Origin of the sequence: Pseudorhizobium halotolerans (assembly GCF_902153235.2) — a bacterium.
GTDB classification, from domain to species: Bacteria; Pseudomonadota; Alphaproteobacteria; order Rhizobiales; family Rhizobiaceae; genus Neorhizobium; species Neorhizobium flavum.
In genome coordinates this window covers 721,622-778,372 of sequence record NZ_CABFWE030000011.1, presented here as the reverse complement: position 1 = coordinate 778,372, position 56,751 = coordinate 721,622, and the positions used below count along the sequence as shown (strand labels likewise).

Here is a 56,751-nt window from a genome sequence, read left to right as displayed (position 1 = left end):
GACGCGGGGTGGAGCAGCCCGGTAGCTCGTCAGGCTCATAACCTGAAGGCCGCAGGTTCAAATCCTGCCCCCGCAACCAAAGATCCCGCGACAACCGACAAGAGCCCCCTCCGCGGGGCTTTTCGCGCTTCTGGGCGCGACGAACCTGTCGTATCAGCGCGGAGTGCTGCGAAAGGACGATGTTGGCCAAGAGCCTGGGCGTTGATCACAGTCTGCGCGATTCTGCATCGTTCGCGACCGCGTCTCTCGGCCTCGGCCTGCCTGGAGAGATGCCGGTGTATGGACGGACCGCAATGGATTGCATCGGAACTGGCCGCAGCCTCGAAGTCGCCTATTGGTCTATGATAAGGATCATCACGTAACTGCCATAGCCGCATCCCCCTCCGATCGCGGCGCGTGGGCGGCATTCATCAGGCGATCCTGTTCGGGCTCGTCGAAGCCGAGAAGCCCGCCGTGGCGGTTTTGCCGGACGCGGTTGACGTGATCGCGTGGGCTGAGGCCGATGGTCCGCTTGAACATTCTGGAGAAATAATAGGGATCGGCATATCCGACCTCCGCCGCCGCCTCAGCCACGGGCAGACCCGCCTCCAGAAAGTGCATGGCGCGTTCCATCCGCTTGAACTCCTGATACTTCCTGGGCGTTCGCCCGACGCGCTTCTTGAACTCACGCAGGAAATAGTCGGGATTGAAGGGGGAAGCGCTGATCGCCTTGGCAGCGATCTCGCCATCGAGGGGATTGGCCGCGATCATGGTCGCGGCCTTGACGACGGCAAGATCCAATGCATCGGCTCCCTCCGTCTGGTATGCGGCGCGGTCACGCCAGCCCAGGAACGCGTCCTCGATGTAGGCAATCAGCAGATACATGAAGAGATGGTGCTGGCTGAGGGTGACGGAGGAGGGCGGAGCACTTTGCCGGTAATGGCGCACGAGCGGCTCGACGAGCGGCCACCGACTGAGGCGCACCTTGGGCTGAAGATCCATCTGCGAGATCAGATCATGTCGCCCATAGATATCCAGCGTGAAATGCTGCGCGATCCCGGTATAGGTGACGGTCCCCTCGTTCCAACCCTGGAAGCGCTGCCCCCGGCTGATCAGCATCGCATCTCCCGGCTCCATGGTCATGCGATGCCCGTCGATCAGGTATTCTCCTTGTCCTTCGAGGCAGATCACCAGATCGTCGACCGGATTGATCTTGTCGATCCTCCAGGTTTTTGAATGCTCCATCCGAATGGTGGCACGGGTCATGGTCAAGGTCAAAGCCGTGGCAGGGATGCTGGCCAGGATGCCGCCTTCGATTTCGTCCATCTTTTTCCCCATCTTTGTTTATTTATTCTGGCGGAGAATTGGGGTCTAGTCACCGGTGCAATGCTCGGAGGAGCGAATTTCGATCTGGGAGGAGATCAGAAGGTGGTTGCCGGACGTGGATGTCCTGTTGCCCCTGCTGGTCCGGGAGCCATGATTTGTACGAAAACGTGAATCATTGCACCGCCGCGCGAAGCATCTCAGGATGGTCGCGATGAGGGGACAGCGGCTGCTGGGATACGGATATCTGACGCCATACGTGATCGGCCTGGTGGTGTTCACGGCGGTGCCGTTCCTGACCTCCTTCTATCTCAGCTTCACGAAATATGACCTGATGAACGCACCGAACTGGACCGGTTGGTCCAACTACGAGCGTCTGTTCACGAGAGACCGGACCTTCATCAAGTCCCTGAACGTGACGCTGATCTATGTATTCCTGACGGTGCCCCTGAAGCTTGCCTTTGCGCTCTTCATCGCCGCAATCCTGAACTACAAGCTGAAGTTCATCAACCTGTTCCGCACGGCCTTCTACGTGCCTTCCATCCTCGGCGGGTCGATCGCCATCGCGGTCCTGTGGCGCTACCTGTTTGCGAGCGAGGGACTTGTGAATATGGCGCTGGCCGGCCTCGGGCTTGCCCCGGTGGACTGGTTCGGCGATCCCACGAATGCGCTCTTCACGATCACCCTGCTGCGCTGCTGGCAGTTCGGTTCCGCGATGGTGATCTTCCTTGCGGCCCTTCAGTCCATCGATAAGTCGCTTTACGAGGCAGCGGCCATCGACGGCGCCGCAAAGGTGACGACCTTCATCTTCATCACCCTGCCCCTGCTGACGCCGGTCATCTTCTTCAACCTGGTGATGCAGATGGTCCAGGCGTTCCAGGAGTTCAACGGCCCTTACATCATCACCCAAGGCGGACCCCTGAAGTCCACATATCTTCTCCCGCTCTACATCTATGAGGAGGCGTTCAAGAAGTTCAACATGGGCTACGCCTCGGCGATTGCCTGGGTGCTCTTCGTCATCATCATGGCCCTGACCCTCGTCGCCTTCTGGTCCTCCAGGAAGTGGGTCTATTACGCTGGCGACAAGAGGAGCTGACCATGGCCGATGTCCAACTGAACAAGGCAGCCGTCGACGCCTCCGACGAAACGGCGGCAATGCGTCGTGCAAGATGGGATCTCATCTCCGCGACCATTCGCTACGCGCTCCTGTTCGCAGTCGGGTTCCTGATGCTCTATCCGCTGATCTGGCTGGTCGGCGCGAGCTTCAAGACCAATTCGGAGATCTTCTCAGGCGCCGGCTTTCTGCCGGAAAGCCCGACGCTGGATGGCTACGTGAAGGGCTGGCAGACGTCGACGCCCTATACCTTCGGCCGCTTCTTCTGGAACTCGTTCCTGATCATCCTTCCCAAGGTGATCGGCACGGCCATTTCCTGCACCATGGCCGCTTACGCCTTCGCCCGCTTCGACTTCCCGTTCAAGAAGGTCCTGTTCGGCTCGGTCATTGCGGTCCTTTTGCTGCCGAACGTGGTCACCCGCATTCCGCAATACATCCTGTTTCGCGACCTCGGCTGGCTCGATACCTTCCTGCCGTTGTGGGTGCCTTCGGCGCTCGCCGGCGATGCATTCTTCGTCTTCATGCTGGTTCAGTTTTTGCGGTCGCTCCCCCGGGACATGGAGGAGGCAGCGCGTGTCGATGGCGCCAACAGTCTGCAGACGCTCGTGTTCATCGTCGTGCCGATGCTCGCCCCGGCGTTGATTTCAGTCTGCCTCTTTCAGTTCATGTGGACGATGAACGACTTCCTCGGCCCGCTGATCTACATCTCCTCGGTCGACAAATACCCGGTGAGCCTCGCTCTCAAGCTCTCCATAGATACAACCGAAGCCTTCGAATGGAACCGCATCCTGGCGATGTCGGTCCTGACGATCACTCCTGCACTGGTCGTCTTCTTTGCCGCCCAGCGGTACTTCATCGAAGGCATTTCTGCCGGAGGTAGGAAAGGCTGACATGGCACGCGTTCAATTGCGAAACCTCGAGAAGATCTACGGCGGCACGCTGAAGGCCGTCCACGGCATCAACCTCGACATCAGGGACGGCGAGTTCATGGTCCTGGTGGGACCTTCGGGGTGCGCCAAGTCGACGACGCTTCGGATGATCGCGGGGCTGGAGGAGATCAGCGGCGGCGAGATCATCATTGGCGACCGCCGCGTCAATGATCTGCCTCCGGCCAAGCGCTCAATCGCCATGGTGTTCCAGAACTACGCGCTTTATCCGCACATGAAGGTGAGGGGAAACCTCGCCTTTGGCCTCCGGATCACCGGTCGGCCTCGCGCCGAGATCGACGTGGCGATCGAGCAGGTCGCGCGCATCCTGGAGATCGAGCCGCTGCTGGACCGGCTGCCAAAGCAGTTGTCGGGCGGGCAAGCGCAGCGCGTTGCTCTGGGGCGAGCCCTGATCAAGAAGCCCGGCGTATTCCTGTTCGACGAACCCCTTTCCAACCTTGACGCGAAGCTTCGCGCCTCCATGCGTGTCCGCATCACGGATCTGCACCGGGAGCTCAAGGCGGAGGGTCTGTCGTCTACCGTTGTTTACGTCACCCATGATCAGACGGAAGCAATGACGATGGGAGACAGGATCTGCGTCATGGAGTCGGGTCGCATCATGCAGGTGGCGACGCCGAAGGAGCTCTACAACAATCCCGCCAATCTGTTCGTTGCCGGCTTCATCGGGATGCCGGAGATGAACCTCATGGACGGCGCGATGGAGGGCGGCGATTTCGTCGTGGGCAGTCAAAGATTGCCGATGGGCGGCGAACTGGCCGGGCGTCTGTCGGTGCGGCCGCAACAGGTCGTACTGGGCATCCGGCCTCAGCACCTTTCCCTGGCGGACGGTGGACCGGCGTTGAAAGCGCGACTGACCAATGCGGAGTTCATGGGCCACGAAGTCTATCTCCATGCCGACTGTGAAGGACACCGCCTGGTCAGTGTGGTGGGAGCCTCGGAATTCGAAGACATCGGAGCGAGGGAGTTTATCCACCTCCGTCCCGATTTCGACAGCCTGCATATTTTCGACAAATCCGACGGCCGCAACGTCTCGCTGCGAGGAGGCAGCCTGGCGGCCTGAACCAAAGGAGGAAAGCATGTTCAATCGTAGAGTCTCATCAGTGCTCGCAAGCACAGCGATCATCACCCTCAGCCTCACGACCATGGCAACGGCCGCTGACTTGCGGATGTCATGGTGGGGTGGCGAGAGCCGGCACGTCGCAACCCAAAAAGCGCTGGAGGCCTGTGGCGCTAAACATGGGCATAGTGTGAAAGGCGAGTTTACCGGCTTCGATGGCTACCTTGAGAAGCTGACGACGCAGATGGCTGGCCGTACGGAGGCCGATATCGTCCAGGTGAACTGGCCGTGGCTGCCATTGTTCTCCAAGAATGGCGACGGGTTCGCCGATCTGCGAGACTTGAAGTCCCTGGATCTGTCGAACTGGACGGATGCAGAGCTCGAGTCGGGCTCCATGAACGATGTCCTGCAGGGAATTCCGGTCTCGACCACGGGACGTGTCTTCTTCTTCAATACCACGACGTTCGAGAAGGCAGGCGTAGCCATACCGACGACTTGGGATGAGCTTTTAACGGCCACGAAGGCGGTCAAGGAGAAGCTCGGCAACGACCACTACACCTTCAACGCTGTGAAGGAGACGGCCCAGCTGGTAACCACGATGGTCGTCGTGCAGAGGACGGGCAAGGACATGGTTGATGCGGAGGCGAACCGCGTCGCCTGGACGCCAGAAGAGTTGGCCGAGGGCATAGATTTCCTGGGGACCTTGGTAACCGAAGGCGTAATGCGATCACAGAAGGAGGAGGCGGCGGATGGCAACGTCAACCTCTTTGAAAAGCCTGAATGGGCTGACGGTCGGATCGCCGGTTCCTACGAGTGGGACTCCACATTCGAGAAATACTCTGCGCCCCTGAAGGAGGGGCAGGTCTTGAAGCCTTTCCCGCTGCTCAAGGTGGAAGGTGCCGTGACCGACGGGATTTATAGGAAACCCTCGATGGTTTTCTCGATCTCCAAGCACTCGAAGGATAGTGAGGCCGCAGCCCAGATCCTCAACTGCCTGCTGAACGAGCCGGAAGGTATCGGTGCTCTCGGTACCACTCGAGGCATCCCGGGTTCCAAAGCGGCATCCGCGCGGCTGGGGGACGAGGGTGATGCCGAAGTCCGCGAGGCGAACGCCATCGTCATGGCATCGTCCGGCCCGACCGTCTCGCCGTTCAACGAGAACCCCGAAATCCGCGGCATCTTCCTCGATACGCTCGAAGAATACGCCTACGGGCAGCTGGATGCGCAGCAGGCTGCAGAACAGATCATCGACGGCGTAAACGACGTTCTGGCGGAATTCGACTGAACACTAAATCGCCCGCCGCGTGAGCGGCGGGCCTCTTCAGAGACGAGAGCATGACGAACCCTGACACCGTTGCGGTTTCCGCGAGGATGGCCGCAATACGAATTCCCGTGCCCGGTGCACGCTACTATCTGCCCGACCCGGTGTCGTGGCGTCTTCGCGCGACGAGCGGCGACAACCTTGTCTCGGAGGGTCGGACCGACAAGGCGGTCACGCTCCTGGACATGTTGAGCCCCGGCACCGACTACCTGCTTGAGGTCGAAGGTCTGGGGGCATTGAAGTTCCGAACGAGGGAGTGCAGCGGGCTCGTCGAGGCGGCGGACTATGGGCTTCTTCCGGATGTTTCGGCGGAGGACACTGCTGCGGCGCTGAGAAACGCCGATGCGTTGCAGGCTGCGATTGCCGAGCTACCCGTTGGCGGCACCTTGCGAATTGGTCCCGGCCGATGGACGGCGCTGCCGGTCACCTTGCGGTCCGACATGACCCTCCACCTGGCGGAGGGTGCGGAACTGCGCTCACCCAGCAGCCGCGACAGCTGGTCTGTTTTCCCCGCTCGGGACGATGCTGGACATTTGCTCGGCAGCTGGGAGGGAGAGCCGGCTGCCTGCTTCGCCGCGCCCTTGCATGCCATCGGGGCGAGGCGACTGGTCCTGGAGGGAAAAGGCATCCTGGATGGCGCGGGCAATGCGGGCGACTGGTGGGGCTGGCCGAAGGAAACCCGTGACGGTGCCCGCCGCGCCCGCGGCCTTCATCTTATAGACTGTTCCGACGTCACATTGTTTGGCTTCACAATCCGTAACGCGCCGTCCTGGACAATTCATCCACAAGGCTGCCACCGACTGGTCGCGGCGTGCCTGTCGATAGAGGCGCCGCACGACAGCCCGAATACCGACGGCTTCAACCCCGAGGGATCGTCAGAGATTCGGGTCGAAGGGGTGCGGTTCACGGTGGGAGACGATTGCATAGCCATAAAGGCCGGCAAGCGAGGGCCATGTGGGGAAGCGGCGCATCTGCGCGAGACGCGCGACGTGCGGATTCGGCACTGCCTCATGGAACGGGGCCACGGCGGAGTGGTCATCGGATCGGAGATGTCCGGAGGGGTGCACGATGTCCTGGTCGAGGATTGTGAAATGATCGGCACGGACCGTGGGCTGCGCCTCAAGACAAGGCGCGGCCGGGGCGGCTCCGTCTCGGGCATCACGATGAGGCGGGTCCGGATGGAGGGTGTTCTGACGGCATTTTCCGCCAATGCTCATTACCACTGCGATCCGGACGGACATGACGAGTGGGTGCAATCGCGGCAGCCCGCAGCGCTCGACGAAGGAACGCCTGAGATAGATGGCATCGCCGTGGAAGATATCGATCTCCACGAAGTCGGGCATGCCGTGGGTGCCTTTCTCGGCCTGCCGGAAGCGCCGATCCGCAATGTTTCCATCTGCAACCTGCGTCTCCATTCATTCGACCCGGAAGCTGCACCCGCGCCTCCCATCATGGCAGACGGCGTGCAGGCGATGCGTCACGAAATGATTGTGTACGAACACGCGCACGTCGAGTGTGACGACCCCACCCTCCTGTCGCCGTCAAGGCTTTCGGTCTCCAACTTCCAGGCTGCATCATGATGTACAAGGACTATTTCGACCACTTCTGCCAGCGGTACGACCCCTACAAGGACGGCGCCTGGTGCTATGAGGACGGCTGCATCTATCGCGGCTTGATGCTTCTCTACCAGTCAAGCGGCGAGCCGCGCTGGCTTGACCACCTGATGAGGATGGTCCCGCGACAGGTCCAGGACGATGGTGCGTTGGTTGGGTATGATCCCCGCGAATTCAACATAGACAATATTCTGCCCGGCCGTGTTCTCCTTTTCCTCGATCGGGAGACGAAGGACGCGCGCTACATGGCCGCGGCCCGGCGGCTGATCGGCCAGTTGGATGATCATCCGCGGCTCCTCGCCGGCAACTACTGGCACAAGGCGCGTTATCCGCATCAGGTCTGGCTTGATGGCCTCTACATGGCGCTTCCTTTCCAGGTTGAATACGCACTTGCCGCCAACGAACAGCCGCGCATTACCGATGCCCTCCAGCAGCTGGCGACGGCTCTTGTCCTTACCGCGGCTCCAGGCGGGCTGCATGTCCACGGGTATGACGAGAGCCGGCAGCAGGCCTGGGCCGACAAGGAGACCGGAAAGTCTCCCGCAGTATGGGCGAGAGCCATGGGCTGGATGGTTATGACCCTGGTCGATGTCCTGGCCGTTCTGCCCAACGACGCGGCGACCAAGGTTTTGCGGAAGCGAACGCGCTCCGTGCTGCTTGCCATCCTGCAGCACCAACAGGAATCAGGGCTCTGGCTCCAGGTTCTCGATACGCCGGACCTCGTCGGCAACTATGAAGAGACCTCCGCATCGGCAATGTTTGCCTACGCATCCCTCGCGGCGTGCCGCCTCCAGCTTCTGGCACCGGAGGAGACCAGGCGTCTTGAGAACAGCGCACGCCGAGCGCTTGATGCACTTCTTGGGACGCGCCTCCTGGAAGAGGACGGTTTGATACGGCTTACCGGGATCTGCCAAGTTGCGGGTTTGGGGGCACTCTCCGGGCCTTATCGCGATGGCACGCCCGCATACTACCTTTCCGAGCCAGTTGTAGCCGATGATGCGAAGGGGGTGGGGCCGCTTATGATGGCGGTCGCCGAGCTTGAGCTTGCCGCAGCGGCTGCAGGCGGCCACACGATCGCTTCGGGGAGCAGACGGTAGGCCGGGTCATCTCAGGAGAAATCCTCGTTTACCTTTTCAACGCTTAGTTAGTTTAACCTGCGCCCGGAAGCTTCCTCGAACACATGAACAGCGTCCAAATTTGGACGCACGTGGATCAGATCGCCAACGCTGATGGTGGTGTCACGAGGAAACTCCACCGTGAGCATGCGTGCGTCGCCAGTCTCGAGATAACCGTAAGTCTGGCTATCCCATCGCTCAGCAACAGCAAGTTTCCCGCCGAACCAGGCGTCCTCGGGATTACAGACGACCAGATCCTCGGGTCTGACTCCGACGGTTGCCGCTTCGGCTCGCAAGTCCTGTGCGACTGCACCCCTCAGGGTGATGCTCCGATCCTTCAGCCGGACGGCGACCTCCTCACCATGGCTTGCGAGTTCCGCGGAGAAAGTATTCATCGTCGGGCTGCCGATGAAGCGGGCAACAAAGAGGCTGGCGGGACGGCGGTAGAGCTCCAGCGGCGGACCGATCTGTTCAATTCGCCCGGCATTCAGCACCACAATCCGATCCGCAAGCGTCATTGCCTCGACCTGGTCGTGAGTGACGTAGACTGTGGTGGCCTTCATGCGATTATGAAGCTTGGCGATCTCCAGGCGCATTTCGACCCGCAGCGCCGCATCGAGATTTGAAAGTAGCTCGTCGAAGAGGAACGCGGATGGCTCCCTCACGATGGCGCGGCCCATGGCGACGCGTTGGCGCTGGCCGCCGGAAAGCTGGGCAGGCCGCCGAAGTTCCGGCTATCAGAAGATGCCGGCTATGCTGCTCCACAGGAAGTGGCGCCGCACAGGGCCGCTCCGTCGCAGTCCGCCGCAATGCGAGTTGCAGCTCATGGGTAGACGCGTTGATCTGGGGGCCGGGCACGGCTGCCGACGGCGGGGAGGCCGTGCTGGAAGGCGGATTTCATCGGCGAGTCATTAGAGATGGTCTCTGTCTGCGCTCGCTTGGAACTCGTTCGTTGCACCGCTGAAGTCCCTTAGATTGGTCCCTCTGCTTCTCTGCCATAAGCGGATCACGTCGCCAGCTCAGGCAGAGCACAGGCCTCGTTGGAGCCTCTGCGAGGAGGGGCCTAAGTGCAGATGAAGCCACAAGACTAGATCAGCGTCTGGTCCACCGAATCGTCTCCGACCCTGCTATCTGGCGTGCTCTACCTATCGTTTGTTTGACGCTCGCCACTTGGCAAAATCCTCCGCATGCACGTCCTTCGTGCAAGGGTAAAGCCCAATGATAGCTGCGCCCTCTTTGACTCGCTCCACCACGAAGTCTTCGTAGGCAGTCATTTCAACTGCTTCGTCGGCCACTTCTGCGGCAATGTCCTGAGGAATGACGATCACGCTGTCATCGTCGCCAACGAGGATATCGCCGGGAAAAACTGGGACGTCTCCGCAGCCGATCGGGACGTTGAGGTCCAGCGCCTCGTGCAACGTCAGATTGGTCGGGCTGGAAGGCCGGGTGTGATAGGCGGGAATATCCAGCTCACCGATTGTGGCGGCATCGCGGAAGCCGCCATCGGTGACAACACCGGCCACACCGCGCATCATCAGGCGTGTGACGAGGATGTCGCCCGCCGACGCAGCGCGCGGATCCTTGCGGCTGTCCATCACCAGCACATGCCCCTTGGGACAAGTCTCGATCGCGACGCGCTGCGGATGGGTCGGCTTGCGGAACTCGCTCAACTGGTTGCGGTCTTCACGGGCGGGGATGTAGCGGAGCGTGTAGGCGGGCCCTACCATGTTGCGGCCCTTCTGCGCAACGGGACGTACATCCTGAATAACCTGATTTCTTAGACCCCGCTTATAGAGCGCGGTGGCAAGCGTGGCGACGGAGACGCCCATCAGTTTCTGCCGCAGTTCCTCGTTCATGATAGTCCCCTTCTTGATTATCTGGGAAAGCTTTGCTGTTCTCCGCGCCGCCCCGAGCTATGGAATCAGGTCAGCGCGTTGCGTGCTATGAAGTGGTCAAGCTTGGCTTGCTGCGAAGCCGTTAGCGGCCATGCCGCCGGCGGGCGGGTCGGCCCGCAGTCGCGGCCAAGCGCCATCAGCGCTGCCTTGACGCCCGTGACATTGGTGCCATTCATCTCCTCGGCCCGAACCTCTTCGAACGCCTTCATCTCCGAGATCAGGCGGTTGGCCTCGGAATAGTCGCTTGCTTCGAGTGCCGAGTGGATCTGAAGGGAGCGTTCCGGCCAGACATTGATGAGGCCGGAGGTGAAGCCCCTCGCACCCACTGCGTAGAAGGCCGGGGCCCAAACTTCCGCAAGTCCACCGACCCACACAATGGTTGGATCGCAAGCGGCCTTGGCTTCCGCGAGCTTGAGCGGGTTTGGTGTCGCCCATTTCACGCCCTTCACCCCCTCTACCGCGCATAGTTCAGCAATCGCCGCCGTCCCTATGGCGTCGTTGCGAAGATAGAGCATCATGGGAAGCCCGGCGGCGTCCGCCACGGCCTTCAGATAATCGACGATACCGCGCGGAGCCACGAAAGGATCCGGGGGCTGGTGTATCATCAGCGCTGCGGCGCCGGCGTCTGCTGACACCTTTGCGAGGCGGCATGCGTCACGCACGCTGCGCCCCACGCCGGCAAGGAGCGGAGCGCGGCCGTTGACGATGCCGGACACCTCCCTGACCATGGTGCAAGCTTCATCCGTGGTCAGCGAATAGAATTCGCCGGTATTGCCGTTGACAACCGGCATGTGCAGCCCTGCTTCCAGGGCACGATCCACGATGGGAACAAGACGCTGCGGCGCAAGCTCGCCATCGCTATCCAAAGGCGTGACCAGGATGCCTGAAATGCCGGTCAGCGCCTGTTCAAGAGAATGAGCCATGATCATGCGCCTTCAGAAGATGGAGGGTTCGGCCGTTGCGCCACCGAACTGGCGCTCCAGAAAGTCGAAGTCGCAGCCTTTGTCGGCTTGGGTGACATGGCGGGAAAATAGATACCCGTAACCGCGATCGTACCGCGGAGGGGGCGCGATCCAGGCGCTTCGGCGCCGGGCAAGTTCTTCTTCCGGCACCAGCATGTCTAGCCGCCGGTTTGGAAGGTCGAGCCGGACACGATCACCGGTATTCAAAAGCGCCAAAGGACCGCCAATATACGATTCCGGTGCGACATGCAGCACGCAGGCGCCGTAGGAGGTGCCGGACATGCGTGCGTCGGAAATGCGCAGCATGTCGCGGTGTCCCTGCTTGATCAGCGCCTTCGGGATAGGCAGCATTCCCCATTCGGGGAAACCGGGGCCACCTTGGGGGCCGGCGTTGCGCAGAACCAGCACGTGGTCCGGCGTGACGTCCAGATTCTCGTCGTCGATGGCCTTCTTCATCTCGGGATAGCTGTCGAAGACAAGGGCGGGCCCTTCGTGGAGATGAAACTTGGGATCGCATGCCGCCGGTTTGATCACGGCACCGTCAGGGCACAAATTGCCCCTGAGCACTGCGAGTGATCCCTCGTGATAAACGGGATTGGACAGAGGGCGGATGACATCCTCGTTATAGACCTGTGCGCCCTGCAGGTTTTCGCCGAGCGTGCGGCCTGAAACTGTCATACAGGAGACGTCCAGCCTGCTCTCTATCTGTTTCATCAATGCCGCAAGGCCACCGGCATAGTAGAAGTCCTCCATGAGATAATCCTTTCCGGAGGGCCTCACATTCGCAATCAGAGGTGTCGACCGGCCCAGTTCATCCAGATGGTCGAGGCTAAGATCGACGCCCGCGCGCCGCGACATGGCGATCAGATGAACGACGGCATTGGTCGAACACCCGGTCGCCATGGCAACAATGGCGGCATTGCGAATTGCTTCCTCGGTCACGATCTTGTCAGGTGTAAGGTCCTCCCACACCATCTCCACAATTCGGCGTCCGCAGGATGCGGACATACGCACATGACCTGAGTCGACTGCGGGGATGGAGGATGCACCGGCGAAGGAGAGGCCCATAGCCTCGGCAATCGCGGTCATCGTCGAGGCGGTGCCCATGGTCATGCAGACGCCGGCGGAACGGGCAATCCCGCCCTGGAGGCCCACCCATTCCGCATCCGTCACGTTTCCGGCTCGCCGCTCGTCCCAGTATTTCCAAGCATCCGACCCCGAGCCCAGGATCTTGCCGGCATAGTTGCCACGAAGCATCGGGCCGGCGGGAAGGAATATCATCGGCACTCCCGCAGACAGTGCCCCCATGATCAAGCCGGGTGTGGTCTTGTCGCAGCCGCCCATCAGCACGACGCCGTCGAGCGGGTGGGAGCGGATCATCTCCTCCACCTCCATGGCGAGCATGTTGCGGTAGAGCATGGAAGTTGGTTTGGTGAAGCTCTCGTCAACCGAGAGAGATGGCATTTCGACGGCGAAGCCGCCAGCCTGAGCGACGCCCCGTTTCACGTCCTTGACGCGTTCCGGAAAGTGTCCGTGGCAAGAGTTCAATTCGGACCAGGTGTTGAGGATGCCGATGACCGGCTTCCCCATGAAATCCTCTTCTGAATAGCCGAGTTGCATGAGGCGCGAGCGGTGGCCGAAGCTGCGCAGATCATCTGGCGCGAACCAGCGCGATGAGCGCAAGGTGTCGGGAGTTTTGCGGACTTTGTCTTTCATGTCGCTTCCTCAGTTTCCTCTGGATGTATGCGCATACATTTTGGACTGTCAAGAAGGGATGTCGGCGTGAGTGTCTTAATAAAATTAGCCGACAGCGGCTACTTGACAACGCGGAACTGAAGAGGGCAACACTATGAATGCGCATTCATTGCGCCCGCGAAGTGAACGGGAGGATCATCGTTCACCACAATGAGATAGTTCGCGTAACGCGAATAAGGAGGAGATTTTCAGATGTTTACACGCAGGACACTATTGGCGGCCGTTAGTGTCGCGACATTAGTGGCGCATCCTATTGTAGCGGCTGCGCAGGAACTGCCTCGCAATATCCGGATGGTGATTGGATCGACCTCGACCGGCGGCGACACCTATCAGAATGCGGCACTGGTTGCTGATGCGCTTTCCCAGCACCTCGGAGTCAACGTCAAGGTAGATCCAGTCGGCACCAGTGAAGGCCTCAAGGCGCTCGGTCGCGACAAGCGCGGCACGACGATCATGCTCCATCATGATCAGGTCTATCTGTCTTACCTGTACGGCGTGCCGGGCAACGAAGATCCGTTTGCAAACTACTCCATCGGGCCAACCGTTGCGATCAATCCGGGCGATGCGTTCCTGGTCCCAGCGGATTCGCCCTACAAGACCATGGAGGACGTCTTCAAAGCTGCCGAAGAAGGCAAGCAGATCCGGGTTGCCATTCAGCCGGGCGGCGTCTCCGAGATCGGATTCACTGCCATGCGCAATGCAGCCAAAACGCGTGCACCCGGCTCGGAGAAAAACTTCGTTCCGGTCAATACCGGATCTCAAGCCGACAAGAACCAAGCTATGTGGGACGGGTTGGCCGATCTGATCAACGGTTCGATCCAGGCAAACGAGCAGTTTACCCAGTTGTCAGGCGACGACGCAAAGGCCATGCGCTTCATCTGGATAACCGCACGGCCCCAGACACTCGAGCAGGCGCCCGAACAGGGCATGGGCAATACGACTCGCGACCAGTTCCTGCAATATGCGAGCCCCAAGACCAGTGTAACACTGGACGGGGAGAAGGACTTCGCCTTCGATAAGGAGTTCTTCCTGATCTACAACAAGGAGATGGATCCCGCGCAGATGGAGGCCATCGACAAGGCGCTGGCTGAAATCTACGAGAAGGGCGATCTGGAGAAGCGGCAGAAGGAAGCCTTCTTCATTCCAAACTACCTGCCGCAGGCTGAGGCTCAGGCGCATCTGAGCGAGAAGAGCAAGACGATCGGCGGCCTAATCGAGCAGCTCAAGACTGAATAACGATCTCATGCGTGCCCCGGCCGGCGGTGCCGGCCGGGAAAGTTATGCCTCACTAGAACTGGAAACGGCCATGGGCGGATTGACCAAAGTCGAGATCGACTTCGCGACCTCGCATCTGATTTTCCCTACGCTGATCGGCATCGTTCTGCTGATCCTCGGCGTGGCAATCGTCGTCACACGCCGTCGTGAGATTTTGGGCGCCGGGTCCATGTGGCGCGACACGTTTATCCGCATGGACAAGACGCGGTTCTTCGGCGCCCTGGTGCTGACGGTACTCTATTTCGTCCTGATGGTTCCGGTGGGGGACCTTTGGCCAAATACCGGCATGGGTTTCCTGCTGTGCTCCATTCCTTTCGTGGCCTTAAGCGGCATCCTGTTCACCCATGATCGTCGCCTGTCCCGACTTGTTCCGCTGCTGATTGTCGCCGTCATCGCGCCGCTGCTGACCTGGTGGCTCCTCAGCGAAATCTTCTTCCTGACGCTCCCGTAAGCAGAGGTCTCTTGGATCATGGATGTCTTTGAACTGATCACACCGCTCTTCGTGGCGCTGGTCGTAGGCGGAACTTTTGTAGGACTGATCTTTGGGGCCATCCCTGGGATGACCGCGACCATGGCGGTGGCAGTCTGCCTGCCGCTGACCTACTCACTGGGCCTGGAAAACGGTTTGGCGCTGTTGTTGGGTTTGTACGTTGGCGGAATATCGGGCGGCTTGGTACCCGCCGTACTTCTGGGAATTCCCGGCACCCCGTCATCGATCGCCACCTGTTTCGACGCCTATCCCATGGCGCAACGGGGAGAAGGGGAAAAAGCACTGCGCATCAGCATCATTGCGTCGCTCGTGGGCGGGATGCTGTCGCTGATTGCGCTCTATTTCTTTGCCCCGCTGCTTGCGGATTTCGCTATCCGGTTCTCCTATGTGGAAAAGTTCCTGATCATTCTGTTTGCCCTGACAGTCATGGGTGCTCTGTCTAGCAACCTGCTTCTCGGCATCTTTTCCGGTTTCCTCGGCATCTTTGTCAGCCTTGTCGGTGTCTATGATGTCACCGACGGCGGAAATGGGCACTTTCGACTGATCCCGCCGGGGACGGAATACTGGCTGGAAGGTGGATTCTCGCTGCTGCCCGTCCTGATTGCACTTTTCGGTGTGAGTGCCATCCTCGAGGAAGCCGAAACCGGAATGCCTCAGAGCATGTCCGTCAAAGAGATCAAAGTAGGCAAGAGCTCGCGCTTTTCCTTGTCCCTCTTCAAAGGCCAGATTCGCAATCTCCTTCAGTCCTCCGCGATTGGCACCTTTGTCGGAATCCTGCCAGGCGTCGGGGGGTCGGCCGCATCCATCCTCTCCTATACGGCGGCAAAGACCACGTCGCGTCACCCCGAGGAGTACGGCAAGGGCTCCGCTGAGGGCATCATTGCGACCGAGGCGGGAAACAACGCGCTAACCGGCGGCGCCCTCGTCCCACTCTTGTCGCTCGGAATTCCGGGCGACTCTACCACAGCACTCCTGGTGGGCGCTTTCGCACTCCAGGGCATTCAGGTCGGTCCATTGTTCATCGGCAACAATCCGGGAACCTGGAATGCAATGATGATCGCCATGATTCTCGCCAACCTCGCGATGTTCGTGATGATGTATTTTGCCATCCGCTGGTTCGCCATGGTGGTGGCGGTTCCCAAGCACATCCTCTATCCGGTCATTCTCATGATGTGCGTGATCGGCGCCTATACGATCAACTACGGCATCATGTTCGACGTGTGGACGGTACTCATCTTCGGTGTGCTCGGCTGGATCTTCGTCAAGCTGAAGATCGAGGTTGCGCCCTTCATCATCGGCTTCATTCTTGGCCCGTCGGCAGAAATTTACTTCGTCAAGAGCCTTGAGTCGTTTGGAGACATCTCAATCTTCTTCACGAAAAGCTGGATTGCGGTAATCCTGTGGCTTCTGATAGCAGCTTCGCTGGTAGCCTCGGCTGTACTCGCGAGGAAAGCGAAGCAGCTAGAGACATTGGCGCAGCCAGGGGTTTGATTGAGGCATGGGCAGCCGCGAGGGCCAAGAACGCGTAGCTGGCAGGCGAACTGCCCGGGTAAGTGGCGGCAGTGTAACCATGGCCGACGTCGGGCGCCTTGCCGGGGTCTCGCAGGTGACGGTCTCGCGTGCGCTCTCTGACCCCTCGATGGTCTCTGCGGAAACGCTGAAGCGTATCCAGGATGCCATCCGTGTCACCGGCTATGTGCCGAATGCGCTGGCCGGTGCGCTTGCCTCGAACAGGAGTAACCTGATCTCGGCACTTGTGCCCTCGGTGACCAATATCGTCTACGCCAGTATGCTCCATGCCTTCTCGAAGATCATGCGGGCGCGGGGTTACCAGTTGATGGTTGGCGAAACAGGATTCGATCCCGCCGAGGAAGAGGCCGTGGTCGCGACGCATTTGTCGCGGCGACCTGACGCGATGTTGTTGACGGGGATTCGCCACTCTCCAGCAGTCCGACGCATGCTGTTAAGCGCGGCCATACCAGTCGTGGAAGTCTGGGATATAACCGAGACTCCGATAGATTGCTGCGTAGGCTTCTCACATGTCGCCGCAGCCGCTGCCGCTGCCAATTATGCACATTCGCACGGCTACCGACGCGCCGCCGCCGTTACTGCTGGGGATGAGAGAGCGGCGCGCCGCCGTGATGCCTTTGTCGGACAATTTGAAGCGTTAAGCGGTACGCCAGTGGTGACTGTTGATTTTTCAGGGCATGCGTCGCTAGGTGGTGGGCGGCAGGCATTGGCGACCCTGATTGCCGATCATGGGTTCTCGGGCGGCGTCATATTCTGCAGCTCGGACCAGTTTGCCCAAGGGATCTTGGTTGAAGCGAAGGCTCGAGGTCTGGCGGTGCCAAGTGAGGTGGCAGTGATCGGATTTGGTGACCAGGAGTTTGCACCTCACACGGACCCACCGTTGACCAGCGTTAGAGTAGATCGGGAAAAGCTCGGAACTGCGGCTGCAGATGCGCTGCTGGCGCGTTTTGCCAAAACGACCATGACCAATCCCGTCACTGACATCGGATTCCAGATCATAGAACGCGAAACCTCTTAGGCTAGCTACGCTGCAATACCAGGCTACTAGGCTCGCTTTCGTTCAAAGCGGAGACGACCGTCGTTGGAGCGGCCGAGGCGCATACACTTTCCATTGAGTGCGTGACGCGGATAGAGCCTACTTCCGGGTAGGCTATGCTGCCTCTCACACCTGATTGAGGATCCGCGCTGCCAATGCTGCCTTGTCCTGCGGCAGGAAGCGTCCGTAGTGCTGCTGCACGACGTCGGGCTTATCCTGGATCGCGTAGCTTGCTGCTCGTAGGATCCTGTCTGCTTCAGAATATGAGCGGCCAAGACGTCTCGGACGTTATGGGGACCGTGGGGAAGGAGCCCTTTGATGGCACCGCGGCCGGTGTAAGGATTGTAGATGCCGTATCGCTGGATCGTCAGCCGCCAAGCCTCATAGAACGTCGCTGATTGTGAGCGGCGTCAACGCTGGTCGTCTTTACTGTCTTGACGAACAGCGTGCCCGGATCGGGTGCGCGACCCAGCAGCACCTTCCGATGTCGCTCTATGTAAGCGTTGAAATCGGTGTCTTTCGAAAAGTTACAAGACCCAGAAGGTAGGGCCATATGTTCTCTAGGATCCAATCCGGCGCGACGGGAGCAAGGCGGACGTCGCAGTAAGTCGAAATCTTCTTCTGAAAATGGCGTCCGGAAAGGTCTTCGTTGGGCATGTGTCATTCCGCATCTTTTCTCCGGCCTCAGGCCGAGGGCACCAGATCTCCGATCTCGCTGAGGAAGCCTCCGGGAAATGTGGTCCTACCTCGAAAGCATATCTTCATGCGCCCCCGAATTTGCCGAATAGTGGCGTGCTAGGTTATCGGGAACGTAAAATGGCAGTTGGCGCCGACGAAAAGCTGTCCATGGTCATCAATGATAAGCTTGCAAGCATAGGCGACTCTGAGCAGGCGGAGGACCAGCTTCGCATTCTCGCTGAAAGCCTCCATCAACTTTCTTCTCATCGTTCGCCAGAGGAGATTTATGCCCGCCTGAAGCTGGTTCTACGGGCAAGACGGGGGCGCTCCGTCTGAAGGGTTCTTCCGCCTAAGGGAGCGGGAAGTGTAACTTCTCAGTCTCAATGAAGGACAAGGACACCAACAAGTGGTTGGCCGAGGCAGCATATACGGAAGCTGAAGGCAGTCTAGAGATGCCACACACAAGCTACGCTCTACACAGAATGCTTGAAGAGATGTTCCTACGCCCTGCGCGAAAGAGACGCTTGATCAGAAAGCAAAACAGCTTTGTTCACCGAACAAATGAGGGCTTTGTTTTCCACCTCGATCCGCGCGAGTATGTCGATCGCGCCATCTTCGTGGAGGATATCTACGAGAGACGGTTTCTACATTTCTTGCGGGGGCGCTTCCCGAAAGGGGCCGTCGCGTTGGACGTCGGCGCGAACATTGGCAATCATTCAATCTACCTCAGCGGCGACTTTTCCCTGATTCATTGTTTTGAGCCGAACGCGGAGACGTTCCGGCGCCTAACGCGGAATATCGAAGCGAACGGTCTCGCTCATGTGAAAGCCCATCAGGTGGCTTTGGGGGAGTGTGACGAGATCTTGGCGTTCCGAGAAAACCTCGACGGCAATCTGGGCAACAGTGGTTTCATGGGTGATGAGAAGCCCGTAGAGCGGTGTCGGATCAAGCCGATCCAGGTTCACCCGGGCGATGTCGTGGTCGATGATCTGGGACTGAGCCGGCTGGACTTCATCAAGATCGACGTGGAAGGCTTTGAACCTGCGGTTTTGCGCGGCCTCCGATCCACCATATCCCGTTACCGTCCGATCCTTGCCTTTGAGTGTCACGGGCAGCATTCAGAGAACAAGGCCTTCCTTGAAATCGGGAGCTGCTTGCCCAGCTACGTCTTCTGCGAACTCGTTTTTGCTCCAGCATCCGCTTCTCCGCTGGCGAAGCTGAGGTGGCAGTTGAAGCATGGCGAGGAGCCTGTCCTAAGACAAATCAGCGAACCTGAGCCGCGCAGCTACGAGAACATCTTGGCGTTCCCCGACCATCAGCTGCTGCGGCAGTTCGAGAAGCCGGGTGGCCGAGCAGCCAGGTCCGGGACCGCCCGTATCTGGTAACGTTGGAGCCATGACAGCTTGGCGACAAATCGGTCCTCTGCGGTAGGAAGTACTACTGCTTTGGGTGATCTTTCAGGATGCGAAGCACCCGCCTAGACTTGCCCGACAATAGGTTCCATGGCCACTCCTCCTCGGTCTTCGGGGAGGCCGAGCGAGGGAGACGATTGCATGGGGTGAGGGAGGACTATCGTTTGGGCCTCGGAAAGCAGTTGCATCGGACGAGTTGGCAGTTCGCATTGTGGCGGCTTATGTTCGTGCGCACAAAGTGCCGAAAGCCCAGTTGCCATCGCTCATAATCACCGTTCGCTGCGCCTTACGAAAAATTGGCTTGTCGCAGCTAGCCGGAGCCAGCGATACCCGGATTTCGGCGGTTCCTGTTGAGAATTCGCTGACTCCGGAGCATCTAGTCTGTCTTGAAGACGGATTGCCCTTCAAGTCGCTGAAACGCCACTTGCGGGAACAGCATCAGATGAGCCCGAACGACTACCGAGCGAAATGGAACCTTGTTTCGGATTATCCAATGGTTGCCCCTTTGTATTCGGAGAAGCGTTCGCAGTTGGCAAAGAAGATGGGGTTGGGGGGCACCCCTAAGTCCGGCGACAGAAGGACATAACATCCTGTGACCTTGGACAGTTCACAGGCTTTGACCGCTCCGTATTTAACACCTGATTTTGACAGTCCATCGAACATGAGATGTGAGTACGGACTTGCGGACAGGTTGGCACGTTACGAGTTTCCATAGATCAAGATCGTACAGGCTGATTTTGGATGTTCGCCTGACCAGGCCAATCGAAGTGCGGGAGCCCAAGACCCGGTCGGTTTTACAGCGGTGACCGTCGGTGCAGGTTGTCTCCAGTCGCCCGGACTCAGTCAAGAAAGCCTTCTGCACTGATTGCGGCGAGGAAAGCATCGCGCACCTCCTCACGTGTAGCACGTCGACGCAAAAACTCGGACGCAAGGTGACGGGCCCTGAGATATTCATCGCTCCGACGCCCGGGCCAGCGGTTGGTGAGGAGTGAGAGGGCTTCGGCGGGATTTTTGATTGCAAGTCTACGGTGAGCGCCCAGCTTGACGAGGACGGGCGCCGACCATTCACTCCATGCTGGATCCGGATCCGGTTGCTCCATACGCGTACGCGGTGCTCTGGAATTTCTCGGCATCCTCGCTCTCCGATTCGCGATAAGGAATGCGCTTTACGTTACCATGCTAGCACAACCTGGTTAGGTTGATGAATTTTGGACCGGCACCGTGAGCCGGTCCGCTAGGCGTATCGGGCAGCGACCGCAGTAGTTCGTCCATCGCGTTCAAGCCGGCAGGAGGCTCTGGACCGCACCCCACTTGGGGTTCCGGTCGCCTTCAAATTCGAGAAGCCCCCAACTTCCCCATTTGCTGGGTTCAGCCATGGATGCGAAAAAGGCGAAGAGATCTCCACCGGCTTCGTGCCAGATCTTGAGGTGACGTACATAAAGGTCGTTCATGCGGCGATCGCGGTTGGCTGCTATGAACAGATCGGTAAGTTGATCGTCATTTTCCGTTCCTCCATATCCGACCAGATGCTGGCCGCCCTCATAGGCTGCCAAGCGTAATCCATAGCGGCGTGCCATGGCTCGTTGGCTCAGGATGTGCGTGCGATTCTTGTTATCCACCTCCTCATTGAGGGCTTCAAACAGCCTATCCAGCGACCAAGTCCGAACATCTTCGGCGTGATCGGGAGCTCCGAAAGAGCCGCCGAAATAGGGTGCGATCGCTAGAATATCGGCATGATCAGCCACTCCTGGCACCGAAAGGATGGTCTCGCTGGTCCAGGGATTTTCGAACTGAGCCGCATACACCCCGAGGATGCGAGAAGCTTGCGCAGCAAAGACGCGCTCCCAGATTTTGATGATTTCCGTTGTGCGGGTCGCATAGAAGCGCAACTGGGCTTCGAAAGGGTTGGACGAGAGTCCCTCAGTCAAGCCTCGCTCCTGCGCATAGGCAGCCTGGGAAAAGATTGAATTCCACACCTCGTTTGAGTACTCTAGGTAGACAGGAAGAGCAGGGTCTAGATGCTCCAGAGTCTGCGTCGCAAACCGCTCAATATAGTCGTCATCGGCCATATGTGGAACGTTGAACCACGGAGGCACGCCTGAGCGGTTCGCCAGCTCGATCATCGTCTCCAGCGCGACTCCCTGGTGAGATCGGCCAAAGCTACCCTGGCGGACACGCTCCGACCAGGCTTTAACCGGTGAATCGTTCGTCGCCATCCAGTCCATGAATCTCAAAACGGAAAAGCCTTTCAAGCGGCTCAGGAAGTCTCCCCGGAAGGTGTCCACAGTGGCGGCTTCGCTTTCGACAAGTCGGATATTGCGGATTGGATCATCGGCGGCCGTATGGATGAGCCTGATGGTGAAGGCGTCATTTTTGCGCAGGTTGCGGACGTGGTCGACGCCGGGTCGGCGCTCTACGAGCTCGGCGCCTCCGATATAGGCAATACGGCCACGGCCGTCGTAGTGCAGCGACAGGGTCGGCGAGAGGTGCTTCCGATGCGAACTGTAGATCAGGAAGCTATCGACAAAGGATCCGTCCGGTATTTTGGTCGGATAGCCGTCCTCGGTCAGGGGGGGAAGGGGCTCATCCCAGGTGAATGGAGCACCTTGCACCTGAACACGCCATGGAGCTGCATTATGTGCGAGGTTGGTGAAGGGGGTCTCGCTGGCCCAGTAGCTTGTTCCGCTCAAATTCAACCCCAAGGGGACGCTGCCTGATGCCTGTCGGCGCGCTGTCATTGCCAGCGCAGAGCGTTCCAACACCCCGGCGGTAATCAGGCCCAACGCATCTCGACGAGTAAGCAAGGTGCTCTCCCTTCAGTGCTCATTCAGGCTGCGATTTACGTGTTGAGCAAGAATACCAAAGGGAGGGGAAGCTACTCCTATTGGACATGGTGCGGAGTTGTCGCCCGCGCGTGTAGCTTCGGGGTCTGGCATTGGCGGTCACAGGGGACGATATGCCGGAGTACATCAAGGCACTCATCTACGTCATTGCCGTTGCGGTGCCAGCATTATTGCTGGCGAACCGGCTGGCGTCACCTCTGATAGCTTCCCGGGAGCTTGGGCTCTGGCAGGGCAGTTGGCTTGCTGCCACAGTTTTCGCCTTCCTCTCACGTGACTTCATGGTCTTCATCGTGCTGATGTCGCTGCTGAGCCTTTTTATTCATCTCCGTTCCAAGGAACCTGCGGCCCTCTACATCGTCTTGCTTTTCTCCGCCCCGTGCCTTGCTGTCGGAATAGGAATTCCCGGGGTCTTCAATCGAGTGCTGGATCTCAACCTGCCGAGGCTTCTCAGCCTGAGTCTTCTTTTACCAGTCGCCATAGGGTTATGGTCGGAACCGAGCAATCGCAGTCTGCGGGGCGTGGACTTGCCCGCGATCGGATTTTGGGCCTTGCTCACGGCGCTCGCTGCGCGACAGGATGATATCGCATCTGTACTGCGCCTCCCGCCGGGCTACTTTCTTGATATCCTGCTTCCCTATTTCGTTTTCAGCCGGATCGTGTGCACGAGGCAGCACCTGGATCGGGTCCTTACCGCAATCGTCGTTGCTGCCCTCCCTTTGGCTGCGATCGGCATGTTCGAGTTCTGGCGCTCCTGGCGAGTGTATTATGTGGTGGTCCTCGAGTGGGACATTGACCTGATCACGCCCTACCTGTTCAGGGACGGCTTACTGCGCGCGGCCGTCACGGCGATCGAGCCGATCGCCTTTGGCTTCCTGTGCATGGTGGCGGCCGCATCAGCCATCTCCATTACGGATCGAAGAATTTCATCCCGCTGGCGCAGCCTGACAGTATTGCTTCTTCTGGGCGGTCTGGGAGCCAGTATATCTCGCGGTCCCTGGCTTGGGTTCGCGTTGTTCGTACTCGTGGTACTTCTTAGCGACAGCCGCGCACGGCGTACCGGCATGCTTGCCATAACCGGCCTCCTCATGGCGATTTACCTGCTGCCGATGCAGGTCTTCGAGCGGCTCTTCAACCTATTGCCCTTTGTCGGGTCTGCGGATCGGGGAAGTGAAACGTATCGCGAGAGGCTGTTTGAACAGTCCCTGCTTGTCATTCAACGCCAACCACTGCTCGGGTCCAAGGACTTCATTGCTGCCCCCGAGCTGCAAGTTCTCGTGCAAGGGCAAGGAATTATCGACATCGTCAACAGCTACCTACAGGTGGTGCTGGAGTTTGGGCTGTTCGGACTCGCGCTTTTCGTCTCCGTGTTCGCAGTTCTTGGCGGTCAACTGGCCGTTCGTTGGCTTCGGCGCAAGGATGAAGCAGCCTATTACCAGGGGCTCCTGGGCCTAATCGTTGCGATCGTGTTTACGATCGCTACGACCAGCAGTGTATCCTTTATCGCCCAGATCTACTGGGTCAGTGCCGGAATGATTGCGGGCCTGCTGCGTCGCCCGGAGGTCCTCAACCCGGCGCCCGATGCCGAGCGTGTCGGTCGCGACGCACCCGCGCTTCAAGGGATACGGGTTCTTGGTCGTGGGATATGACACGCGACATGGAAGTGGAGGTCTGTTCATGCGAGGCGATGCCCATAAACACTCGCGCTACGCTTCTAAGGCAATAGTGCTGGTCTGCATTCTCGTCTGTGGCAGTGGAGCCCTTGCGGGAGAAGAAGACGTGAGTGCGAAAGTGATGTTCAGCGGCCACAGTCTGCTCGACAATCCGCTTCCGGACTGGGTGGAACGCATTGTCCGCAGCAAGGGCGGTTTCCTCGAGTGGGAGGAGCAGATCGTCATCGGCTCTCCCGTGCGCGTTCGCACCTGGGGGGACGGCGGCTGGTCGGGATATCGCAGAGGCAAGAACAGAGGAGGTGACGATCGCGACATCGCGAAGGAACTGCGTCAGCCACAGGATGGCGAGCCCTACGATGCCCTGGTCCTGGCGGAAAGCCACTCGGTGTTAGGTGCCATCATCTGGGAGGACGCGGTCGGATACCTCCGTCATTTCCACGACCGGTTCACCGAGGGAAATCCCGCGGGGCAGACCTTCTACTACCATGCCTGGCTCGATATCGATAAGACAGCACCCGCAGCTTGGCTCGAGCATGAGAAGAATTCCGAGACGGTCTGGCAATGCATTGTCGATCGGGTCAACCTGTCACTGAGCGACGAGGAACGGCCGGCAACCCTCCAGGTAATGCCTGCGGGGGAGGCGCTTACGGAGCTTGTTCGCCGAATCCTGTCCGGTGATATACCGGAGCTTCCCGGCCCCCCGAGACAGCAGCTTGATCGAGTGTTTTCCGACGATGTCCACATGACCGAGCTTGGCGCTTACTATCTGGCGGCCCTCCACTATGCCGTTCTTTTCGGGAGAACTCCCGAGGGAGCCGCAGCGCCGTCACATGTTTCGCCAAAGCTCGCGTTTGCGCTGCAAAGGCTGGCCTGGTTCGTTGCCCGACGGCATCAGGACGAAAGTCGCTCCCATAAGGCGGACATGTCAATGTGTAGAACAGAGATTACCAAGAAGGCGTGCATCAGCTATTGGACCTTGAAGGGCGAGTCCGGCGAGATCGCGAACTGTCGCTCCTTTTTCTCGAGTACCCTGGGGGAGCAAGGCGGCAATCCATTTGTGTGGCCTGTCGAGTGACAGCTCTGCGACACTCACTTGTATTCGATGAGGATTGGCCTCTCTCCCGCCATTCGGCGACCAAGGAAGTGTAACGCCCCTTGAGCTTCCGCAAATTTTCCGAGCAGACTGTACAGCGCTCGCGCCCAGCTTCTCTGGCGCCGCTTGAGCCGAATGAGCTGTAGCGGGTAGACGAATCCAATCGCTGCAATCCCAGGATGGATGAAGATTGTCGCCGTGGCTGTTGCGGGAAGCAGCATCGACCAGAAGAAGGCCCTGATGAGATTACGTCCCCAGATCGTATGCTGGCTGGTTCGGTGGATCAGGTACACCTGCATGTAAGCATGACCGGCACGGGCAGTTCGCCGCCACCACTGGTGGAGCGTCAGCAGGTTGGCGTCATGCAGCGACATCTCTTCGCTCAGTCTCCAAATGCGAAGGCCGAGTGCTCGCAACCTGACGCACATTTCCGGTTCCTCTCCGGCAATAAGGTGTTCGCGATAGCCGCCCGCCATCCTAAGGGCATCCACCCTTGCCAGAATGTCTCCGCCACATTCGCGAACCTCTCCCGCCGCGCCATCCCATTCATTATCACAGAGCGCGTTGAAGGTAGATCGCCCAGGATAGAGCTCCCTGCGCCGACCGAAGACGACAGCGATCTGCGGATCGCGTTCGAGGAAGTCGGTGCCGATCAGAATCCAGTTCGTCTGCAGGAGACAGTCCCCGTCCAGAAACTGGACGAACCTAAGTCCGCGATAACTCTCCAGAAGATAGGCGAGCCCAGCGTTTCGAGCACGGGCAGCGGTGAAGGGCAGCCCAGGATCGAGGCTTACGACGGAGAAACCATGGGCACGAGCAATGGCTGTGCTGTCATCGCTGGAGCCAGAGTCAACGTAGACAGCCCTGCTACGAAACTCTTCAACGGACCGCAGGCACTGAAGCAGGCGAGGGCCTTCGTTGCGGCCAATAACCACTACTCCGACGTCATCCAGTCCGCCCATGCCCATTACCTGACTTATCTGCCGACATTTTGCTTGCTGCGAACGTCCGTGACGAAGCCTTGCCACATTAGAGTATAGAATGGCGGCGAATCGGGCGGACGATCACATGATTCTGGCGTGTCTACTTGGCCTCGGTACCGGCCTGCTGTTCAAACCCTTGACGCTCGTTCCCATCATTGTCGCCTATTGCGCGATCTCCCTGACGCTCCCTCTGCTTGCCGCGGACCTCGAGGCACCGTTGCTCACGACGCTGCTGACCAATCTCGTCCTGCTCAACCTCGGCTATCTGGCTGGCGCGTTGCTGAGCCGCATTCTCCCGAGAAGCTAGCTAGTCGTCGCCAGTGTCGATGAGGTGTCAGCGGGAAGAAAGTTAGTCAATGGTAGTAACGGAATCCCAAGGGCTCCTCTAAGTGATAAATGCGGTGAAACCGCATGTCCTGTTATGAAGGTCATGCGTGCGGGCGGGCATAGAATGGGTGGGGTGGCACGAGATGCAGATCGGCTATTTCACAAACCAGTATCCCTCGGTGAGCCACACGTTCATCCGTCGCGAGATACAAGCGTTGGAGAGACGTGGCCATGTAGTCCAGCGTCTTGCAGTACGCCCTTCCAGAACCGCGGTCATTGATCCAGCCGACGTCGCTGAGGCGAGGCTCGCGCACTATATCCTCGAGGAGCGTACCCTAGTCCTCCTTGGCTGCGTCGCAAGGATACTCTTCCAGGCACCCCTCCGCTCGATGCGGGCATTGATGCTCATGGTCAATCTGGCGGCCCGCAACGGGAACAGCTACGCGCGCCACATGGCGTATCTGTTGGAAGGGATCGTCCTCGCCTCCTGGTGTCGTCGCTTCGCGCTGGAACACTTGCATGTCCACTTCGGCACGAATCCCGCAGTCGTGGCGCTGGTAGCCCATGCCATCACAGAAGTCCCCTTCAGTATCACCGTTCATGGCCCCGAGGAATTCGATCGTCCCGAGGCATTGAGCTTGTCCGACAAGATTGCTGCGGCGGCATTTGTTGTCGCCGTTTCTTCCTATGGCCGGAGCCAGCTGCTGCGTTGGGTGCCGATGGACTGCTGGAAGAAGATCCATGTGGTGCATTGCGGGGTAGGTGATGATTATCTCAATGCCGTCTCGACCGCTCAGGGAGACGATCGGCGTTTGGTCACTGTTGGGCGGCTAGCCGAGCAGAAGGGACATTTCATCCTGCTCGATGCCGCAGCGGAATTGCGTGCCCACGGGATTCGGTTTCACCTCACCATCGTAGGGGAGGGACCCCTTCGTGGCGATATAGAGCGGCGGATCAGCCAGCTTGGTCTCGATGACTGCATCGAACTTTTGGGAGCAGCAACGCAGGATCAGGTGAAGGAGCAACTGCTAAGGGCACGCGCGCTGGTGCTGCCGAGCCTGGCGGAAGGCCTACCGGTGGTTCTAATGGAGAGCATGGCTCTGGGACGGCCTGTTCTGGCGACCTTCATTGCCGGCATACCGGAACTGGTGACACCGGATGTCGGGTGGCTCGTCCCTGCGGGAGATGCGAAGTCTCTGGCTCGGATGCTGCGCCATATCCTTACCCTGGATCCGCATACTCTGATGGTGTGCGGCGAGGCAGCACGTCATCGCATTCGAGAGCGTCACGATGTGCGCGAAGCGGCTCACTTGCTGGAGCACTTGATCACCACCCACCAGGCTCAGCCCGCGTCGATCGGTCGGGGCAAGGATGCGCGGAACTTGGCAGGTAAAAAATGGAACGTCACGCTGTGGCGCACAAAGTCCTTGAAAAGGTGAGGCGGGTCAACTGTTTGGCCTCTTCGAGTCAGAACAATACGAAGATGCCACAGGGTCTGTCCTGCGGCCCATGCAAGATCGGAAAGTGCCATGTACCCGCGACCGTAGTGCTTCATGAAGAAGCGCTGGCGCGACCGGAACCAATAGGGAGGACGGCGGCTCGGAAGCATCTTCCTGGTGACGCCGGTGGACTGGCCGACCAGATGCACGATATGGCTGTCGGGAACATGCCAACATTCCCAGCCATTCCGCGCAGCGCGCAGGCATAGGTCGACCTCTTCGAAGTAGAGGAAATAATCAGGATCAAAGCCGCCGGTGTCCTCCAACAACTCCATTCTCGCAAGCAGAGCGGCGCCGGACACCCAATCCATCCTGGCCGGCAAGTCCGGTAGCTTGGGAGCAATCCTCCACATGGACAATAACCGGGAGAGCAGACCAATCCTGGCTTCACTTTCCAACTCCCCCAAGACTGTTGGGAAGCGGAATGCGCAGGCCTGGGGAGTTCCATCTGGATCCTCCAGATGAGCTCCAACAATCCCCGCTCTAGGATGGATGTTCAGAAAGTCGAGGAGCGCTTGCAGCGCGCCCGGCCGCACGAGCGTGTCCGGGTTGAGGAACAGTACGTAGCGTGGTGGTCCGAAGCGCCCGATGGCCGCTTCGAGTGCGCAATTGTTCGATGCCGAAAAGCCACGGTTGTCTTGAAGAGGCAACATTAACACCGCTTCTGCCCAGCTGTTTTGGGAGATCGCTTTCTCGAGCATGGGCACCGAGTCATCTCCCGAAGCCGCGTCAGCGACCACGACATAGCTTTCAGACGGCAGCGTACCGGCAAACAATGATGTCAAGCAATCAACCGCAAGTGCGCCGGTCCGATAGTTGACGATAACGATGATCAGTTGTGCGCTCATAGCCCATGCCTGCGCGCCCTGTTAAGTACAACCTGAAGCCTCTGATCCGAATGGAAAAATGTACGGCATATATCGAAATCGCTGCGCGTGGTGAAGTTGCTCGCGAGTACCAGCACCGTCGAATCGGCGCGGCTGACCAACTGCACCGCCTTGTCGCTACGCAGGAGTGGCGGCAGGTCGAGAATAATGATGTTTGGCGAAATTGCCTGTTTCAGGAGCTCGATGCTGTCAGCCAGTTCCGCATGCCCGGTAATCCCGATTTCACCGGGGCGCGGCCTCACGAGGTTGAAACGGACACCTGCAGCGTCGACGATGAGATGTTCGCCGCGATCAGAGCCGCCTTTGGCGGGGGGACTCAGATTGAGGAGGTTCGTCGTGGAGGATGTCTTATCACCGGTGTCGATCAGCGCGATGACGCCGGCGGCCAGACGGGCAAAACTAAACGCCAAGTTCAACGCTGTCACCGAGGACCCCGTCTTCGGCGTTGGTGCCGTAACCGCAAGGACGTGCGCGGCGGGCCCGAGTTGGTGGTTTACAATCTGATTGCGCAATACGTCGTAGGCGCGTGTGACACGGTGATCGGGGCAGAAGGCAATGACCCGGCGTTGCTGCAGATAGGTCGCTGACAGCGGATGGACATGGGTAGGCGACAGAGGAAAACAGAGTGCGTGTTCGCTTACATCTGCGCAAGATGCTGATTGTGTTGCGTCAGTCAGCTGAGGCCCCCCAAGACGATCTGCGATACGACCGCGTGGACGGATACTATTGTGCAGCTTCATCTTGCTTACCCCCGTTGACGTTACCTGCGGCCACCGGGCCGATTGTTCGAGGCTGGTTCTCGGCTGGATTCCTCGTTACCGGGAAAGAGCCTTGCCCGGACGGGGTGGCTTCCAGTCCGGCACCAGCACCAGCGTCTGGCCCTCTAGTGCTTCATTCAAATCGAAGGTTCCGCGAACCCGCTGATCCAATAGGTCGGAGGCAACCAAAGTCCCGGTCCCAATCGCTGCCGAAGCCAGCAAGACGCCGGCGAGCAATAGTAGCCTGCGTGGCCCAGACGGATTTTTTGGCACGGTAGGACGCTCGAGTATGTCCACCTGAAATGCGATGTTCTTCAACTCCAGTCGCTCGCCCATCAAGGCAGTCGAAAGCCGACCTTTCATCTCGTCCAGGCTACGCTGAAGTGACTGCCGGTCCGCCTCGATGATTGCAAGCTTGCCTTTAGCTTCGGTTGCTAATGCGATGGAGTTCTTCAGCTGTGCGATCCTTGTCAGGAGGTCAGCTCGTCGGGAAGTAGATGCCTCATGGCGCGGTCGCGCCTGGTTGAGGCGCTCCGCTATCAGTGCGAGGTCGGGAGGCAGCATACCTACTGCCGGTGCTGCCGCAGTGGAGGCCGTATCATAAGCCCTTTTCATCTCCGCCGCCCTCTGCTTCAGAAGGCGAAGTTGCGGATGCTCGTCGGTGTAAAGCAGGTGCGCCTCGGCAATCTCGGCATCGATCGCTGCGATCTGATCTTTCAAACGAGCCCGGGGACTTGTGGCGTCAAGCCCCGCACGGAGCTGAGCGTCGAGAAGCTTGATCTCCTCCTGACTCGCCGCCAGCGTTTGCTGTACGGTCAAAAGCTCGTCTTCCCTGCCCTGCAGTTCAATAAGCATCGTCGGAAGGCGATCAGGCTGCGCATCCTGGTTCTCCAACCCGAGACGCGACCATTCTTCCTCCTTGAGCTTTAGGCGGGCGGATAGATCTTCCACCTCTCTTTGCAGGAACTTGGTCGTCTCGGATGCCTGTGAGGTCCTGATGCGCCGATTTTCCTCGATCACCATGTGGATGAGCGCGTCGGCGACGGCAGCCGACGTGCTGGCGCTGGTGTGTTTGAAGCCGAGGAGCACGGTAGCACTTGCCAATCCGTCTGAGCCTTCGGAAAGGTTCGTCTGCAGGGTTATGTTGCTTCGAACCATCGTGGCAATCGCTGCTTCCGACACCGTTTCAGGCAGATCAGGGTACAGATTGAATCGATCTGCCAAGGAGACGAGATTGTCTCGAGACAGTACTCGTTGATCGATGAACCGAAGCCTGTCGTTCGCGACAGTCGGTGAGACCAGGGACGAGGATATCTGCTGGAAGTCGATGATAAGCAGCCCTTCGCTGTAGAAAGGGCGCTCGAAATTGAGGGCCAAGTAGGTCCCGCCGACCAAAGTCAGAAGGCCCGGCAAAAGCGCGACGAGCGGTCGGCGAAGAAAGAGCAGGAGGTAATAGATGGCGTTTCGCCAGATCAATTCGACCATCACTGCGTCTCCGGCACTGCAGAAGTGGAGGCGCTCCCGATGGCCGTACTGGCCGAGGCGGCCAAGTTCGGCGTTGCCGCGGTAGACTGCGGGTGCTCCGCATATCGCACGCGGACGAGATCACCCGCCTGAAGGACTGAAGTTTCAGCCGCTTCCAACTCGGAGGCTATACCGTCGCGCATGCGGATTATAACGTAGCCGATGGTCCGCTCGCTCCGGTCCTGTGCCGCACTGGCGCTTGCTCCATAAATGGACATGATCCTTTTGCTGTCCGACAGACGTTCAGTAGTCTCGTCATAGGCCCGCCGCGCCGCCTGCAGATCGGTCAGAAGTTGTGTCTGGCGCTCCTGCCGGGCGGCCTGATACCGCGCTGTTTCAGCATTTGCGGCTCTTTCGGTGGCCACCATTTCCGTTGTGAGTGCACTGATCCGTCCCTCGAGTTCGGCAATCTCGGCTTCGTGACGGTTGCGTTGCGAACTCTCCGCTCCCCCGCGCGCGATAAGGTTCGAGACGCTTTTCAGTCGATCTCGGGCGAGTTCGATCCGGCGTGTCACCGTTTCCACCTGCTCCTCAAGCGCCTGCATGTTTCGGTCATTCAGTTGCTTGGCCTGCCGCTGTGCATCTTCCAAGGTTGCAACCGTCAATGCCCGCGCCTCCATGAGTGCCTGCTCCTGAACCAGCAAGGGGTCCTGCGAGGCATTGCTGTCGTCGAGGATGGAGCTTCGGCCTGCAATCTCGCCCTCCAGCCGCAAGATGCGCGCAGACAATTCGCGGAGACGCTGCTTGCCGTCATCAACTTGCCTGGCGACAATGACGGACCTGTCCTGGTCGGCAGGAAGCACGGCCGCGCGATATATGCCGCCCGCGACGGCAATGGCATGCAAGACCGTCATGTTCGATCTGTAAGGGAAGGCGCCGGGTTCGGTCACTTCGCCGACGACATAGATCACCGCATCGCGCCCGGGACGCAGCATAAGCGTCAGGTCTGCCTGCCTGAATAAAGGCCTCAGCCGCTCACGCAGAGTCTGTTCGAGCTCAAGCAGAGTCTGTCCCTGGGCAAGGACGTGACCTGCAAGAGGCAGTGATATTCCTCCATCTGGCCCGACGACGACATCCCGTCGCAGATCCTGGGACTGCGCCATCCAAACCTGAACAGTGTCACCGGGTTGTAGCGTGTAGGATGCTTGCCCCACTGCCGGCGAAGGCGGGAGCATTCCGGCAAGCAAAGCTATCGCCAGGGGCGGCCATGTGACCTTTCCCAACATCGCGGATCCCTCAACCCATTACGATCAACCATACTAGGGCTCGGTTGCACACATTGAGAACCAAGCTCAAAGCGGTAATCCCACTTTGCCTATCGTATGACGCTGAGGGGAGTTGGCCCCCGGAAGTGGTACGTGCGCCGCTGATGGTCATATTGGCGGGGTCCGAAGTCCAGCCTAGCCTCGTGGCATCATCTTGAGGCATGCTGCATGAGCACGATTGGGTGGATGGTCACAACAGCGGCGGCAATCGCCATTACGGTTGCGTTGCCTGGAGCGGGAGAGCCGCTTGCAGCAGCTCCGGCGGCGGTTGCCGCGGAAGCAAAGCCGCCAGCGACGATGTTCTTGCTGATATCCGGGCACAGCCTCACCGATCATCGCCTGGCGCGCACGCTCGAGGCGCTCCTGTCGGGCCAGGGGCACCGGATCCTGTGGCAGCTCCATTCCTTGGAGGGTTCCTCGATACGGCAACGTTTGGCGCAGCACCTTGGAGATGACAAGGTCTTTTCGGGCCATGCTCGGGGCTCGAACACGTTCGACGAGAATGGCGGTGTTTCGGATGTACTGATCGTGACCGAGCAACACCGAATCCTGGATGCGCTTGCTTGGGAGGGCACCTCGTCTTCGCTTCGGCGCCTGCAGGAATGGTTCGCCACGCAGCGTCCAAACGCAAAGAGCTTCTTCCTGACGCCCTGGATAAGTCGCGCCGATCTGGACGACACTGACGCATGGGTCCGCTACGAGAGGGCGGCCCACATCATTTGGGACCACGTGATCGCCCGGGTGAACGAAAGGCTGCGCCAACAAGGCCAAAACCGAGAAATCCAAGTTATACCGGCGGCACTTGGGCTTGCCTTCACTGTGGAAGCCCTTCGGTCGGTTGAGGAGCTTGAAGGGTTCGAGGGCCATAATCGGAATGAAAGAGTGGAAGCCCTCTTTGACGATCAGGTTCACCTGTCGCCGCTCGGCGTATTCTACCTCTCGGTCCTCACTGCCATGGTTCTGACCGACACCAAATGGCATAGTGACATTTCAGAAACGGCCGCAGGTTCCGGTTTAGACGAGCGACAGGCTCGTCAGCTCGTTCGCCTGGCCGAGCAGTTCTTGGAAAGATATGGGGCGCGCCCGGCGGTCGTACATGATACGACTTTGACGACGCGCTTTTCTTTCATCCTCCAATACCTCCATTACACTGATCGTGCCTATGGCTGGTCAGGAACGAACCAGATGATGCGGCCTGTGCGGAAGCTCGTTCGGTTTGTGCGGCTGGGATGGCGTTTCCGCAATGGCTTCACTGATCCCTGATCTGCTTGCCGACGTGAGGCATCTCTCGTTGGCGTTCGGCCGGACGCGAGGAAACCGTACCGCAAACTAGGTAGGGAAATCTCCGTTTAGGGTAGCGGTTCGGTCGGCGCAGATGTGTGATGATTGTCTTCAGATCTTCCTGCGGGGGCTACGGGGACGGGGGTATCGACTTGCTTTACTGGCGGCCACTCCACCACCATGTGCACAAGGTATTCCGGCGTCCTCAGCGCAGCTTGCAAGCGTTGGCGACAGAGCGCTGGATGATCTCGCCGGCGACGATGCGATACATTGCACCTGCCTTTTTCCTTCCCGGCCAGATTGAACGCATTCGTGGCACCGAGTTCGGTCCTCCGGAAGAGATTATCCGTGGCTTGGCCGGCGGATATACGAGCGAACAATCCGCGACCTGGGGCCTTCGTCTGACTGACGTGGATCTTCTGGATGGCACCCTTTACACATCGAAGGGAGCAGCCCTCCTGAGGTCGAGAGCTTCATCCATTCCATTATATACGCGTCCATCAGCGGCGATAGGACGAGCGACAATCACAGAAAGCTGGATGGGCAACCGATGGTTCGGCATGTGGCTGCTGGACGACTGCTTGAGAGGATTGTTACCCGAGGGAGACGGGTCGGTAGTGCGCACGCGTGCCCGGCCAACGGATCATCAGCGCGACTATGAACACAGATTGGGCATTTCCGCCACTCCGGTAGACGATACACATTTCGATGAACTCTTCGCCTTCGGAGATGAAGGACATAACGACGGCAAGCGTGACCGTGCGGAGAGAATGCGACATATGCTCGTCGGGCCCTTGTCGGTATCACGTCATGCCGGTGTCTTCCTCCTTCGTGGCAAGAGCGGCGAGCGCCGATTTCTCCTCAATGAACATGAGATCGCCGAAAAACTCAGCACCGAACGTGGATTTCGGGTCATAGATCCGACCACTGCCCCGTTATCGACTTTGATTGAGGCATGTGCGGGCGCACGAGTGGTCGCGGGCGTGGAAGGAAGCCAACTAGCGCACGGAATGGTCGTTATGCCGCCCGACGCCAGCCTGCTCACCATTCAGCCGAGTGACCGCGTGGTTTCGGTCCTCAAAGTGTCGACTGACAGGCAAGGGCAGAGGTACGCCTTCGTCGTAGGTGACGGCGGCAGGGATGGGTTTAGAGTTCACTGGGGCGAGGTTGCCGCCACATTGGATCTTTTGGAGGCGTGATGGGTAAGCCGACTCTCATACCTCAACTCAAACTACCACGCCTGCAGCCTCTGGCGCGACGCAGGGAAGCCACAAGCCCGTCGCTGCTCCTGTTCATCGCTGATGTGCGGAGAGACTATCGGCGGCATGGATCGAGCATGAATGCCAGCTTCCTGGCCTTGTTCGCCTACCGGTTTGGGCGGTGGTGCGATCAGCGTAGACATCCAGCTACTCTGTGGCTGGCCCGGAAGCTTTACGGTCTGATTAATACCCCGATCGCGCTTGTCACACGGATATGGATTCCACCAACTGTGGTTGTGGGCGAAGGTTTCCACATCATCCACGCGGAGGGCTCATTGTCGATCCATCCCCATACGATTATCGGCAAGCGCTGCGGCATCATGCACAACGTCACGATTGGGACGAACATGAGAGGAGGGCCTCCGATCATCGGAGACGATGTCTTCATCGGTGTAAACGCGACGGTTCTGGGAGAGATCAAGATCGGGGATCGTGTACGGATTGCGGCGAACACGGCAGTAATGACGGACGTACCCTCGGATAGTGTTGCTTACGGGTCACCTGCGCGGATCGTCCCCAGGCTCTGTGCCTTCGAGGTCCAAACGGCAACCACCGAAAGGGCCCGGCAATGAGTGCGTTGGCGACGAGCTTCTACGATCTCCTGGCGGACAATGTTGCCGATGCCATTGATCGCGTCGCAATCGTGGAGGACGGAGTCGAGTCCACCTATGGCGAGTTGTCGGAAGTCACGGATCGTCTTGCCGACCATCTTTACGAAGCAGGCGTGTCGCGTGGTGACCGCGTTATAATCCAACTCCGGAAGAGCATAGCGGAAGTCGCGGCGATGTTCGCCGTAGCGAAACTGGGAGCGGCGATCGTGAACGTCAATTCCCAATGCACTGCGGAGCAGGTGGCCTATATTGCGAATGATAGCGGCGCGTCCTGCATCATCCTAGATCCCCGGGCAGCAACCGCTCTTTCGACGCGGGGCCTACCGACCTCGGTGACTCGGGTTCTTGTTAACGGCACGCCTCCCGTTGACGCACGGTTCACGGACTGCAGATCGAATTGTGGCTCTCGATCGCCCAACGTCGCTCGGCGAATGAGCACCGATTTGGCTATGATCATCTATACCTCGGGCTCGACTGGCATGCCGAAAGGTGTCATGCTGAGCAACAACAACATTCTCGCCGGTGCTCGCTCTGTCGCCCGCTACCTGGGACTGACGCAGGACGACCGCCTACTCAGTGTGCTTCCGTACAGTTTCGACTATGGTCTCAACCAGTTGACGACGATGATGTTGCTTGGTGGGACTGTGGTTCATCAACCGGTCCCCTTGGCGGCCGAGGTCATCAACACCATGGAGCGCGAACGAGTGTCGGGCGTGGCCGCGGTGCCGCCGCTCTGGGGGCAAATCGTGCGCGCTCTCACGGCGTCGCCACGGAGCTTTTCTTGCCTTCGACGTGTGACCAACTCAGGGGGATCTATGGCCCCCAACATCCTGGCGAAGATGCCCCTGGTCTTTCCAGGAGTCGATATCTTTCTCATGTACGGCTTAACTGAAGCCTTTCGCTCGACCTATCTGCAGCCGCACAAATTCGCGCTGAAGAGGGGCAGCATCGGACAAGCCGTTCCCGATGCGGAGGTCTTTGTCATCAAGCATGGAGTTGGTCTAGCTGGCCCTAACGAGGAGGGTGAACTGGTGCATCGGGGGCCTCTGGTAAGCCTCGGTTACTGGGGCAGACCTGAGCTGAGCGCAGAAAAAATTCGTCCCTGTGCCGAGCTGGTCGACCGGATAGGGCTGGAGCCGGTGGTATACAGCGGAGACACCGTCCGGATCGACGCAGATGGCGACCTATGGTTCGTCGGCCGCGCCGATATGATGATCAAGACGAATGGATTCAGGGTCAGCCCGGAGGAGGTCGAGGATCACATATATCGGAGCGAGTTGGTGTCGGAAGCAGTCGCCTTCGGCGTCGATGACGAAGACCTGGGGCAGGCGATTCATCTCGCCGTCACGCCATCTCAAGACAGCTCCGGCGAAGACATGCTGTTGCACTACTGTCGCAAGTCGCTGCCGAGTTACATGATGCCGAGGCACTTCCATTTTTGGCCTCAGCCCATGCCACGGACCGCAAGTGGCAAGCTTGATCGTCCTGCCGTAGTAAGCGAGTGCAGGCAACGGTTCGCCGTAACAGATGCGGTCGCACCTATTCCGCGAGCACCACTCAATGAGGGAGCATTGTCATGAAGCTGAACGAAGACACCCTGCTGAGCTACCTGCATGAGACGCTGTCGGTCTCGGATGTTCGGGTCGAAAGCACCCTGTTTTCCTCGGGGCTCCTAGATTCAGTCTCCATGGTGAACCTGCTCACGTTCATTGAGCAGGCCGGCGGAATGGTGATCCGCGCTGAAGACGTGACGCTGCAAAACTTCGACACCCCCGCGCGAATCCTGCGTTTTGTCGAGGCAGCGGCCTGATGGAACAGCCGGCGACGCTTGACTGGTGGCTGGAGAGGGCGGCCGCGGAATTTGGGACCCCATGTTATGTCTACTTCATGCCTCAAATCAGGAAACGAGGCCGGCATCTACGCGAGGCTTTCGCGCAGCAGTTCACCATCAGCTTTGCTGTAAAGAGCAATCCAAACGGTGTCCTCTTGGACCGGCTCCGCGATGTCGTCGATTATCTCGATATCTCCTCCGCAGGGGAATTCCGACGGGCTCTTGCCGCGGGGTGGCTGCCGGAGCGGATGAGTTTCACGGGTCCGGGCAAGACGCAGGCGGAGCTCCTGGAAGTCATTTCCGGCGCTCTTGGTGAGCTTGTCATCGAATCGACGAGAGAAGCAATCGAAGCCAACAGGATCGCAGCACGATTGAAGCGGCGGCAGAAGGTGCTGATAAGGCTATCGCCGACGTCGATTCCAAAGGGTTTTGGCGATCAGATGGGTGGTCGACCCTCGCCTTTCGGTATCGATGTCGAAGATTGCGATGAAGCCATACTGGCCATTGGCAAGCTTGAGTGGCTCGATGTCACAGGTTTCCACATCTACGCCGGCACACAGGGCCTCAAGGCGGATGCGGCGGTGGAGAATTACGCAAGCTTCCTGGATATCTTCAAGACAGTCTGCAGGCGTCATGGCATCGTGCCGGACAAGCTTATCTTCGGTTCCGGCCTGGGCGTACCCTACCATCCTTCCGACGTGGCAATCGAACTCGAGCGCGTCGGGACACAAACGGTCGCGCTATTTGAAACCCTTAGGGGCGAGCGCCGCTTCCGTGAGACTAAGCTGATAGTCGAAACAGGCCGCTACCTAGTCGCCGAGGCCGGTTATTTCCTCACCCGCGTCGTCTCCACCAAGCTATCGCGCGGTACGTGTTTTGCCGTCTGCGACGGGGGGATGAACCATAATCTGCCAGCAAGCGGCCACTTTGGTATGGCGTTGCACCGCAACTACCGCATGCACAAGGTTGGTGGTGGAGGGCCGGTCGAGCGGGTCAACCTGGTCGGTCCGCTATGCACGTCGATCGATCGTTTGGGGTGCGATGTTGACCTTCCCCGGCTCAACGTCGGCGACATCGTCGCTCTACACAACAGTGGCGCATACGGTCCCACCGCAAGTCCCGTCAACTTTATCAGCCATGAGCCGCCGCTAGAAATCCTGGTAGATGAGACTGGGATGGTTGACGTAAGTGACGGGGCAGGGGCCGCCTAGTAAGCCGCACGATAGTCGTGAAGCTGAAAGACCGTGCGACATACGATCTTGAGATCGAGCATCATTGACCAGTTGTTGATATACCACAGATCAAGTGCGACGCGCTCCTCCATCTTCTGCAGGTTAGGCGTCTCTCCGCGACAGTTGTTCACCTGGGCCCAACCGGTCAGTCCAGGCTTGACGTGCCGGCGAAAGATGTAGGGACCGATCTGGTCGTCGAAGAAATCGTCGTGAGCCACAGCATGCGGCCGAGGCCCTACTACCGACATCTCTCCTTTCAGGACGTTCCAGAACTGCGGAAGTTCGTCAATGCTTGTGGAGCGAATGAAGCTGCCGACACGAGTAACACGAGGATCTCCCCGCCTTGCCTGTCTGACCTCGACTCCATTTTCCTGCACAGTCATGCTCCGAAATTTCACAATCTGAAACGGCCGCCCGCCGTAGCCTTTTCGTACCTGCCTGAAGAATACTGGGCCTGGGCTGTCTAGCTTCACGGCGAGCGCAACAAATGTAATCAGAGGCGCCAGCGAGATCAGAGCGATCACCGAAAAGGCGATGTCAAAGAGGCGTTTCACCATGCTTTCATATGTAGTGAACGGAGGGCGTTGCGTTTGAAAGCATGTCAAGCCTCCGATCTTGTGCTTTGGGTGGGAGACGACGGCTCCGATGATGGCCTCGAAAGCTATATTGACCGGAAGTGTCGAGCGTTGCAGAAGCCGAAGATGGGCATCAAGTACCCCTATCTCTGCATCTCTCCAGAGGATGACGATCTCATCGAGATGAGGCTGCGGTTTGGTGGCCACGCGCGTAAGCTGATCCTCACCGATCGAGCCATCGTCTCTTATCCGCACGACTTCAGCCACAGTCGTTCCTGTGCGTATGGCCTGATCCTGGAACTTCCAGACCGGGAAATCCTCACTGCAGATCAGCAGCAAGCGGCGTCGACCAAATGTTCCGTGCGAGACTGCTACTGGAAGAAACCAGCGCCAGAAGGAGCGAAGGCTGATCAAGCCTATGATCCACAGCGCCGTCGACACAATAATTGATCCACGTGACAACGAAGCTCCGAGCTTCAAGAAGAAGATCACGGTCAGCAAGAAACCGAGAGCGGCGGGTATAAGAACACATATCAGCCTGATCTGCCGGCGTTGTGAAAGGATCGCTTCCGGTCGATAGCCCTGCGCGCCGTGCATCGCCAGAACGAAGCCCATAGCCATCACGAGGCCGATGCCGATATAGCGGAAGGGGTCTGCATCAAGGTTGAAAGTGAACTCCTCGTAGAGGACGAACCCTGCGGCGGTCGTGACGAGCAGGAAAAGAAAATCGACACCCGCAACAATCCAACCAATGGCATTGTACGCCAACCCCTCGAAGGAACTTGTCTGTCCGTTCGCGCGGTAGATACGCCCGAGATGCGACTGCACGTCCCCAGCCATGATTGTTACCCCAACACCCTCCTCAAACTACACTTCCCAGGTGTGGTGGAACAGACGCTACCTTCTACGCCTTCCGGCGGATGGCCTTATTGCGAAGTGAGAAGTTCAGCCAAACCTCGCTATGAATCTCTCGGATGCCGCTGATCGAGCTGGTGGCCTGGAGCGGGAAGTTACGGAGGCTGACAGCTGTGATGCTACCGAGAAAAGCCTAGCTTCCCTTCCGATTGACCTGCGTATGGATTTCAACTGGGGTGCCGATGGAGTGGGATATCGCAATAGTGGGCGCGGGAATGGGCGGAGCCGCTTTTGGCTACGTGCTCTCATTGGCAGGCTACCGGGTGGTTTTCCTCGAAAAGGGATACGCAGACAGACAAGACGTTAATGACGATGATCCAGACGAATCCGATCCTGAAATACGATTGGCGCAAGCTCGCTGGCCCGATCGCCTCAGTGCACTCATTGACCATCGGCCGGTAAGGTTCTTCCCACCTCTTGGCTGTGGCAGTGGCGGCTCGACATTGCTCTATGCAGGCACCTTGGAACGATTCTCGCGGTCTAACTTCCTACCTGAATGTCAGCAACGGGGCGCAGGAGGATGGCCGTTCGATTACGATGTGCTTGAGCCCTATTATCGGCGAGTTGAGGAGATGTTCGGCGTCACCGGAACAGCAGATCCGTTCCACGATGGACCTGCTGCTGCGTTGCAGGCGCCCGCACGCTTAGGAGAGCCGGACCGCGACGTCTTCAACCTCTTGATGAGGAACGGGTACAGGCCATACCGTATCCATAATGCGTCCTGTGACCCTCCAAGGCAAGGCATTGTCGGGCAGTTCGGTCGAGTCTCCCCCCTTGGGGCCAAACAAGTTTTCATCGAGCCTGCACTTGCGACTGGAAACGCAAATCTGATCGACCGTTGCACCGTTGTGCGCCTCGAGGCCGGCCAGGAACGCGTTCAAAGCTTGCTCTGCCGACGAAACGATGACGTCCTGACCGTCAAGGCGAAGATATTTGCCTTGGCAGGCGGCGCTTTGTCGACGCCACATCTTCTGTTGCGTTCGGCAAACAACGTCTGGCCTGATGGTCTTGCCAACTCTTCCGGAGTGGTCGGGTGCAACCTCATGTTCCACGTCTCCGATTTCGTAGCGGTATGGCCGCGTGGGAAAGGCGGCCAAGCCCAGCGCTCGATTGCATTACGGGATTTCTATGACGGGCCGGGGGAACAGTTTGGCATCTTGCAGTCCACGGGGATTTCCGTCGGCCCGCGTCATGTTGCGCATTTTCTTAAGCAGAGGCTCGACATGCGATGGTGGCGATTGTTGCGGCCGATAAAGCCCATTTTCCACGCCCTCGCTCTTATCGGGGCTTGGTTGTTAGGCCGCGCTACGATTTTTGCGACGGTCCTCGAAGACTATCCGTCTACCGAGAACCGGGTCAAGGTACTCGCTGACGAGCCTGACACGGTTCACTTTCAATACACGATCGACACCGAACTGCGACAACGTGTCGTGAGATTCCGAGCCTTGTACCGCCGTGCGTTTCGGCATCGTCGAACAGTTCTGCTCACGCGTGATGTAAATTTGAACTTCGGTCATGCATGCGGCACCTGTCGGTTAGGATCGGATCGCTCACTCTCCGTCGTCAACAGCGAACATCGATCGCATGACCTGGAGAACCTCTACATCGTTGATGCCTCGTGCTTCGCATCGAGTGGTGGCGTCAATCCTAGCTTGACCATTGCTGCCATGAGCCTGCGAGCTGGAGAACTCTTGCGTAACCGACTGGATGAAGCGAAACCTCTGCCAGTGGAAGAGGCCAGCGGCCGCGGCTCCATTTAAGCCTGGCCGCGCCTTAAGCCGGAGTTCATCGCTCCCGTACAGGCGATGGTTCAAGAGCTGAAACGGAAGCCTCGATCAGGTTTCTTCAGTCTTCCCGGCAGTCCGGTCTGTTCGAATCCATTCATTGGTTCCATGCCGCGCCAGGAACCGGTAGGACTTTAGACGCTGACAGATCATACCGGGTGTACTGGCCATTCCCGCTGCGAACTTGACACTTTTTCGACCCTGCGTGAGCCAGGCTATGGCGATCGCCGTTGCGAAGGCGATCAGGTTGGTTCCGGCCACTGCAGGTTCCCATGTCACAAAGCCGAGCACTCCCAGAATTACCATGCCCACGGCATAAGTCATCAACGCGGTCGCCCACAGGGCAAGCGGGGGGATCAATGCGTCAAGGACGAGTAAAAACAGTCGCGGCCGGAGATAGGTTCCAAGATGCAAAAGCATCAGGCTCAACGAGGAGATGATCTGCAGGCGACCCTTTTCCCACCGTTGTCTTTGCGAGAGCTCTCCGGTCCGCGAGGCGGGAAACTCGCTGGTGATGATCGCATCGTCACAAAAGAGAGGAGGTGCATCCAACCGCGCGAGCTCGATACCCAGCTTGAGATCCTCAACCAGATGGCCATGAAACAGATCAACCTGTGAAAGGAGCGAGAACGGAAAGGCCATGCCCGAGCCTGTCAGCTGACAGGCAACACCGAGGCGGTGGAGGCCCAGGGGCCGTATGCGGTTCTTGACGAGGAATGAGAATTCCGCGAGACCTTGTTCCTCGGCCCTTTCCGGTGATGCGAGCATCAGATAGCGCCCCTGGACCGGGCGCTCGGTACGATGCGCCTCGCCTGCAAGCAGGTCCAACGCCCCCGGAGCGGCCACGCAATCCGCGTCGATAACGACAAGGATTTCCGGTGGATCCTTTGCGAGGTGTCCAACACCGGCATGCAATGCATATCCCTTGCCCTTGTGAAACTCATCATTCCGAACAAGGACCTCTGCGTTGGCATCGGCCGCAAGTGTCGCCGTTCGGTCGGTGCAATTGTCGGCCACCACGAGAATCCTGTCAGCCTTGCGTAGCTGCGGTTTCAGGCTTTCGATCACCCGGGAGATATTTTCCTCCTCATCATGGGCTGGAATAAGGATTGATATCCGAGGACGCCAGGCGGGCGGTACGGGCCGGCGGCGAGCCGGGAGGCATCCCGTCACGACCTGCGAGACAAGGTAGAGATTGGCGACGGAAATACCGATCGCGACCGCTGACGACATCAGCCCTGCGATAACACCCACCGTTCCCTCCCGCCCGGCGCCCCTTCTCACCGAGCAGCATATGCGAAGCAGCGCAACCGCACATCGTGGTGACGTACCAAGTTAGCAGCAGGCCCGATCATCATTTCGAGCACCCGATAATCCCGCCAGGGACGGAGCTACGTCCTAGTGATGTGTCCCGGTGAATTGCTGTCCTCGCGAAGAAAATTAATACTTATCATAAGGTTAGCGAATGCCGCGCGCTGTTGTCGACAGGGAGCTGCTGGGGTGTCCGATTTCGGGGGGATCTGCAATGGCCGCCATCGACACTGCCTTGTCTTTGAAGGAGCGTCTCGTTGCACGACGATGCTTCTTTCTCGGTGCCCCCTTCGACCTGATGTCGCGCTCTACCGTTTTGCGACTTCTTGAAGACAATCCGCCTGAGCGGAGCTTCCGGTATGTGGTAACGCCGAACGTCGACTACGTAGTGAGAATGAGCCGTGATGCAGAGCTTAGGCGATATGTTGCAGGCGCTTGGCTCAGCCTTTGCGACAGCCGGCCGATTCGAACCCTCGCCAGGCTCATGTCCATCAGATTGCCTTTGGTGACCGGTTCCGACCTGACCGCGGATCTCTTCCGTTCCGTTGTCTCAGCCGGAGATGCGGTCACCATCGTTGCCGCAAATGAGGAAGTGGTAGTGCGTATGCGGAGCGCGTATCCGCAGCTAACGTTCCACGCGATCGTCCCGCCATACGGGGTCCGCAGCAATCCTGAGGCGCTGCAGGCCTGTGTCGAGTTCGTTGCTCAGGCGCGATCGCGCTTTGTTTTTCTGGCGATTGGATCACCTCAATCGGACATGATCGCCCACCAACTGTCGTGCCACCCGCATGCCACGGGGCTAGGTTTGAATGTCGGCGCGGGGTTGGAATTCCTGGTCGGCACGAAACGCAGAGCGCCAATATGGATGCAACGGAGCGGTCTCGAATGGGCTCACCGCTTACTCCGAGATCCAAAACGGTTATGGAGACGCTATGTCTTCTCCGTCATTCCGCTTGCCAAACTCTTCTCTCATGAACTCTTGGGGCGGTCGGCAAGACACGGGTGAGGCGCTGGGAGCGTGATGGCGGTGATGACGTGGTCATCACTTAGCCGGATCTCTCCGGTCATCCTGTAAGTGGCAGGAAGCGGAGGGAGCGGCGTTTGAAGAGTCGCCCGGAAGCGGCCTCCCGAAAAGTCGACGTCGATCAGTACAGCATCAAATCCGAAGATGAGGCCAGTTACCGGGTGGAGGCATTTGTAGAAAGCCTCCTTCGCGCTGAATATTGTGGTAAGAGCATCGCGTGATTGCACAGAAGAGAAGCTCGAAAGCCACGCTCGCTCCTCCGGAAGGCAGACCATGTCAGCGAGATCAGGCGAGACCGCTCCGCGCGCCTCAATGTCCATACCGATCGAATTCAGTGCTTCATTGCGTTGCCCAACGGCTGCGCCGCAAAGCCTGCGACAATGACTGATCGACCCTACGATCCCGTGTGGCCAAACGGGCGCGCGGTATTCGTCCGACGGTATGGCGCCGGCAGCTCGTCCGAGCAGCGTAAGGCCGCGTCTGGCGCAGGCTCGGCCGACGGAGAATTCGCGCTGTCGGACCTTCGAAGAGCCGCTGATGTAGGCCCTCTCCACTTCGTATAAGGGAGTTGCGGGCTCTTGGTAATCGCTAAAGCAAGCGATCACCCTATGCGGCGGGAGTAAACCCTTTTCAAACCAGAACATCGGCGCGCGTGCGAGGATTACGTTGTTGAAGGGCTCGCCTCCGAAGGGCGGCGCGGTCGGCCGCTTTTGACAATTGCCGGCTGCTTGGATCATCACCAGATAGATGCGCGGCGAGGCCAGCAACAGTCGGGAATCGGAACAGGTCCGTGATTGTGATGCCCGGCGCTACCGTTGACCTTAGATCCCGATGCAGTTGCACTGCCAAGAGGGAATGACCACCAAGCGCAAAGAAGTTATCGTGGCGCGAGACCTGTTGGCGGCCGAGAGTTTGTGCAAAGGCAAGGCTGATTGCCTCCTCCAGCGCCCCGTCGGGAGGTAGATACGGCAGTCCGGCCGATGCGGCAGCTTTGCTCGGCGAAGGCAGACGGTTGCGATCAACCTTGGCATTGGGGGTGAGCGGGAAGGACTCCAGAAACATGAAGTCTGTCGGAATCATTGCATCAGGGAGTCCTGCTCGGAGATGGTCGACAAGCTGCATCTCAGTGAGGTTGGCGATGTCGCCTCTTACATAGGCGATGAGCCTGGTGTCTCCGTTCTCACTCTTTTGAGCAGTCACAACGGCCTCCGAGACGCCCGACAAGGTGGCAAGCCGGCTTTCAATCTCGCCAAGTTCAATGCGGTAGCCGCGGATCTTTACCTGATGGTCGTTGCGGCCGACAAAGTGTAGCGAGCCATTCTCGTCAAAGCGCGCTAGGTCGCCAGTGCGATACAAGCGTCCTGTCGAGTAGGGATCTTTGACAAACCTTTCGTCGTTCAGCTGCTTGCGATGGAGATAGCCGCGCGTCACGCCTTGGCCGCCTATGAACAGCTCTCCGACACTCCCCGGCGGAACCGGCTGCATGAAGCGGTCAAGAACATAGACCTGGGTATTCGCGATGGGTCGACCTATCGTGACGATGCCCGAAAAGGAGTTTGCTAGGGCTGAGGTCGACCAGATCGTCGTTTCGGTGGGCCCATACATGTTTTGTATCGATGCTGCAGTAAGCTGCTGCAATTCGCGAACCAGACTTCCGTGCAGTGCCTCACCGCCGATCAGGATGTGCCGAATGGCACCGAGAGCCGCCCTGTCTTCGCTCGACATCATGAAACTGCGCATCATGGAAGGGGTGGCCTGCAAATGGGTGACCTGATGCCGAAGGATCTCCTTCGCGAACTCGTCCTCATGAGACGGTGCGCCGGCGGACTTGCAGAGGTGAACGACATTCGCGAGCGGCTTCAGGCCGTCGAGCGCAATCATCTCTGGCAAGCCCCAATCGATGAGGCAGCCAATTTCATCCACGCCGGCTGCACGAACCTCTTCCAGTCTGGCCAATGCGTCCGGCACAGTCCCGAATAATCCGCTATCCTCAAAGTAGCGCAGGAACGCGAAGTCAAGGATGGCGTCGAGTTCGTCTTCAGAGAGAGCGCGCAGGTCGATATCGGCCGGCTGAGCGAGACCTTGTGGCTTCTTGAACGCGGGGAAGTCCCAGGCGTATTGCTTGATCAGGGCCGCCGCACTTTTCAGGTATTCCTTCAGCGGAACTCTGGCTCGTTCGCGGACGGCCTCGCGATCGGCGCCGATAAGCGTATGAAGCATGAGCGTGACCTTGTAGTCCCCCGGGTCCCTGCCGAGCTTGAGAAGCTCTTGCCGATAAAGGGAGATCTTTTCAGCAAGCTCCGCGATCGACTGTCCCAAAAGATGAGTTAGGACGTGAGCACCCATTCGGGCAGCTTCGCGATAGCTTTCGGGATTTCCGGCCGTGGTCAACCAGACCGGTAGCTCCTTGCTAATGGGGCGAGGTTGAGTTGTCACGCCGATCTCCCGCTCGCCGAGCGGAAACGTCACTTCTTCCCCGCGCCAAAGCCGCCTAACGGTGTCGATGGAAGTGATCAGGTTGGTTTTGTTGAGGGGCGGTGTATTCTCAGGGCGCAGCACGAAATCCTCCGGCATCCAGCCGGAGGCGAAGGCAAGTCCGATCCGGCCATTGCTCAGGTTGTCGACCACCGCCCATTCCTCCGCGACCCGGATTGGATGGTGGAGGGGCAGAACGCAACTGCCGGCGCGGATCGAGAGGTTTCGGGTGACAGCGGCGACGGCCGCACCCGTCACGGCCGGATTTGGAAACGGCCCTCCAAAGGCATGGAAATGACGTTCTGGTGTCCAGATAGAATCGAAGCCGTGCGTGTCGGCGAACCGGGCGCCCTCCAGAAGCAAATGATATTTCTCGGTACCAACCGATGCGTCGTTCCCCCAGTAGAACAACCCGAAGGAGAGGCCGGCCAAGGCCGGACTCTGTCGTGCTCGGGCTTTAGCAACGATGACCTCGGGCGAATGAATGACGACCTTGAAGCCACGCGACAGCGTCCAGAAGAGTTCCAGGACCGAGATATCGAACGACAAACTGGTGACGGCGAGCCAGACGTTTTGGCGGTCTTCGTAAACCGGCACCCTATCGTCCATGCCGGAGAAGAAGTTCACCACATTGCGATGCTCGACCATGACACCTTTTGGAAGGCCCGTGGAGCCGGACGTATAGATCACATAGGCTAGGTCGTCAGAATCGACGTGTGGAAGTCCTACGGCGTCCAGCGATGGAGCGTCATAGTGATCGATGTATAGGATCTCAGCTCGGGTAGTGGCCGGAATTGCCCTCTGGCCGTGCTCCGCGAGAATGAGCCGTGTCTGGCTATCATCGATCATGAAATGCACGCGATCCGGCGGGAAATCGGGGTCAAGTGGAAGATAAGCTGCGCCCGCCTTCCAGACCGCAAGCACGGCCACGACCATATTGACCGAACGCGGCAGGAAAAGGCCCACGATGTCGCCAACACGGACACCTCTTGCCAGCAGGGCCTGCGCAAGCTCTCCTGCCCGTTCGTTCAGTTCCCGGTAGGTCAGGGATGTCCGACCACAACAAACGGCGTCGGCATCGGGAGTACGCTGGACCTGATTTTCGATCAGCTGGTGGGCGCACACTGAGGTCTCCACCACCTTCTGGCTATCATTCCAGTGGTAGAGGATACGATCCTGCTCCTCCGGAGAAATCATAGGCAGATGCGCCAAAGAAGTGTCGAGCTGGAGGAACGCGGCCGAAAAGACGGCCAGACGCTCAATCAGAGCGTCAACCTGGTGTTCGTCTACCCGGGACGCGTCGAAGACGATGAAACAGGCGGGACCACAGATCTCAAATAGAACCGCGCATCCCGACGCTGTTGCCGAGGCCGCACTTTGTTCACGATCGATGATTGCACAGGTAAGGGACGTGCTGTCAGACTTCCTAAACCTTGCCGAGAGGTCGCTCAGATAGGTGGGTATTTTTGCGAGACACCGCAGCTGCGCCTCGACATCCCCGACGGCCTCTTGGGGCCTCGTCGTCGGGGACCATTCGAACCGCAGTGGCACCCACTCGGAGAAGTAGCCAGGATATTTGGTGCCAAGATCCGATATCGTTCGGCTAGAATAGGCGACATCGAAGCATGACTGCTGCGAGCGCCGGGCTAGGTACGAGCAGATGACTGCAATCTGTTGGCTGTGCTGCATTCGAGAAAGGTAAGGCAGCGGACGGCGTCTCCAATCCTGCCCCTCTTCTTGTTGAGCCCCCCGCACAAAGTCCAGTTCGACATCGGTCAGATCTTCGAGGCGGCGGCGAAACTCCGGCTCGTACTGGGCCACCTTGGCGACCGCCGCCGTCAATTCATCCGCGTTGATGTCCTCGCCAGAGATAACATCGCCTGGAAGGATGGAGGCAGTGGTCTTCCGAGGAAGGCTGGGAGCTGGGCTCAAGGTCATCTGCAGGCATTTATCTTGTGCCGCCACGGTCACCTGATCACCTTCGACCGACAGGACAAGGCCAGGCTTGGAGGCGGCGCTAGAGCCCAACACTGCGCACGTCTTCACGTAGTAGATGGTGCCTGCGTGGCGGACCTTCGGAAGCACAAGAGGGTTAGGGTAGGTCTCGCCGAAGTTAAGACCACGCACAAGTTGATCCAGCTCGGTCGCCGATCTGTTGAAGTCCAGCGTCCCCGCGGCCTTTGGCCGGTCTTGCCTCCGATAGACTGACCCGCGTAATGACCGCTGCTCCCACGGCGTGCAGCGATCAGCCTCGATCGCATCGAGCAACTCTTCGAACGAAGTAAGGCCGAGTTCGAAACACTTGCTGTTCAGGGTAAAGGCCGTTTCATCGGGTTCAATGCCGAAGCTTTCTTGCAGATAGATTGGGCCGGCATCCACTTCGCTGGTCATGGCATGCCAACTGATACCGTGATGCTCCCGGCCTTCGATGATTGCCCAGGCGGGTGCGTTGAGCCCTATCTGGTCGGGAAGGAGCGCATCATGGAAGTTCACTGCGCCGGCAAGTGGGGTTTCCAGAATGGTCGAGGACAGCTTCTGCAGGTTTGCAATGCTGAACAACCATTCAAAGCTCAGACCGGTAATCTCTCCCTCAAGCCTGTCTGGCTTACAGGTGCGGACCTCTCGTTGTTCCGCCCACGCCAGAATATGCGGGTTGCCGGTGGCAACGAGGGAAAGTTTGTGGCCCCTCGCCAGATACAGATCTGCGCACTGGGGCAGTAGCAGCCCATCGCCCACGATGACGGATCTCAGTACGGCCATAGCCTTTCCCCCGCTCAAGAACCCCAGTTCGATACAACTGTTGGCAGCGCTAAAGATCAACATGCTCGCACCCCCGCCCTAGGGAGAGGCACGCCTCAAACGAAGGGTCAAAGGCTGTAGACCGTCTCACCAATGGGATGAGCCAGGTGTCGAAAGGGTTAGTTGCTTCGCTGCTGTTGGTGGCGCGAAATGGAAAGGGGAACTTGCGGGAAGGCGACTGTGCCTTCTGTGACGGAGTTGGGGATGCTCGACGCAAAGAGTCAGATGGGTGCCGGCGACATCGCGATCGTGGGGATGGCGTTGCGTGTCCCTGGCGCGGCTAACGTCGATCGATTTTGGGCGAACTTGAGGAACGGTGTCGAAAGCATTCGGGATCTTTCCGGGGACGAACTGCTGGCAAGCGGCGAAGACCCGACGCGCATCCGTCACCCACACTACGTGCCGCGCACTGCGGACCTACCCGATATGGAAATGTTCGATGCGGACTTCTTCGGCCTCAGCCCGAAGGACGCCGCTATCATGGATCCTCAGCACCGCCAGTTTCTCGAATGCGCCTGGGAAGCCTTGGAGAGCGCTGGTAAGGCTCCCTCCGCCATGTCCGAGCCTGTCGGTGTTTTCGCAGGCTGTGGAATGGGCAGCTATTTCTACTTCAATGTGTGCAGCAATCGGCGGCTGGTAGACCAAGTGGGTATGTTCCTCCTGCGTCACACCGGCAACGACAAGGACTTCCTGTCGACCAGAGCCTCGTTCCTGTTCGATCTGAAAGGTCCAAGTGTCAATATTCAAACCGCATGCTCAACCTCGTTGGTCGCCGTTCACTACGCGGTGCAGAGCCTGTTGAGCGGAGAGTGCGACATGGCGCTTGCAGGAGGCGTCACGATAGAGATTCCGCACCGCCGAGGCTACGTCTACAACCCGGGCGAGGTCCTCTCTCCTGACGGCCACTGCAGGCCTTTCGATCATCGTGCCGCTGGCACGGTTTTCGGAAGCGGCGCCGGCGTCGTCGTTCTGCGACGACTGGACGATGCCCTGCGCGACGGGGACATCGTCCATGCCGTCATCAAGGGCACAGCGATCAATAACGATGGTGGCAGCAAGGCGGGTTACCTGGCTCCCAGTGTATCAGGTCAGGCGCAGGCGGTCGTGGAGGCGCAGGCGATTGCGGGTGTCGGGGCCGACACGATCGGCTATGTGGAATGCCATGGGACGGGAACGTATCTTGGGGATCCCATTGAGATCGAAGCCCTCAGCCAAGCCTTCCAACAGGTAACGCAGAAGACGGGTTACTGCTACGTCGGTTCGGTCAAATCCAATATCGGCCACTTGGATACGGCAGCTGGCGTCGTCGGTCTGATCAAGGCGGCCTTGTGCCTGAAGCACCGCGAGATCCCTCCCACGCTTGGCTTCGAAAGGCCTAACCCGGCCATCGACTTTGTCCGCAGCCCGTTCAAGGTTTGCGATCGGTTGGTGGCATGGCAGGCTGGTTCGGGACCGCGACGAGCCAGCGTCAACTCGCTCGGTGTCGGCGGGACCAATGCGCATGTCGTGCTTGAGGAGGCGCCTGTCCGAGGCAGCGCCCTCCCAAGTTATGAGGAGACCGCGCGAAGTTCCCCGCTTCTCCTGCTACTGTCGGCGAAAAATCGGCCAGCGTTGGAGTCGGCCGGTAACCGGCTCAAGGACTGGATAGCGGAAAACCCGGACGCACGACTCAGCGATGTCGCCCATACACTGGTACAGGGCCGTAAACCCTTCAATGAATGGATGGTCGTTGCAGCTGGGAACCTCGCAGCCGCCTTGCCTCGTCTTGCTTCCCCCAATCAGGCGATGTGGCAGTCACGACTAGATCGTCTGGAAGGCGCCGTTTTCATGTTCCCCGGCGGGGGCGCGCAGCATCCGGGGATGGCGGCAACCCTTTATCGTGAGGACAAGCTTTTTGCCAAGGTGATCGACGAAGGGCTCGGCTATCTTCCACATGACGTTTCCGCGCTCATACGAGCGATCTGGTTCGACCAGAATACGCGGGACGCCCGACAGAAGTTCCTGCGACCTTCGCTTCAACTGCCCGCGATCCTCGTTACAGAGATTGCACTAGCGCGACTGTGGCAACGCCATGCGGTTGAGCCGGTGGCACTGATCGGACACTCAATGGGTGAATATGCAGCCGCGTGTGTCGCAGGCGTGCTCTCATTCCAGGATGCGATGAACCTTGTTCACCTTCGGGGGAGGTTGTTTGAACGGGTCGAGCCTAGCGGTATGCTGAGCATTCCATTGGAAGAGGCCACGCTGGTCCCTCGGCTGCCCGAGAAACTAGATCTGGCCTGCGTCAATGCACCTTCGCATTGCGTTGTTTCGGGTCGCAATGACGATCTCGAGGCGTTCAGAGCCACGCTTGCGGGGGAGGGCGTCGAGGCGAGCCGACTGGCGATCGACATTGCTGCCCATTCAAGCCTGCTCGACCCTATCCTCGACGAATTCGAGACATTCCTGGGTTCGCTTCAGCTATCGGCACCAGATATTCCGATCATATCTAACTTGACCGGGGCACCCCTAACCGGGGACCAAGCGGTAGATCCAGTGTATTGGCGAAACCACCTTCGGCGTCCCGTAAGATTTGCCGAAGGGCTCGGCGCCTTGCATGCGCGAGAGGCGCTTGTCTTCGTGGAGGTTGGGCCAGGGCGTGTCCTCTCATCACTGGCGAAATTACAGGGAACTATCCCGGCGAATCAAGTGATCAGCTCCTTGCCTCATGGAGACGAAGAGTGGGATGATCGGGAATATCTCATTTCCGCACTCGGTCGTGCCTATGCCGCTGGTCTTGCAGTAGATCTCGAAGGGCTCGTCGGAGGACAAGATGCAAGACTGCTGTCGCTGCCCACCTATCCGTTTCAACATCGTCGCTACTTCATAGAGCCTGCGGATCGGGAGGACGTCGCAACGACACAGCCCCCACTCCTGAAGATCCAGGACATTTCTCAATGGGGGTATCGTCCCAGTTGGAAGCGCTCGCTTGCTGATCCGGATACGGAATCCGAACCGGCAGAATGGCTTATATTCCTGGATGAGGGCGGCCTCGGTGAAGAACTCGCCCGCAGGCTGCGATCGCAGGGGCATCGAACCGTCACAGTGACGCGCGGCGATGGTATGGGCGAACGGGGTACGGATAGCTACACGCTGTGCTCGGAACTGGGGCGGGCAGGGTATGTCGCCTTGCTGGAGCGTTTGCGGTCGACCGGGCGCCTGCCCCAGAAAATCCTGCACATGTGGCTGGCCGACGCGGAGCCATCAGTCCGAGCGGGGTCCAGCCTCCTCCATGAGAATGAAGAGCTTGGTTTCGGCAGCATGGTCGGGCTCGGTCAGGCTTGGGCGGACCTGGCGGAGGAGCGACAGGTCTCTATCACCATTGTGGCGCGCCAGGTGTTGCAGGCCGAGGACCACGAACTGGTCAGTCCGGAGCGGTCCCTGATTCTAGGGCCGGCGCTTGTGCTGCCAAAGGAATTGCCAAGCGTAACCGTGAAGTTGCTCGATATCGGCCCACCGACGTCCGCCTTGGTGAGGAAAAGAGCGGCCTGGTACAGCAGACCCTCCAAGAATCCGGCGTTCGTTCCGCTGGGAGAGCTGATTGAGCGGGTCTGGGAGGAGTTGCAGACGGTGCCCCAAAACGAGATGGTCGCACTTCGGGGCGAACGCCGTTTCACCCAAACACACTCGACTTGCCCGCTTCCTCCCCTGGAAGGACAACAGGTTTCGTTGCGCAAGCGTGGTGTCTATCTCATTGCAGGCGGCATGAGCGAGGTGGCCTTGGCGCTGGCGGCCGAGTTGGCGAAACAGTACGAAGCCAGGCTTGTGCTGGTTGCCCGCCAGCATCTGCCTGCCAAGACGGAATGGGGTCTTTTTCAGCAGCGTTTGGCCGATGCACCGGTGCGACGAGCAATGGCGAAAATCAAAGCTCTTGAAGACGCTGGAGCTGAGGTTCTCTACGTCGCTGCGGATGTAACCGACGGCGAGCAGATGGCTGCAGCGGTGGCTGCAGCAATGCGGCGGTTCGGGGAGATCAACGGGGTGCTTCACTGCGCCGGTGCCCTGGATGATGGCTTGGTGCAGATGAGGACGCTTGGCGAACTTCAACAGGTGCTCTCGCCGAAGGTCACGGGATTACGCGTCCTTCATTCCGTTCTTGAAGATGTGAAGTTGGACTTCCTGATACTGTTCTCATCGACGAGTACGGACATACCCAGAGCCGGACAGGTAGCCTATGTTGCAGGCAATGCTTACCTCAATGCCTACGCTCAATCGGCATCGCCAAAGGATGGGCGACGGGTGGTGTCCCTCCACTGGGGCGTATGGAGCGAGGTCGGATTGGCTGCACGAGCCGTCGGCCTTGCAACCTCACCCGTCGTTGAGAACTATCCCAATGAGGTGGGAATCTTCGATCGCTGGATTGCAGACAAGCAGGGCGACCTTTGGTTGGAGGTAGCGCTTTCCGCCCGTCGCCACTGGGTCTTGGATGAGCACCGTCTCCCCGGGGGGGAGGCCGTGCTACCCGGCACCGCCTATGTCGATTTTCTTGCTCAGGCCATCCGGGCCTATGGTCGTGAGGGCAATCCCTGCATCACGAACCTTTCGTTCATACGCCCGTTTGTGCTGGAAGGCGAACAAGAGCGGAGATTCCGTCTTCGTTTGGTTGGTCAGGGTCCTGAGTTTCAGGTGGTTATCGGGTCTGTCGAAGCCAGCACTGATCAAGTGATTATGCATGCAGAGGCATCGGTGAGGCTTGGCAGTGACCTGCGCGGTCCATTGGATCTCGATCAAATCAGGAAATGTTTCGGGACGTCATCGATCTCCGCTGAAGGCGTTGCTCTGACATCCGCGCAAGAAGGGCGGATGCGTTTTGGGGCACGCTGGGCCCTACTGAGATCGAAAATTCTCTCTCGTAGCGAAGGACTTGCGGAACTTTCGCTCGCTGACGACTTCCGGAGTGACCTTTGCACCAGTCCGCTCCACCCGGCATTGCTCGACATCGCCACGGGTTTTTCGCTGGAGTTGCTCGACGAGCAGCAACTCGGCGACAGGCTCTGGGTACCCGCTAGCTATGGACGGATTGAGGTGCAGGGAATGATCCCGGGTTCCATCGTCAGTTGGGTAAGGAAATCCCGCTGCGATGACTTCGGTGACGGTTTCGTCGCGTTCGATGTTACGATCTGCGATCCCCAGGGAAACATCATCGTGGATATCGAGCAGTTCGTTCTGCGTCGGCTGGCCGGCAACCTTTCAGCTCCTTCCAATGGTGCAGGTAGCAACTCTCCACATGCGCCGCCCGTGTCCGATGGCCCTGCACGGACGAGACTCGCGACGCAGGTTGAACTGGGGATCAAGCCGCACGAGGGCTTCGAGGCCCTGCTTCGCGCGTTGGCGCTGCCATATCGCGAAATTGCTGTGAGTTCGATGGAGTTGGAGGCACTGCGGGCGCTCGTCGAAGAACCACGGGCACCGACGCAACCCTCGGAGGAGTTCGAAAGACCGGATCTGGCTTCGGACTATGTAGCGCCCCGCGATGAAGTGGAGTGCCAACTCGTAGGGTTCTGGAAGGAATTGCTCGGACTTGAGCGGGTCGGCGTAAACGACGACTTCTTCCAGCTCGGCGGACATTCGCTCGTCGCCGTGCGTCTGTTTAGGATGATCAGGAGCGAGTATGGGGTAGATTTGCCCATATCGACGCTGTTTGAATGCCCCACGGTCGCGCTATGTGCCGCAAAGATAACCGAACTCACGGGTTCCCGGGCGCAGCTCCCCCTTGCCACTAAGCCCGTTGCCGAGGCCGGCGGGAAGCAGTTCCTGCATCTCGTTCCCATGACATCTGATCAGAAGGACCGGGGAACGCCACTGTTTATCTGCGCGGGCATGTTTGGCAATGTTCTGAATCTGCGCCATCTTGCCCTTCTGCTTGGCCAGGAGCGCCCGGTCTACGGGCTTCAAGCGCGGGGGCTCTATGGCGATCTCCAGCCCCATACAACCTTCGAGGAGATGGCTCGAGACTATCTGGCGGAAGTTCGGACGATCCAACCCGAGGGCCCTTATCTCCTCGCCGGATACTCAGGTGGTGGGCTTGTTGCGCTGGAAATGGCGCGACAACTCGTGGAAGCCGATGAGGCTGTCGAAAGGCTGGTGATGTTCGACACGCCGCTCCCGCGGCAACCTCGATTGTCCTTGACCGACAAGGCTCTCATGAAGGCCCAGGATATCAATCGGTATCGGTCGTCCTTCATAAGCAAGTGGCTTCGCGACCGGCAGAAGACCTCCAGGGACCGAGACGTGCGGGGGGCCGTACTCGCCGGGAAAGCAGTTGTAGAAGGCTTCAACAATGTTGGCATAGAAGTGGCTTTCAGAGCAGCGGCGTCGGCTTATCAGGTCAGCAGCTTCACAGGTGAGGTCACGCTGTTCCGACCAAGACCATCGCCGGTCTACTATTTGCCCGGTGGTCGACAGTTGCAGGAGGGGCGCAACATCATTCTTCCCGACAATGGGTGGTCAGAGTTTCTTCGCAATCTTGATGTCGTAGAGGTCCCTGGGGATCACGACACGATGATGCTCGAACCATTCGTTCGCGTTCTGGCGGAGAAGATCCGTTCTCGATTGCCCCGGGAGGTGCCGAAGCCCGCAACTGTGGCAGCAGGTGAACCGGCCCCGACGCATCTGGACAAGCAATTCTTTGAGGCAGCGCAGTAGCACGACTCGTTCCCTTGTTCGGACTGGTGGCAGTTGTGCTCAAAAAAGGAACGAGCCCTTGGTCGGCCGATCATCTATGTCACGCGCGCTTGCGCCTGCGGCTGCCCCAACCGAACCGGCCGAGCGTGCGGAGCCACAAACACAGGCAACCGCGCCAAAAGAAGATGTTGCTCGATCTCCCGTCAAACGGTTTCGCTTGAGCGTATTGCGCGCGGCAGGATGGTCGATCGGTGGATATGTATGCATTCAACTGCTGAGGATATCGAGCAGCCTTGTTCTTACAAGACTGCTGGTGCCGGAGATGTTTGGTCTTATGGCGGTAGCGACAATGGTTCAGGTCGCTGTCGCAATGCTATCCGACCTCGGCCTTCGTCCAGCTGCTATTCAAAGTCCGCTAGGCGACCAGCGTAACTACCTAGATAGCGCCTGGACACTGCAGTTTCTTCACGGGCTGTTGATCTGGGCAGCCTGCCTCTGCGTCGGCTACTTAATTTCGGTGGCACAGTCGCAGGACTTGATGGCCGCCGGCTCCGTTTACAATGAATCGGCTCTGCCTGCAGTGATCGCCGTCAGTTCTTTCAGCAGCGTCATTGCCGGCCTGCAATCGACGAAAGTCATC

42 protein-coding genes, 1 tRNA gene and 5 pseudogenes (1 of these 48 running past the window's edge) are annotated in these 56,751 nt (G+C 58.9%); 28 read left to right on the top strand and 20 right to left on the bottom strand.

Annotation, left to right across the window (positions count from 1 at the left end):
* Nucleotides 1-2: 2 nt before the first annotated feature.
* Nucleotides 3-79: transfer RNA gene (locus FN060_RS18945), tRNA-Met, on the top strand.
* A gap of 275 nt (nucleotides 80-354) precedes the next feature.
* Here FN060_RS18945 and FN060_RS18940 read toward each other — a convergent pair.
* Nucleotides 355-1,305 carry an AraC family transcriptional regulator gene (locus tag FN060_RS18940; RefSeq protein WP_052640144.1) on the bottom strand — a complete coding sequence of 317 codons (951 nt, stop codon included), beginning with the start codon at nucleotides 1,303-1,305 and terminating at the stop codon, nucleotides 355-357.
* Nucleotides 1,306-1,516: 211 nt separating this feature from the next.
* Between FN060_RS18940 and FN060_RS18935 the strand changes: the two genes are divergently transcribed.
* From FN060_RS18935 to FN060_RS18910, 6 genes are all read left to right on the top strand, one after another.
* Nucleotides 1,517-2,398, top strand: a complete 882-nt coding sequence (locus FN060_RS18935; RefSeq protein WP_142589546.1) for a carbohydrate ABC transporter permease — start codon at nucleotides 1,517-1,519, stop codon at nucleotides 2,396-2,398.
* A 2-nt stretch (nucleotides 2,399-2,400) separates the two neighbouring features.
* Nucleotides 2,401-3,306, top strand: coding sequence for a carbohydrate ABC transporter permease (locus tag FN060_RS18930; RefSeq protein WP_425312187.1), 906 nt, complete (start codon nucleotides 2,401-2,403; stop codon nucleotides 3,304-3,306).
* 1 nt (nucleotide 3,307) lies between these two features.
* A complete protein-coding gene (locus FN060_RS18925; protein ID WP_142589545.1) occupies nucleotides 3,308-4,423 on the top strand; it encodes an ABC transporter ATP-binding protein in 1,116 nt (371 codons plus the stop codon).
* An 82-nt stretch (nucleotides 4,424-4,505) separates the two neighbouring features.
* Nucleotides 4,506-5,705, top strand: coding sequence for an ABC transporter substrate-binding protein (locus FN060_RS18920; protein ID WP_425312196.1), 1,200 nt, complete (start codon nucleotides 4,506-4,508; stop codon nucleotides 5,703-5,705).
* 50 nt (nucleotides 5,706-5,755) lie between these two features.
* Nucleotides 5,756-7,321 (top strand): polygalacturonase PglA, encoded by a 1,566-nt coding sequence (gene pglA / locus FN060_RS18915; protein ID WP_142589543.1) that lies wholly within the window; start codon nucleotides 5,756-5,758, stop codon nucleotides 7,319-7,321.
* A complete protein-coding gene (locus FN060_RS18910; RefSeq protein WP_142589542.1) occupies nucleotides 7,318-8,451 on the top strand; it encodes a glycoside hydrolase family 88/105 protein in 1,134 nt (377 codons plus the stop codon). Before pglA ends, FN060_RS18910 begins: the two co-directional genes overlap by 4 nt.
* 47 nt (nucleotides 8,452-8,498) lie before the next feature.
* Here the strand turns inward: FN060_RS18910 and FN060_RS18905 are convergent.
* From FN060_RS18905 to araD, 4 genes and pseudogenes are all read right to left on the bottom strand, one after another.
* Nucleotides 8,499-9,194, bottom strand: a pseudogene (locus FN060_RS18905) (ABC transporter ATP-binding protein); the annotation flags it as partial.
* 420 nt (nucleotides 9,195-9,614) lie between these two features.
* Nucleotides 9,615-10,325, bottom strand: a complete 711-nt coding sequence (locus tag FN060_RS18900) for a ribonuclease activity regulator RraA (protein ID WP_142589541.1) — start codon at nucleotides 10,323-10,325, stop codon at nucleotides 9,615-9,617.
* A gap of 65 nt (nucleotides 10,326-10,390) precedes the next feature.
* On the bottom strand, nucleotides 10,391-11,287 hold the full coding sequence (locus FN060_RS18895; protein WP_142589540.1) for a dihydrodipicolinate synthase family protein: 897 nt from the start codon (nucleotides 11,285-11,287) through the stop codon (nucleotides 10,391-10,393).
* Nucleotides 11,288-11,299: 12 nt separating this feature from the next.
* Entirely contained in the window at nucleotides 11,300-13,042 is a 1,743-nt protein-coding gene (araD, locus tag FN060_RS18890) for an L-arabinonate dehydratase (protein WP_142589539.1), read from the bottom strand.
* A 231-nt stretch (nucleotides 13,043-13,273) separates the two neighbouring features.
* Here araD and FN060_RS18885 point away from each other — a divergent pair, with 231 nt between their 5' ends.
* The 4 genes from FN060_RS18885 (at nucleotide 13,274) to FN060_RS18870 (ending at nucleotide 17,394) form a co-directional block, all read left to right on the top strand.
* A complete protein-coding gene (locus FN060_RS18885; RefSeq protein WP_210310715.1) occupies nucleotides 13,274-14,317 on the top strand; it encodes a type 2 periplasmic-binding domain-containing protein in 1,044 nt (347 codons plus the stop codon).
* 70 nt (nucleotides 14,318-14,387) lie between these two features.
* A complete protein-coding gene (locus FN060_RS18880) occupies nucleotides 14,388-14,807 on the top strand; it encodes a tripartite tricarboxylate transporter TctB family protein (protein ID WP_183949808.1) in 420 nt (139 codons plus the stop codon).
* 18 nt (nucleotides 14,808-14,825) lie between these two features.
* Complete coding sequence (locus tag FN060_RS18875) at nucleotides 14,826-16,337, top strand: tripartite tricarboxylate transporter permease (protein WP_142589537.1); 1,512 nt, start codon at nucleotides 14,826-14,828, stop codon at nucleotides 16,335-16,337.
* A gap of 79 nt (nucleotides 16,338-16,416) precedes the next feature.
* A complete protein-coding gene (locus tag FN060_RS18870) occupies nucleotides 16,417-17,394 on the top strand; it encodes a LacI family DNA-binding transcriptional regulator (RefSeq protein ID WP_142589536.1) in 978 nt (325 codons plus the stop codon).
* A 144-nt stretch (nucleotides 17,395-17,538) separates the two neighbouring features.
* Here the strand turns inward: FN060_RS18870 and FN060_RS23210 are convergent.
* Nucleotides 17,539-17,914: pseudogene (locus FN060_RS23210) on the bottom strand (hypothetical protein); the annotation flags it as partial.
* A 314-nt stretch (nucleotides 17,915-18,228) separates the two neighbouring features.
* Between FN060_RS23210 and FN060_RS18865 the strand changes: the two are divergent.
* The 3 genes from FN060_RS18865 to FN060_RS18855 all read left to right on the top strand — a co-directional run bounded on the left by FN060_RS18865 (nucleotide 18,229) and on the right by FN060_RS18855 (nucleotide 20,088).
* Nucleotides 18,229-18,426 (top strand): hypothetical protein, encoded by a 198-nt coding sequence (locus tag FN060_RS18865; protein WP_185929060.1) that lies wholly within the window; start codon nucleotides 18,229-18,231, stop codon nucleotides 18,424-18,426.
* Between the two features lie 47 nt (nucleotides 18,427-18,473).
* Complete coding sequence (locus FN060_RS18860; protein WP_142589535.1) at nucleotides 18,474-19,475, top strand: FkbM family methyltransferase; 1,002 nt, start codon at nucleotides 18,474-18,476, stop codon at nucleotides 19,473-19,475.
* A gap of 223 nt (nucleotides 19,476-19,698) precedes the next feature.
* Nucleotides 19,699-20,088 (top strand): Ros/MucR family transcriptional regulator, encoded by a 390-nt coding sequence (locus FN060_RS18855; protein WP_210310714.1) that lies wholly within the window; start codon nucleotides 19,699-19,701, stop codon nucleotides 20,086-20,088.
* Between the two features lie 253 nt (nucleotides 20,089-20,341).
* On the opposite strand, the gene FN060_RS23570 is transcribed toward FN060_RS18855, so the two are convergent.
* Entirely contained in the window at nucleotides 20,342-20,602 is a 261-nt protein-coding gene (locus tag FN060_RS23570) for a DUF982 domain-containing protein (protein WP_052640228.1), read from the bottom strand.
* A 177-nt stretch (nucleotides 20,603-20,779) separates the two neighbouring features.
* Nucleotides 20,780-22,306 carry a hypothetical protein gene (locus FN060_RS18845; RefSeq protein ID WP_244665860.1) on the bottom strand — a complete coding sequence of 509 codons (1,527 nt, stop codon included), beginning with the start codon at nucleotides 22,304-22,306 and terminating at the stop codon, nucleotides 20,780-20,782.
* Between the two features lie 317 nt (nucleotides 22,307-22,623).
* Between FN060_RS18845 and FN060_RS18840 the strand changes: the two genes are divergently transcribed.
* Both FN060_RS18840 and FN060_RS18835 read left to right on the top strand, forming a co-directional pair.
* Complete coding sequence (locus tag FN060_RS18840) at nucleotides 22,624-23,991, top strand: O-antigen ligase family protein (RefSeq protein WP_183949806.1); 1,368 nt, start codon at nucleotides 22,624-22,626, stop codon at nucleotides 23,989-23,991.
* Nucleotides 23,992-24,121: 130 nt separating this feature from the next.
* Entirely contained in the window at nucleotides 24,122-25,090 is a 969-nt protein-coding gene (locus FN060_RS18835) for a hypothetical protein (protein ID WP_142589533.1), read from the top strand.
* Between the two features lie 14 nt (nucleotides 25,091-25,104).
* Here FN060_RS18835 and FN060_RS18830 read toward each other — a convergent pair whose 3' ends face one another.
* On the bottom strand, nucleotides 25,105-26,070 hold the full coding sequence (locus tag FN060_RS18830; RefSeq protein ID WP_142589532.1) for a glycosyltransferase family 2 protein: 966 nt from the start codon (nucleotides 26,068-26,070) through the stop codon (nucleotides 25,105-25,107).
* A 79-nt stretch (nucleotides 26,071-26,149) separates the two neighbouring features.
* Here FN060_RS18830 and FN060_RS18825 point away from each other — a divergent pair, with 79 nt between their 5' ends.
* Both FN060_RS18825 and FN060_RS18820 read left to right on the top strand, forming a co-directional pair.
* Nucleotides 26,150-26,398: a hypothetical protein gene (locus FN060_RS18825; RefSeq protein WP_142589531.1), complete on the top strand. Its 249-nt coding sequence runs from the start codon at nucleotides 26,150-26,152 to the stop codon at nucleotides 26,396-26,398.
* Nucleotides 26,399-26,525: 127 nt separating this feature from the next.
* The gene (locus FN060_RS18820) at nucleotides 26,526-27,857 is read left to right on the top strand and encodes a glycosyltransferase (RefSeq protein WP_142589530.1); all 1,332 of its coding nucleotides are present in this window, start codon (nucleotides 26,526-26,528) and stop codon (nucleotides 27,855-27,857) included.
* Here FN060_RS18820 and FN060_RS18815 read toward each other — a convergent pair.
* From FN060_RS18815 to FN060_RS18800, 4 genes are all read right to left on the bottom strand, one after another.
* Nucleotides 27,761-28,765, bottom strand: coding sequence for a glycosyltransferase family 2 protein (locus FN060_RS18815; RefSeq protein WP_142589529.1), 1,005 nt, complete (start codon nucleotides 28,763-28,765; stop codon nucleotides 27,761-27,763). The two genes, FN060_RS18820 and FN060_RS18815, sit on opposite strands and share 97 nt — an antisense overlap.
* Nucleotides 28,762-29,229, bottom strand: coding sequence for a P-loop NTPase family protein (locus tag FN060_RS18810; protein ID WP_142589528.1), 468 nt, complete (start codon nucleotides 29,227-29,229; stop codon nucleotides 28,762-28,764). Before FN060_RS18810 ends, FN060_RS18815 begins: the two co-directional genes overlap by 4 nt.
* A 390-nt stretch (nucleotides 29,230-29,619) precedes the next feature.
* Nucleotides 29,620-31,047 (bottom strand): GumC domain-containing protein, encoded by a 1,428-nt coding sequence (locus tag FN060_RS18805; protein ID WP_142589527.1) that lies wholly within the window; start codon nucleotides 31,045-31,047, stop codon nucleotides 29,620-29,622.
* On the bottom strand, nucleotides 31,047-32,261 hold the full coding sequence (locus FN060_RS18800) for a polysaccharide biosynthesis/export family protein (RefSeq protein ID WP_280514344.1): 1,215 nt from the start codon (nucleotides 32,259-32,261) through the stop codon (nucleotides 31,047-31,049). Before FN060_RS18800 ends, FN060_RS18805 begins: the two co-directional genes overlap by 1 nt.
* 258 nt (nucleotides 32,262-32,519) lie before the next feature.
* On the opposite strand from FN060_RS18800, the gene FN060_RS18795 reads away from it, so the two are divergent.
* The 6 genes from FN060_RS18795 to FN060_RS18770 all read left to right on the top strand — a co-directional run bounded on the left by FN060_RS18795 (nucleotide 32,520) and on the right by FN060_RS18770 (nucleotide 38,544).
* Nucleotides 32,520-33,614 (top strand): hypothetical protein, encoded by a 1,095-nt coding sequence (locus FN060_RS18795; protein ID WP_142589525.1) that lies wholly within the window; start codon nucleotides 32,520-32,522, stop codon nucleotides 33,612-33,614.
* A 260-nt stretch (nucleotides 33,615-33,874) separates the two neighbouring features.
* Nucleotides 33,875-34,831: a glycosyltransferase family 61 protein gene (locus FN060_RS18790; protein ID WP_244665858.1), complete on the top strand. Its 957-nt coding sequence runs from the start codon at nucleotides 33,875-33,877 to the stop codon at nucleotides 34,829-34,831.
* A 335-nt stretch (nucleotides 34,832-35,166) separates the two neighbouring features.
* Nucleotides 35,167-35,463 carry a serine O-acetyltransferase gene (locus tag FN060_RS23205; protein ID WP_244665857.1) on the top strand — a complete coding sequence of 99 codons (297 nt, stop codon included), beginning with the start codon at nucleotides 35,167-35,169 and terminating at the stop codon, nucleotides 35,461-35,463.
* Nucleotides 35,460-37,082, top strand: a complete 1,623-nt coding sequence (locus FN060_RS18780) for an AMP-binding protein (protein WP_142589523.1) — start codon at nucleotides 35,460-35,462, stop codon at nucleotides 37,080-37,082. Before FN060_RS23205 ends, FN060_RS18780 begins: the two co-directional genes overlap by 4 nt.
* The gene (locus FN060_RS18775) at nucleotides 37,079-37,312 is read left to right on the top strand and encodes an acyl carrier protein (RefSeq protein WP_052640206.1); all 234 of its coding nucleotides are present in this window, start codon (nucleotides 37,079-37,081) and stop codon (nucleotides 37,310-37,312) included. The genes FN060_RS18780 and FN060_RS18775 overlap by 4 nt, the downstream gene beginning before the upstream one ends.
* Nucleotides 37,312-38,544, top strand: coding sequence for a type III PLP-dependent enzyme domain-containing protein (locus FN060_RS18770; RefSeq protein WP_142589522.1), 1,233 nt, complete (start codon nucleotides 37,312-37,314; stop codon nucleotides 38,542-38,544). The genes FN060_RS18775 and FN060_RS18770 overlap by 1 nt, the downstream gene beginning before the upstream one ends.
* Here FN060_RS18770 and FN060_RS18765 read toward each other — a convergent pair.
* Nucleotides 38,541-39,980 (bottom strand): exopolysaccharide biosynthesis polyprenyl glycosylphosphotransferase, encoded by a 1,440-nt coding sequence (locus FN060_RS18765; protein ID WP_142589521.1) that lies wholly within the window; start codon nucleotides 39,978-39,980, stop codon nucleotides 38,541-38,543. The genes FN060_RS18770 and FN060_RS18765 overlap by 4 nt on opposite strands.
* A gap of 257 nt (nucleotides 39,981-40,237) precedes the next feature.
* Between FN060_RS18765 and FN060_RS18760 the strand changes: the two genes are divergently transcribed.
* Entirely contained in the window at nucleotides 40,238-41,815 is a 1,578-nt protein-coding gene (locus FN060_RS18760) for a GMC oxidoreductase (RefSeq protein ID WP_142589520.1), read from the top strand.
* Nucleotides 41,816-41,890: 75 nt separating this feature from the next.
* Here the strand turns inward: FN060_RS18760 and FN060_RS18755 are convergent, their stop codons facing one another.
* On the bottom strand, nucleotides 41,891-43,093 hold the full coding sequence (locus FN060_RS18755; protein ID WP_142589519.1) for a glycosyltransferase family 2 protein: 1,203 nt from the start codon (nucleotides 43,091-43,093) through the stop codon (nucleotides 41,891-41,893).
* A gap of 271 nt (nucleotides 43,094-43,364) precedes the next feature.
* On the opposite strand from FN060_RS18755, the gene FN060_RS18750 reads away from it, so the two are divergent.
* Nucleotides 43,365-44,156: a WecB/TagA/CpsF family glycosyltransferase gene (locus FN060_RS18750; RefSeq protein ID WP_142589518.1), complete on the top strand. Its 792-nt coding sequence runs from the start codon at nucleotides 43,365-43,367 to the stop codon at nucleotides 44,154-44,156.
* Here the strand turns inward: FN060_RS18750 and FN060_RS23565 are convergent.
* The 5 genes and pseudogenes from FN060_RS23565 to FN060_RS23635 all read right to left on the bottom strand — a co-directional run.
* Nucleotides 44,120-44,818 carry a 4'-phosphopantetheinyl transferase family protein gene (locus tag FN060_RS23565; protein WP_425312195.1) on the bottom strand — a complete coding sequence of 233 codons (699 nt, stop codon included), beginning with the start codon at nucleotides 44,816-44,818 and terminating at the stop codon, nucleotides 44,120-44,122. The genes FN060_RS18750 and FN060_RS23565 overlap by 37 nt on opposite strands.
* A complete protein-coding gene (locus FN060_RS23650) occupies nucleotides 44,805-45,236 on the bottom strand; it encodes a phosphopantetheine-binding protein (RefSeq protein WP_483314345.1) in 432 nt (143 codons plus the stop codon). Before FN060_RS23650 ends, FN060_RS23565 begins: the two co-directional genes overlap by 14 nt.
* Nucleotides 45,210-47,054 (bottom strand): annotated as a pseudogene (locus FN060_RS23645) (MupA/Atu3671 family FMN-dependent luciferase-like monooxygenase); the annotation flags it as partial. The pseudogene FN060_RS23645 and the gene FN060_RS23650, both read right to left, overlap by 27 nt.
* A 78-nt stretch (nucleotides 47,055-47,132) precedes the next feature.
* Nucleotides 47,133-48,587 (bottom strand): annotated as a pseudogene (locus tag FN060_RS23640) (AMP-binding protein); the annotation flags it as partial.
* A 366-nt stretch (nucleotides 48,588-48,953) separates the two neighbouring features.
* Nucleotides 48,954-49,409 (bottom strand): annotated as a pseudogene (locus FN060_RS23635) (formyltransferase family protein); the annotation flags it as partial.
* A 243-nt stretch (nucleotides 49,410-49,652) separates the two neighbouring features.
* Here FN060_RS23635 and FN060_RS18735 point away from each other — a divergent pair.
* Both FN060_RS18735 and FN060_RS18730 read left to right on the top strand, forming a co-directional pair.
* Nucleotides 49,653-56,132 carry a type I polyketide synthase gene (locus FN060_RS18735; protein WP_142589515.1) on the top strand — a complete coding sequence of 2,160 codons (6,480 nt, stop codon included), beginning with the start codon at nucleotides 49,653-49,655 and terminating at the stop codon, nucleotides 56,130-56,132.
* A 76-nt stretch (nucleotides 56,133-56,208) separates the two neighbouring features.
* On the top strand, nucleotides 56,209-56,751 hold the beginning of the coding sequence (locus tag FN060_RS18730) for an oligosaccharide flippase family protein (protein ID WP_142589514.1). Its footprint extends 954 nt past the window's final position; the window shows 543 of its 1,497 coding nt (coding positions 1-543); its start codon is at nucleotides 56,209-56,211; its stop codon lies beyond the right edge, outside the window.

What these genes read in the sequence shown, in the direction of transcription:
- FN060_RS23650 (WP_483314345.1), bottom strand. Translation starts at nt 45,236, where the DNA reads ATGTTTCTGGAGTCCTTCCCGCTCACCCCCAATGCCAAGGTTGATCGC.
- FN060_RS18930 (WP_425312187.1), top strand. Translation starts at nt 2,401, where the DNA reads ATGGCCGATGTCCAACTGAACAAGGCAGCCGTCGACGCCTCCGACGAA.
- FN060_RS18870 (WP_142589536.1), top strand. Translation starts at nt 16,417, where the DNA reads ATGGCCGACGTCGGGCGCCTTGCCGGGGTCTCGCAGGTGACGGTCTCG.
- FN060_RS18940 (WP_052640144.1), bottom strand. Translation starts at nt 1,305, where the DNA reads ATGGACGAAATCGAAGGCGGCATCCTGGCCAGCATCCCTGCCACGGCT.
- FN060_RS18900 (WP_142589541.1), bottom strand. Translation starts at nt 10,325, where the DNA reads ATGAACGAGGAACTGCGGCAGAAACTGATGGGCGTCTCCGTCGCCACG.
- FN060_RS18800 (WP_280514344.1), bottom strand. Translation starts at nt 32,261, where the DNA reads ATGCTCCCGCCTTCGCCGGCAGTGGGGCAAGCATCCTACACGCTACAA.
- FN060_RS18910 (WP_142589542.1), top strand. Translation starts at nt 7,318, where the DNA reads ATGATGTACAAGGACTATTTCGACCACTTCTGCCAGCGGTACGACCCC.
- FN060_RS18770 (WP_142589522.1), top strand. Translation starts at nt 37,312, where the DNA reads ATGGAACAGCCGGCGACGCTTGACTGGTGGCTGGAGAGGGCGGCCGCG.
- FN060_RS18790 (WP_244665858.1), top strand. Translation starts at nt 33,875, where the DNA reads ATGATCTCGCCGGCGACGATGCGATACATTGCACCTGCCTTTTTCCTT.
- FN060_RS23570 (WP_052640228.1), bottom strand. Translation starts at nt 20,602, where the DNA reads ATGGAGCAACCGGATCCGGATCCAGCATGGAGTGAATGGTCGGCGCCC.
- FN060_RS18895 (WP_142589540.1), bottom strand. Translation starts at nt 11,287, where the DNA reads ATGGCTCATTCTCTTGAACAGGCGCTGACCGGCATTTCAGGCATCCTG.
- FN060_RS18830 (WP_142589532.1), bottom strand. Translation starts at nt 26,070, where the DNA reads ATGGGCGGACTGGATGACGTCGGAGTAGTGGTTATTGGCCGCAACGAA.
- FN060_RS18860 (WP_142589535.1), top strand. Translation starts at nt 18,474, where the DNA reads ATGAAGGACAAGGACACCAACAAGTGGTTGGCCGAGGCAGCATATACG.
- FN060_RS18780 (WP_142589523.1), top strand. Translation starts at nt 35,460, where the DNA reads ATGAGTGCGTTGGCGACGAGCTTCTACGATCTCCTGGCGGACAATGTT.
- FN060_RS18875 (WP_142589537.1), top strand. Translation starts at nt 14,826, where the DNA reads ATGGATGTCTTTGAACTGATCACACCGCTCTTCGTGGCGCTGGTCGTA.
- FN060_RS23565 (WP_425312195.1), bottom strand. Translation starts at nt 44,818, where the DNA reads ATGTTCTGGTTTGAAAAGGGTTTACTCCCGCCGCATAGGGTGATCGCT.
- FN060_RS18825 (WP_142589531.1), top strand. Translation starts at nt 26,150, where the DNA reads ATGGCGGCGAATCGGGCGGACGATCACATGATTCTGGCGTGTCTACTT.
- FN060_RS18885 (WP_210310715.1), top strand. Translation starts at nt 13,274, where the DNA reads ATGTTTACACGCAGGACACTATTGGCGGCCGTTAGTGTCGCGACATTA.
- FN060_RS18805 (WP_142589527.1), bottom strand. Translation starts at nt 31,047, where the DNA reads ATGGTCGAATTGATCTGGCGAAACGCCATCTATTACCTCCTGCTCTTT.
- FN060_RS18925 (WP_142589545.1), top strand. Translation starts at nt 3,308, where the DNA reads ATGGCACGCGTTCAATTGCGAAACCTCGAGAAGATCTACGGCGGCACG.
- FN060_RS18865 (WP_185929060.1), top strand. Translation starts at nt 18,229, where the DNA reads ATGGCAGTTGGCGCCGACGAAAAGCTGTCCATGGTCATCAATGATAAG.
- FN060_RS18750 (WP_142589518.1), top strand. Translation starts at nt 43,365, where the DNA reads ATGGCCGCCATCGACACTGCCTTGTCTTTGAAGGAGCGTCTCGTTGCA.
- FN060_RS18760 (WP_142589520.1), top strand. Translation starts at nt 40,238, where the DNA reads ATGGAGTGGGATATCGCAATAGTGGGCGCGGGAATGGGCGGAGCCGCT.
- FN060_RS18815 (WP_142589529.1), bottom strand. Translation starts at nt 28,765, where the DNA reads ATGAGCGCACAACTGATCATCGTTATCGTCAACTATCGGACCGGCGCA.
- pglA (WP_142589543.1), top strand. Translation starts at nt 5,756, where the DNA reads ATGACGAACCCTGACACCGTTGCGGTTTCCGCGAGGATGGCCGCAATA.
- FN060_RS18795 (WP_142589525.1), top strand. Translation starts at nt 32,520, where the DNA reads ATGAGCACGATTGGGTGGATGGTCACAACAGCGGCGGCAATCGCCATT.
- FN060_RS18775 (WP_052640206.1), top strand. Translation starts at nt 37,079, where the DNA reads ATGAAGCTGAACGAAGACACCCTGCTGAGCTACCTGCATGAGACGCTG.
- FN060_RS18840 (WP_183949806.1), top strand. Translation starts at nt 22,624, where the DNA reads ATGGTCTTCATCGTGCTGATGTCGCTGCTGAGCCTTTTTATTCATCTC.
- FN060_RS18880 (WP_183949808.1), top strand. Translation starts at nt 14,388, where the DNA reads ATGGGCGGATTGACCAAAGTCGAGATCGACTTCGCGACCTCGCATCTG.
- FN060_RS18735 (WP_142589515.1), top strand. Translation starts at nt 49,653, where the DNA reads ATGCTCGACGCAAAGAGTCAGATGGGTGCCGGCGACATCGCGATCGTG.
- FN060_RS18920 (WP_425312196.1), top strand. Translation starts at nt 4,506, where the DNA reads ATGGCAACGGCCGCTGACTTGCGGATGTCATGGTGGGGTGGCGAGAGC.
- FN060_RS18935 (WP_142589546.1), top strand. Translation starts at nt 1,517, where the DNA reads ATGAGGGGACAGCGGCTGCTGGGATACGGATATCTGACGCCATACGTG.
- FN060_RS18765 (WP_142589521.1), bottom strand. Translation starts at nt 39,980, where the DNA reads ATGGCTGGGGACGTGCAGTCGCATCTCGGGCGTATCTACCGCGCGAAC.
- araD (WP_142589539.1), bottom strand. Translation starts at nt 13,042, where the DNA reads ATGAAAGACAAAGTCCGCAAAACTCCCGACACCTTGCGCTCATCGCGC.